The 57671-nt window shown below is 58.1% G+C and carries 54 protein-coding genes and 4 tRNA genes (2 of these 58 cut by a window edge); 43 read left to right on the top strand and 15 right to left on the bottom strand.

The window, feature by feature from the left end; all coding sequences use genetic code 11:
- Together WC392_07465 and WC392_07460 are read left to right on the top strand one after the other, a co-directional pair.
- A protein-coding gene (locus WC392_07465) for a PilC/PilY family type IV pilus protein (protein ID MFA5242198.1) crosses the window boundary here: on the top strand, positions 1-1591 show its end. Its footprint begins 3368 nt before the window's first position; only the last 1591 of its 4959 coding nucleotides appear in the window; the start codon falls outside the window, past its left edge; its stop codon occupies positions 1589-1591.
- 50 nt (positions 1592-1641) lie between these two features.
- Positions 1642-2076: a type IV pilin protein gene (locus WC392_07460; GenBank protein ID MFA5242197.1), complete on the top strand. Its 435-nt coding sequence runs from the start codon at positions 1642-1644 to the stop codon at positions 2074-2076.
- 337 nt (positions 2077-2413) lie between these two features.
- Here the strand turns inward: WC392_07460 and WC392_07455 are convergent, their stop codons facing one another.
- From WC392_07455 to WC392_07440, 4 genes are all read right to left on the bottom strand, one after another.
- Positions 2414-4660 carry an arginine/lysine/ornithine decarboxylase gene (locus WC392_07455; protein MFA5242196.1) on the bottom strand — a complete coding sequence of 749 codons (2247 nt, stop codon included), beginning with the start codon at positions 4658-4660 and terminating at the stop codon, positions 2414-2416.
- 48 nt (positions 4661-4708) lie between these two features.
- Positions 4709-5653, bottom strand: coding sequence for a S49 family peptidase (locus WC392_07450; protein MFA5242195.1), 945 nt, complete (start codon positions 5651-5653; stop codon positions 4709-4711).
- Between the two features lie 82 nt (positions 5654-5735).
- Positions 5736-6392 (bottom strand): HAD-IA family hydrolase, encoded by a 657-nt coding sequence (locus tag WC392_07445; GenBank protein ID MFA5242194.1) that lies wholly within the window; start codon positions 6390-6392, stop codon positions 5736-5738.
- On the bottom strand, positions 6376-7356 hold the full coding sequence (locus tag WC392_07440; protein MFA5242193.1) for an RluA family pseudouridine synthase: 981 nt from the start codon (positions 7354-7356) through the stop codon (positions 6376-6378). The genes WC392_07445 and WC392_07440 overlap by 17 nt, the downstream gene beginning before the upstream one ends.
- Positions 7357-7872: 516 nt before the next feature.
- On the opposite strand from WC392_07440, the gene WC392_07435 reads away from it, so the two are divergent.
- Positions 7873-10608, top strand: coding sequence for an Rne/Rng family ribonuclease (locus WC392_07435; GenBank protein MFA5242192.1), 2736 nt, complete (start codon positions 7873-7875; stop codon positions 10606-10608).
- A 73-nt stretch (positions 10609-10681) separates the two neighbouring features.
- Here WC392_07435 and rlmD read toward each other — a convergent pair whose 3' ends face one another.
- From rlmD to WC392_07400, 7 genes are all read right to left on the bottom strand, one after another.
- On the bottom strand, positions 10682-11977 hold the full coding sequence (rlmD, locus tag WC392_07430; GenBank protein ID MFA5242191.1) for a 23S rRNA (uracil(1939)-C(5))-methyltransferase RlmD: 1296 nt from the start codon (positions 11975-11977) through the stop codon (positions 10682-10684).
- Entirely contained in the window at positions 11967-12353 is a 387-nt protein-coding gene (locus tag WC392_07425; protein MFA5242190.1) for a VanZ family protein, read from the bottom strand. Before WC392_07425 ends, rlmD begins: the two co-directional genes overlap by 11 nt.
- Before the next feature lie 6 nt (positions 12354-12359).
- Complete coding sequence (locus WC392_07420; GenBank protein MFA5242189.1) at positions 12360-13136, bottom strand: 3'-5' exonuclease; 777 nt, start codon at positions 13134-13136, stop codon at positions 12360-12362.
- A 134-nt stretch (positions 13137-13270) separates the two neighbouring features.
- Positions 13271-13696 (bottom strand): YdbL family protein, encoded by a 426-nt coding sequence (locus WC392_07415; protein ID MFA5242188.1) that lies wholly within the window; start codon positions 13694-13696, stop codon positions 13271-13273.
- Positions 13693-13875: a hypothetical protein gene (locus WC392_07410; protein MFA5242187.1), complete on the bottom strand. Its 183-nt coding sequence runs from the start codon at positions 13873-13875 to the stop codon at positions 13693-13695. Before WC392_07410 ends, WC392_07415 begins: the two co-directional genes overlap by 4 nt.
- A 10-nt stretch (positions 13876-13885) precedes the next feature.
- A complete protein-coding gene (locus WC392_07405) occupies positions 13886-15847 on the bottom strand; it encodes a hypothetical protein (GenBank protein ID MFA5242186.1) in 1962 nt (653 codons plus the stop codon).
- Between the two features lie 38 nt (positions 15848-15885).
- Positions 15886-15961 (bottom strand) — tRNA-Thr (locus WC392_07400).
- A 379-nt stretch (positions 15962-16340) separates the two neighbouring features.
- Between WC392_07400 and WC392_07395 the strand changes: the two genes are divergently transcribed.
- From WC392_07395 to folE2, 4 genes are all read left to right on the top strand, one after another.
- A complete protein-coding gene (locus WC392_07395) occupies positions 16341-16595 on the top strand; it encodes an exodeoxyribonuclease VII small subunit (GenBank protein MFA5242185.1) in 255 nt (84 codons plus the stop codon).
- Positions 16596-16632: 37 nt separating this feature from the next.
- On the top strand, positions 16633-17481 hold the full coding sequence (locus WC392_07390; protein MFA5242184.1) for a polyprenyl synthetase family protein: 849 nt from the start codon (positions 16633-16635) through the stop codon (positions 17479-17481).
- Positions 17481-19328, top strand: coding sequence for a 1-deoxy-D-xylulose-5-phosphate synthase (dxs, locus tag WC392_07385; protein ID MFA5242183.1), 1848 nt, complete (start codon positions 17481-17483; stop codon positions 19326-19328). The genes WC392_07390 and dxs overlap by 1 nt, the downstream gene beginning before the upstream one ends.
- A 67-nt stretch (positions 19329-19395) precedes the next feature.
- Entirely contained in the window at positions 19396-20223 is an 828-nt protein-coding gene (folE2, locus tag WC392_07380) for a GTP cyclohydrolase FolE2 (GenBank protein ID MFA5242182.1), read from the top strand.
- A gap of 62 nt (positions 20224-20285) precedes the next feature.
- Here the strand turns inward: folE2 and WC392_07375 are convergent, their stop codons facing one another.
- Complete coding sequence (locus WC392_07375; GenBank protein ID MFA5242181.1) at positions 20286-20906, bottom strand: TIGR02281 family clan AA aspartic protease; 621 nt, start codon at positions 20904-20906, stop codon at positions 20286-20288.
- Between the two features lie 50 nt (positions 20907-20956).
- On the opposite strand from WC392_07375, the gene WC392_07370 reads away from it, so the two are divergent.
- From WC392_07370 to WC392_07260, 23 genes are all read left to right on the top strand, one after another.
- Positions 20957-21664 (top strand): type 1 glutamine amidotransferase, encoded by a 708-nt coding sequence (locus WC392_07370; protein ID MFA5242180.1) that lies wholly within the window; start codon positions 20957-20959, stop codon positions 21662-21664.
- A gap of 72 nt (positions 21665-21736) precedes the next feature.
- Complete coding sequence (gene leuC / locus WC392_07365; protein MFA5242179.1) at positions 21737-23143, top strand: 3-isopropylmalate dehydratase large subunit; 1407 nt, start codon at positions 21737-21739, stop codon at positions 23141-23143.
- Positions 23144-23151: 8 nt separating this feature from the next.
- On the top strand, positions 23152-23364 hold the full coding sequence (locus WC392_07360; GenBank protein ID MFA5242178.1) for a hypothetical protein: 213 nt from the start codon (positions 23152-23154) through the stop codon (positions 23362-23364).
- A gap of 7 nt (positions 23365-23371) precedes the next feature.
- Positions 23372-24010: a 3-isopropylmalate dehydratase small subunit gene (gene leuD, locus WC392_07355; protein ID MFA5242177.1), complete on the top strand. Its 639-nt coding sequence runs from the start codon at positions 23372-23374 to the stop codon at positions 24008-24010.
- An 85-nt stretch (positions 24011-24095) separates the two neighbouring features.
- A complete protein-coding gene (gene leuB, locus WC392_07350; GenBank protein MFA5242176.1) occupies positions 24096-25160 on the top strand; it encodes a 3-isopropylmalate dehydrogenase in 1065 nt (354 codons plus the stop codon).
- Positions 25161-25243: 83 nt separating this feature from the next.
- Positions 25244-26356: an aspartate-semialdehyde dehydrogenase gene (gene asd / locus WC392_07345; GenBank protein ID MFA5242175.1), complete on the top strand. Its 1113-nt coding sequence runs from the start codon at positions 25244-25246 to the stop codon at positions 26354-26356.
- A 284-nt stretch (positions 26357-26640) separates the two neighbouring features.
- Positions 26641-29409: a FimV/HubP family polar landmark protein gene (locus WC392_07340; protein ID MFA5242174.1), complete on the top strand. Its 2769-nt coding sequence runs from the start codon at positions 26641-26643 to the stop codon at positions 29407-29409.
- Between the two features lie 56 nt (positions 29410-29465).
- On the top strand, positions 29466-30095 hold the full coding sequence (locus WC392_07335) for a hypothetical protein (GenBank protein MFA5242173.1): 630 nt from the start codon (positions 29466-29468) through the stop codon (positions 30093-30095).
- Positions 30089-30922 (top strand): tRNA pseudouridine(38-40) synthase TruA, encoded by an 834-nt coding sequence (gene truA, locus WC392_07330; protein ID MFA5242172.1) that lies wholly within the window; start codon positions 30089-30091, stop codon positions 30920-30922. The genes WC392_07335 and truA overlap by 7 nt, the downstream gene beginning before the upstream one ends.
- Positions 30909-31529, top strand: a complete 621-nt coding sequence (locus WC392_07325; protein MFA5242171.1) for a phosphoribosylanthranilate isomerase — start codon at positions 30909-30911, stop codon at positions 31527-31529. Before truA ends, WC392_07325 begins: the two co-directional genes overlap by 14 nt.
- Entirely contained in the window at positions 31529-32728 is a 1200-nt protein-coding gene (trpB, locus tag WC392_07320) for a tryptophan synthase subunit beta (protein ID MFA5242170.1), read from the top strand. Before WC392_07325 ends, trpB begins: the two co-directional genes overlap by 1 nt.
- Positions 32729-32741: 13 nt before the next feature.
- Positions 32742-33539: a tryptophan synthase subunit alpha gene (gene trpA, locus WC392_07315; GenBank protein ID MFA5242169.1), complete on the top strand. Its 798-nt coding sequence runs from the start codon at positions 32742-32744 to the stop codon at positions 33537-33539.
- Positions 33540-33644: 105 nt separating this feature from the next.
- Positions 33645-34514 (top strand): acetyl-CoA carboxylase, carboxyltransferase subunit beta, encoded by an 870-nt coding sequence (gene accD / locus WC392_07310; protein MFA5242168.1) that lies wholly within the window; start codon positions 33645-33647, stop codon positions 34512-34514.
- 55 nt (positions 34515-34569) lie between these two features.
- A complete protein-coding gene (gene folC / locus WC392_07305) occupies positions 34570-35835 on the top strand; it encodes a bifunctional tetrahydrofolate synthase/dihydrofolate synthase (GenBank protein MFA5242167.1) in 1266 nt (421 codons plus the stop codon).
- 17 nt (positions 35836-35852) lie between these two features.
- Positions 35853-36497, top strand: a complete 645-nt coding sequence (locus WC392_07300; protein ID MFA5242166.1) for an SPOR domain-containing protein — start codon at positions 35853-35855, stop codon at positions 36495-36497.
- Positions 36498-36523: 26 nt separating this feature from the next.
- Complete coding sequence (locus WC392_07295) at positions 36524-37015, top strand: CvpA family protein (GenBank protein MFA5242165.1); 492 nt, start codon at positions 36524-36526, stop codon at positions 37013-37015.
- Positions 37016-37038: 23 nt separating this feature from the next.
- Positions 37039-38562 carry an amidophosphoribosyltransferase gene (gene purF / locus WC392_07290; GenBank protein MFA5242164.1) on the top strand — a complete coding sequence of 508 codons (1524 nt, stop codon included), beginning with the start codon at positions 37039-37041 and terminating at the stop codon, positions 38560-38562.
- Between the two features lie 295 nt (positions 38563-38857).
- Positions 38858-39721 carry a DMT family transporter gene (locus WC392_07285; protein MFA5242163.1) on the top strand — a complete coding sequence of 288 codons (864 nt, stop codon included), beginning with the start codon at positions 38858-38860 and terminating at the stop codon, positions 39719-39721.
- Positions 39722-39794: 73 nt separating this feature from the next.
- Entirely contained in the window at positions 39795-40973 is a 1179-nt protein-coding gene (locus WC392_07280) for an O-succinylhomoserine sulfhydrylase (protein ID MFA5242162.1), read from the top strand.
- Positions 40974-41016: 43 nt separating this feature from the next.
- On the top strand, positions 41017-42063 hold the full coding sequence (locus tag WC392_07275; GenBank protein MFA5242161.1) for a thioredoxin fold domain-containing protein: 1047 nt from the start codon (positions 41017-41019) through the stop codon (positions 42061-42063).
- An 82-nt stretch (positions 42064-42145) separates the two neighbouring features.
- Positions 42146-43264, top strand: a complete 1119-nt coding sequence (locus WC392_07270) for an ATP-dependent 6-phosphofructokinase (GenBank protein MFA5242160.1) — start codon at positions 42146-42148, stop codon at positions 43262-43264.
- A gap of 48 nt (positions 43265-43312) precedes the next feature.
- Positions 43313-43555 (top strand): hypothetical protein, encoded by a 243-nt coding sequence (locus WC392_07265; protein MFA5242159.1) that lies wholly within the window; start codon positions 43313-43315, stop codon positions 43553-43555.
- A gap of 25 nt (positions 43556-43580) precedes the next feature.
- Positions 43581-44465 carry a dienelactone hydrolase family protein gene (locus WC392_07260; protein ID MFA5242158.1) on the top strand — a complete coding sequence of 295 codons (885 nt, stop codon included), beginning with the start codon at positions 43581-43583 and terminating at the stop codon, positions 44463-44465.
- Between the two features lie 24 nt (positions 44466-44489).
- On the opposite strand, the gene WC392_07255 is transcribed toward WC392_07260, so the two are convergent.
- Positions 44490-45926 (bottom strand): HDOD domain-containing protein, encoded by a 1437-nt coding sequence (locus tag WC392_07255; GenBank protein ID MFA5242157.1) that lies wholly within the window; start codon positions 45924-45926, stop codon positions 44490-44492.
- 142 nt (positions 45927-46068) lie between these two features.
- Between WC392_07255 and recO the strand changes: the two genes are divergently transcribed.
- The 11 genes from recO (at position 46069) to WC392_07200 (ending at position 53213) form a co-directional block, all read left to right on the top strand.
- Positions 46069-46797: a DNA repair protein RecO gene (gene recO, locus WC392_07250; GenBank protein MFA5242156.1), complete on the top strand. Its 729-nt coding sequence runs from the start codon at positions 46069-46071 to the stop codon at positions 46795-46797.
- Positions 46794-47537, top strand: coding sequence for a pyridoxine 5'-phosphate synthase (gene pdxJ, locus WC392_07245; protein ID MFA5242155.1), 744 nt, complete (start codon positions 46794-46796; stop codon positions 47535-47537). The genes recO and pdxJ overlap by 4 nt, the downstream gene beginning before the upstream one ends.
- Before the next feature lie 82 nt (positions 47538-47619).
- Complete coding sequence (gene acpS / locus WC392_07240) at positions 47620-47997, top strand: holo-ACP synthase (protein MFA5242154.1); 378 nt, start codon at positions 47620-47622, stop codon at positions 47995-47997.
- Between the two features lie 8 nt (positions 47998-48005).
- A complete protein-coding gene (nagZ, locus tag WC392_07235) occupies positions 48006-49082 on the top strand; it encodes a beta-N-acetylhexosaminidase (GenBank protein MFA5242153.1) in 1077 nt (358 codons plus the stop codon).
- Positions 48976-49716 carry a DUF559 domain-containing protein gene (locus tag WC392_07230; GenBank protein MFA5242152.1) on the top strand — a complete coding sequence of 247 codons (741 nt, stop codon included), beginning with the start codon at positions 48976-48978 and terminating at the stop codon, positions 49714-49716. Before nagZ ends, WC392_07230 begins: the two co-directional genes overlap by 107 nt.
- The gene (locus WC392_07225; protein ID MFA5242151.1) at positions 49713-50381 is read left to right on the top strand and encodes a uracil-DNA glycosylase; all 669 of its coding nucleotides are present in this window, start codon (positions 49713-49715) and stop codon (positions 50379-50381) included. Before WC392_07230 ends, WC392_07225 begins: the two co-directional genes overlap by 4 nt.
- Before the next feature lie 46 nt (positions 50382-50427).
- Complete coding sequence (gene uvrC, locus WC392_07220) at positions 50428-52227, top strand: excinuclease ABC subunit UvrC (protein MFA5242150.1); 1800 nt, start codon at positions 50428-50430, stop codon at positions 52225-52227.
- Positions 52228-52249: 22 nt separating this feature from the next.
- Positions 52250-52822, top strand: a complete 573-nt coding sequence (pgsA, locus tag WC392_07215; protein MFA5242149.1) for a CDP-diacylglycerol--glycerol-3-phosphate 3-phosphatidyltransferase — start codon at positions 52250-52252, stop codon at positions 52820-52822.
- A gap of 56 nt (positions 52823-52878) precedes the next feature.
- A tRNA-Gly gene (locus tag WC392_07210) sits at positions 52879-52954 on the top strand.
- Positions 52955-53044: 90 nt separating this feature from the next.
- A tRNA-Cys gene (locus WC392_07205) sits at positions 53045-53118 on the top strand.
- An 8-nt stretch (positions 53119-53126) separates the two neighbouring features.
- Positions 53127-53213 (top strand) — tRNA-Leu (locus WC392_07200).
- A gap of 15 nt (positions 53214-53228) precedes the next feature.
- Here the strand turns inward: WC392_07200 and WC392_07195 are convergent.
- Positions 53229-53498 (bottom strand): hypothetical protein, encoded by a 270-nt coding sequence (locus tag WC392_07195; protein MFA5242148.1) that lies wholly within the window; start codon positions 53496-53498, stop codon positions 53229-53231.
- A gap of 147 nt (positions 53499-53645) precedes the next feature.
- Between WC392_07195 and mltB the strand changes: the two genes are divergently transcribed.
- Together mltB and WC392_07185 are read left to right on the top strand one after the other, a co-directional pair.
- A complete protein-coding gene (mltB, locus tag WC392_07190) occupies positions 53646-54662 on the top strand; it encodes a lytic murein transglycosylase B (protein MFA5242147.1) in 1017 nt (338 codons plus the stop codon).
- A gap of 50 nt (positions 54663-54712) precedes the next feature.
- Complete coding sequence (locus WC392_07185; GenBank protein ID MFA5242146.1) at positions 54713-56116, top strand: DUF4139 domain-containing protein; 1404 nt, start codon at positions 54713-54715, stop codon at positions 56114-56116.
- A gap of 12 nt (positions 56117-56128) precedes the next feature.
- Here WC392_07185 and pgi read toward each other — a convergent pair whose 3' ends face one another.
- Positions 56129-57671, bottom strand: the 3' portion of a protein-coding gene (gene pgi, locus WC392_07180) for a glucose-6-phosphate isomerase (GenBank protein ID MFA5242145.1). Its footprint extends 104 nt past the window's final position; only the last 1543 of its 1647 coding nucleotides appear in the window; its start codon lies beyond the right edge, outside the window — the gene reads right to left on this strand; the stop codon is at positions 56129-56131.

Genomic DNA, 57671 nt, shown 5'->3' with positions numbered 1-57671 from the left:
TATTGTCAATTCCAGTCCGGTTTACGTAGGTGTTCCTGAGGCAGGCTGGGGCGGTGCGACTTATAAGCAGTTCAGAGTTGACAACTTGAGCCGCAATCCGATGATCTATGCGGGTGCGAACGACGGCATGCTGCATGGTTTCGATGCGGCGACGGGCGAGGAGAAAATTGCCTACGTGCCCAGCGTGGTCTATTCCAATCTGAGCAAGCTCACCGGCCAGAGCTATGCGCACCAGTATTTTGTCGATGGCACCCCGATGGTGAACGATATTGAACTCAATAGTGGAGTCTGGAAAACCGTGCTGGTGGGGGGGCTGAACTGGGGCGGGCGTGCTATCTACGCACTCGACATCACCGATCCCTCCACTTTTTCGGAAGGCAATGCGGGCACTATCGTGATGTGGGAATTCACCAGCAGCAATGACGGCGATCTGGGTTATACCCATGTCCAGCCGACTTACCCGCCCTTCAAGGGGATCTCGCAACAGATCGTCAGGATGTACAACGGCAAGTGGGCGCTGATCGTCAATAACGGCTATAACAGCGATAACGGCAAGGCCGCATTGTTCATCTTCTTCCTCGATCATACGGGTGGCACCTGGACGCTGGGCTCGGATTACATCAAGCTGGTGGCGGATAATGCCGGGCCGGATAACGGGCTTTCTACACCCATGCCATACGATATCAATGATGATGGCGTGGTGGATTTCGTTTATGCCGGAGATCTGAAAGGCAATTTGTGGAAATTCGATGTTACCTCGACTAACCAAAACGCCTGGAATGTCGCATTTGGCGGTAGTACGCCCTTGTATGTCGCAAAAGACAGTGGCAACAACCGGCAGCCAATTACTACCGCGCCCCAGATGAAGCAGCATACTCTTGGCGGGGCGATGGTATTGTTCGGCACTGGCAAGTATCTGGAAAATGCGGATACCACCACCTACAGCACGCAAAGCTTTTACGGTGTGTGGGACAAGGATGGAACCACGACTGTGACGGGTCGCAGCCAGCTCAAGGAACAGTTGATAAAGGAAACACAAACCTTCACACAGACGGCCGGGGCAATGTTGACCCATAGTTACCGCGTGACCACCAAGGCTTTTAACCCCGCCGTTGACTGGGCCACCTACTATGGCTGGTACATGGACTTTCCCGCGCAGGCCGTAGCAACAGATCCGGGCGAGCGCATTGCCTATAATCCTTTGCTGCGCAATGACCGGATTGTGTTCCCCACCCTTATTCCATCCAATACGCCCTGCCTGGCGGGGGGTAGCTCCTGGCTGATGGAACTGGATGCCCTGACCGGTAATCGACTGGGTGTGTCTCCATTCGACAAGACGGGAGAAGGGACGTTTGATTCCGCGGACCTGTTGACCGGCACTACGGAAGGCACGGTGGCAGCAGGCGGTATCAAACCCGCAGAAGGCGGCATCATTACCACCCCTACCGTGGTTAGGAACAAAGATGGAGGAAAAGACAAAGATAAGCCATGTGAATACAAATATGCCAGTAGTTCAACTGGTGCCGTGATCAAAACCCCGGAAAGCTGTGAACCTCCTGGGCGAATTGCCTGGCGCGAGATTATTCAGTAATACAAGACGGGGAATCGCTAATGTTTCCCCTAAAGGGAGGTTAACAAGTTATGAAGAATCCAAGGTCGAGCCGATCAACTCATGCCGCCAAGGGCTTTACCTTGATCGAGCTGATGATTGTGGTGGCGGTGGTCGGTATCCTTGCCGCCATTGCCTACCCCTCCTATCAGGACAGCGTGCGGAAGTCTCGTCGCGCTGACGCCAGGTCTGCGTTGCTTGAACTGGTACAGTTTATGGAGCGCAATTACACGCTTTCCAACCGCTACGACCAAACCAGTGGTGGCGCAGCAGTTGCATTGCCGTTTACGGAAACACCCAGGGACGGCGCCACCAGGTACTATGATCTGACGATTTCTGCGTCTGCCCAACAAAGCTTTACTCTGAGTGCGGCGCCAAAAAACGCACAGTCATCTGACGTGTGCGGCACCTTGAGCATCACCAATACCGGGGCCAAGGCTGCTACCGGGACGGGGCAGTGTTGGTGATGAGGGGCCTGATAAACCTGAAATATCAGGATTATTGATCCGGCACATTTTATCCCGGGCTGTCGGCCTGTACCCGTTAAGGAAGCGCTGATTTGTTCCGTAGCCCCGTCATTGCGAGCGTAGCGAAGCAATCTTGTTCTTTGGCAATCAATAAGTTACAGATTGCTTCGGCGCTTCGCTCCTTGTGTACGATTCCACACGGGCTTCAGCTCGTAGTGGATCGGAATCCCGAGGGGCAATGACGATTAAATCAGCACTTCCCTAGAGCAGAAAGATGCCCGCCCCGTGAGTGCGTTTCATGGCGATTTTCTGCTTCTGTCTGGCTTGGCGGCGGCGATTAGTCTTGTCTCACGCAATCCACATAGTAGCGCTTCTTGCCATCGACAGATTCCTGCACCAGTCCGTGAATATCGGTTTCGAAGCCCGGGAATTTTTCGTTGAAATCACGTGCGAACTTGAGATAACGCACGATGGTGTTGTTGAAGCGTTCGCCCGGGATCAGGAGGGGAATGCCCGGTGGATAGGGCGTGAGCAGCACGCTGGTGACGCGGCCGGCCAGGTCGTCGATTTCCACCCGGTCGATTTCGCGGTGCGCCATTTTGGCGAAGGCGTCCGCCGGTTTCATCGCCGGCTCCATGTTGGAGAGGTACATCTCGGTGGTGAGGCGTGCGATGTCGTTGGCCTTGTAGATGCCGTGGATGCTGTCCGACAGGTCCTTTAGCCCGACCCGCTCGTAGCGCGGATGCTTGGCGACGAATTCCGGCAGCACGCGCCACAGCGGCTGGTTGCGGTCGTAATCGTCCTTGAATTGCTGCAATTCGGTGAGCATGGTGTTCCAGCGGCCCTTGGTGATGCCGATGGTGAACATGATGAAGAAGGAATACAGGCCGGTTTTTTCCACGATTACGCCGTGCTCGGCCAGATATTTGGTGACGACTCCCGCCGGTATGCCGGACCCGGAGAATCCGCCTTCCATGCTCAGTCCCGGCGTGATGATGGTGGCCTTGATCGGGTCCAGCATGTTGAAGCCCGGTGCCAGGTTGCCGAAGCCGTGCCAGTGCTCGTTGTCGCGCAGCATCCAGTCTTCGCGGTCGCCTATGCCTTCCTCTGCCAGATTGTCCGGCCCCCAAACCTTGAACCACCACGAATCGCCGAATTCTTCATCCACCTTGCGCATGGCACGGCGGAAATCCAGTGCTTCGAGAATGGATTCCTCTACCAGGGCGGTGCCGCCGGGCGGCTCCATCATCGCTGCCGCCACGTCGCAAGAGGCAATGATGGCGTATTGCGGACTGGTTGAGGTGTGCATCAGGTAGGCTTCGTTGAATACATCGCGGTCGAATTTTCCGGTATCCGAATCCTGAACCAGAATCTGCGAGGCTTGTGACAGGCCCGCCAGCAGCTTGTGGGTGGACTGGGTGGCGAAAATCGTGGATTCCTTGGGGCGTGGCCTGTCCTTGCCAATGGCGTGCATGTTCTTGTAGAAGTCATGAAACGTGGCATGCGGCAGCCAGGCTTCATCGAAATGCAGGGTGTCGATTTTGCCGTCCAGCATGCTCTTGATGGTTTCCACGTTGTAGATCACGCCGTCATAAGTGCTCTGGGTGATGGTGAGCACGCGTGGCGAGCCCTTGGCTTCACGCGCGAACGGGTTGGCGGCAATTTTTTTCTTGATATTTTCCCACTTGAATTCTTCCAGCGAGATCGGCCCGATGATGCCGTAATGATTACGCGTCGGGGTCAGGAAGACGGGGATCGCTCCAGTCATGATAATGGCGTGGAGGATGGACTTGTGGCAGTTGCGGTCGACCACCACCACGTCGCCCGGCGCCACGGTTGAATGCCATACCATCTTGTTGGAGGTGGATGTGCCGTTGGTGACGAAAAACAGGTGGTCAGCGTTGAAAATCCGTGCGGCATTGCGCTCTGAAGCCGCGACTGGACCCGTATGGTCGAGCAGCTGGCCGAGTTCATCCACTGCATTGCACACGTCGGCGCGTAGCATGTTCTCGCCGAAAAACTGGTGGAACATCTGCCCCACCGGGCTCTTGAGAAAGGCTACGCCACCGGAGTGGCCGGGACAGTGCCAGGAATAGGAGCCATCTGCCGCATAATGGGTCAGGGCGCGGAAGAATGGTGGCGCCAGCGAGTCCAGATAAGCCTTGGCCTCGCGCACCACGTAGCGGGCGATGAACTCCGGCGTATCCTCGAACATGTGAATGAAGCCGTGCAATTCCTTCAGCACATCGTTGGGAATGTGGCGTGAGGTGCGTGTTTCGCCATAGAGGAAAATCGGGATCTCGGCGTTGCGGCGGCGAATCTCCTCGACAAAGGCGCGAATCTGGGCCACTGCGTGTTCCGCCTCTTCCGGCGTGGTGAACTCTTCGTCGTCGATGGACAGGATGAATGTCGAAGCGCGGCTCTGCTGCTGGGCGAATGAAGTCAGGTCGCCGTAGCTGGTAGCGCCCAGAACCTCCAGGCCTTCTTCCTCGATGGCCTTGACCAGCACGCGGACGCCAATGCCGCTCGCATTCTCCGAGCGGAAATCTTCGTCAATGATAACTACGGGAAAACGGAATCGCATGACTTCTCCTTCGCGCCATGGAGGAGCAGGCGCTCCTCCAGTGGTGGATTAACGCAAACTGACTGAACTGGATGAGAGTGGGGCAAGCCAGCTTCTGGCCGTGGCCGCGCCAAACTTTTGAGCTATGCGCTCGGCAAAACCTTCCTGCGGTGTGTAATCCATCATCTCCTCGGCCTTGATGATTTCACGCGCAACATATTCGGCGCTGCCCAATTCATCTGCCAGGCCGAGCTGGATGCTTTTTTCACCACTCCAGACCAGGCCGCTGAACATCTCCGGCGTTTCCTTGAGGCGCTTGCCCCGGCCCTGGCGCACGACCTGAATGAACTGGTTGTGAATCTCGCCCAGCATCTCCTTGGCGTACTCTTCCTGTTTGGGGTTGGCTGGGGAGAATGGGTCGAGGAAGCCCTTGTTTTCTCCCGCTGCCAGCAGGCGGCGCTCGACGCCCAGTTTGTCCATGGTGCCGGTGAAGCCGAAGCTGTCCATGATGACGCCGATCGAGCCAACAATGCTGGCCTTGTCGACAAAAATCTTGTCCGTGGCTGCGGCTACGTAATATCCACCCGATGCGCAAATATCCTCCACCACTGCATACAGCGGTGTGTTGGGGTATTTGGCGCGCAGGCGGCGAATTTCGTCATTGATGTAGCCGGCCTGCACCGGGCTGCCACCTGGACTGTTGATGCGCAGAATAACGCCCTGGGTATTTTTGTCCTTGAACGCGGACTGCAAACCATTGATCACCCTTTCGGCATTGGTGTCCGCGCCGATGCCGATGACGCCGTGCAGGTCCACGACAGCGGTATGTTTGCCGGAGCGGGATATTTCACCATGATCCATCCAGCCCATGGCCAGCGCCAGCAGTACAAGCAGGTAGATGAAAGTCAGCAGCTTGAAAAAAATCCCCCAGTGGCGCGAGCGGCGTTGTTCCTGCAGCGCGGAGAAGGCTAGTTTTTCAAGGGTTTTACGTTCCCAGTTGTCGGGATCGGACATGGTCGTCGGCTTCTTTTGGCAAGGATTTGAAAGGGGGGCTATTTTACCCGAATTGGCTCATGGTGCAGCCTTAATATGTCAATCATGCGTTTTCGCGCAGCCATTGACGCAATTCGCCGAAAGTGTCGGCGCAGGCAAGGGGGGCAAATCCCACCAGGCCTTCTCTTGGATGGGCGCCATAAGCTGCGCCCAGGCAGGGAACCCCGGCGTTGACAGCCATCTGCAGGTCGTGACTGGTATCGCCGATCATGAGGGTTTTGTCAGGAGAGGTGCCCAATCGTTCCATCAGTTCCTGCAACATCTGGGGATGCGGTTTGGAAAAGCTTTCGTCAGCGCAGCGGGTGGCATGGAAATATGGTCTCAGGCCGGTATGGTCGAGCACCCGGTCAAGTCCGCGGCGGCCTTTGCCGGTGGCGACGGCGAGCAGGAAGCCCTCTGCATGGAGTTCCTGAATGGCTTCGTCAGCGCCTGCAAAGAGCGGTATTTCAGCATCCTGGGCCATGAAATGAACGCGGTAGCGTTCGGCCAGACGGCCATAATCCGTCGCTTTCATGTCGGGGAACAGGGCGGCAATTGCTTCATTCAAGCCCAGACCGATAATATGGCGCGCCGCAGCTTCGCTGGGTTCGTCTGCGCCGATATCCCGGCTGGCAGCCTGGATCGAGGCCACGATGGTGGCGGCCGAGTCCATCAGGGTGCCATCCCAGTCAAAAACCAGAAGATCAAATTGTTTCGGCATCGTCTTGCTTGTCCAGAGAGCTCAAGAATTTTTCCAGTTCCTGCGGTAGCAGTGCTTCGAGGGTAAGTTGCTCGCCGCTGATCGGGTGCCGGATTACCGCCTTATGTGCGTGCAGGAACATGCGTTTCAAGCCTTTGCGCTGCAATTCCTTGTTCAGAGGGAAGTCGCCGTACTTGTCGTCGCCAGCGATGGGAAAGCCGAGGTGGGCGAGATGAACGCGGATCTGGTGCGTGCGCCCGGTCTTGAGCTCGGCCTCGAGCAGACTGAAATCCTGCCAGCGTTTTTTCAGGCTGAAGATGGTATGCGAGGCCTGGCCGTCTTCGCGCACACAGACGCGGCGCTCGCCTTCCGCAGTCAGATATTTGAACAGCGGGAGTTTTACGTGGCGGCGTTCGTCTGGCCAGGCACCCTTGACCAGTGCGTAATAAAACTTGTCCATTCCGCCCTCGCTCGCGCGCCCTCCTTCGCGCATGGCTTCGTGCAGTTTGACCAGGGCGCTACGCTTTTTTGCCAGCAGCAGCACGCCGGATGTTTCCCGGTCAAGACGGTGAGCCAGTTCGAGAAACTTGAGTTCGGGGCGCTCCAGGCGGAGCTGTTCAATGACGCCACGGCTGATGCCGCTGCCGCCATGCACGGCCATGCCGGAGGGTTTGTTGATCACCAGCAGGGCGCTATCCTCGAAGATGGTGCAGGATGCCAGCCTGGCGCTGACGGGCTGAGGGTTGACGGGTTCGCGCCGTGCCATCTGCACCGGCGGAATGCGCAGCATATCGCCCAGAGCCAGCCGATAAGTAGCATCGACGCGTTTCTTGTTGGCGCGCACCTCCCCCTTGCGCAAGATCCGGTAAACATGGCTTTTGGGAACACCCTTGAGCCGCTTCAGCAGGTAGTTATCGATGCGCTGACCTTCGCCGTCTTCGCCTATGGTGACCATGGCGACGGAATTTTTGCCCAATTCATTCATTTTGCTTATACTAGCCGGGTTGTGCTGGTAAGGGAAATATTCCATATTATCCGCAACACGGTTTCTGCAACAAATACAGTCAGCGCTTCGCTCATAAGGAAACGTGGCTGGAACTGGTTACAACGCTCACCATTTATAAGTAGCGATAGTGGTATTTGCGCGCTCTGATACAGGCGATATTTTCAAGTTTTGCCCGAACGATACGCCCCGCATAGGACGCCCGACACTGCCTGGTTTACAGGCTTGGGCGCGGTGGGGATGGAGCCGGACATGGTCCGGTTGCCTGAATGTATTTTGGTTTGTGGCCCGGCATTTGATGGCGTTAAACGCATCGTGCCAGCGTCAATAGTTCTGGTGCAGGACGACAAAATTTAGTAAACAACCCGGTCCGGGAAATTGATTGAAAATCATAACAACATGATTCGATAAAGATAAACCGCATCCTTGCGTGCTTCTTAAATTAAGGTGCGTGAGGAGGGTTGTTTTGCCCCGTGGAGAGCGCGGGGGAAATATGTAATGAAACGCATGCTGTTCAACGCAACTCAGGCTGAGGAGTTGCGCGTAGCGATTGTCGATGGTCAGAAACTGATTGATCTCGATATCGAATCAGCCGGAAAAGAACAACGCAAAAGCAATATCTACAAGGGTGTCATCACCCGCATCGAACCTTCCCTGGAAGCGGCTTTTATTGACTATGGCACGGACCGTCACGGTTTTCTGCCATTCAAGGAAGTCGCGCGCAGTTTCTTCAAGCTCCCGGAAGGCGTGGAACCCTCCAAGGCACGTATTCAGGATGCGCTGAAAGAGGGCCAGGAACTCATCGTTCAGGTCGAGAAAGATGAGCGTGGCAACAAGGGCGCCGCGCTGACCACCTTCATCAGCCTGGCTGGCCGCTATCTGGTCCTGATGCCCAACAACCCCCGTGGCGGTGGCGTATCGCGCCGTATCGAGGGTGAAGACCGCGAAGAATTGCGCGAAACCATGTCTCAACTGGAAGTGCCTGCCGGCATGAGCATCATCGCTCGCACTGCTGGCATTGGCCGCACCCTCGAAGAACTGCAATGGGACATGAATTATCTGCTCCAGTTGTGGCGCGCCATTGAAGGGGCTTCCACCATACAGAACGGCGCTTTCCTGATTTATCAGGAAGGGAGCCTGGTGATTCGTGCCATTCGCGACTATTTCCAGCCGGATATTGGCGAGATACTGATCGACACTGCCGATGTGCACGAGCAGGCGGTGCAGTTCATGAGTCACGTCATGCCCAACAACGTGGGCAAGGTCAAACTTTACTCCGACGATGTGCCGCTATTCTCCCGTTTCCAGATCGAACACCAGATCGAAACCGCATTCTCGCGAGAAGTTTCCCTGCCCTCCGGCGGTGCCATCGTGATCGATCACACCGAGGCGCTGGTCTCGGTGGATGTCAACTCCGCTCGTGCCACCCGCGGTTCGGACATCGAGCAGACCGCATTCAATACCAATCTTGAAGCGTCGGACGAAATCGGTCGCCAGCTGCGTCTGCGTGACCTTGGCGGTCTGGTCGTGATCGATTTCATCGACATGGAAAGCCAGAAAAACCAGCGCGAAGTCGAAAACCGCCTGCGCGATGCATTGCATCACGACCGTGCACGGGTGCAGATGGGCAAGATTTCCCGTTTCGGCCTGCTCGAACTGTCACGCCAGCGTCTGCAGCCTTCGCTGGGTGAAACAAGCCATATCCCATGTCCGCGCTGCCACGGCACCGGCCATATCCGTGGGGCCGAATCGTCCGCCCTGCACATTCTGCGCATCCTGCAGGAAGAGGCGATGAAGGAGAACAGCTCCGCCATCCACGCTCAGGTTCCGGTGGATGTTGCAACTTTCCTGCTCAACGAGAAGCGTGCCGACATCTACGGCATCGAATCGCGCCACAAGGTCAGCGTGGTGCTGATTCCCAATATTCATCTTGAGACGCCGCATTATTCGATCGTGCGCTTGCGTAATGAAGATGTCGTCGAAGATGCGCCACCCAGCTACAAGATGGTCGAGTTGCCAGCTGAGGCCGCAGAGACTGATATTCAGTCACAGGAAGCCAAGCCGCCGCGTCCGCAGGCCGCGGTTCGCGGTATCACACCGGCTCAGCCGGCCCCGACACGTCCGGAGCCGGTACTCGAGACGCCATCTATTTTTGGCAAGATCAAGGGGTGGCTGCAAAAACTGGGTACAGCCAAGGAAGAAGTGCCCGTCGAGAAACCCAAGGCGCCAGCCCAGCGTGCGCGCCGTCCGGAGCGTGGCCCGCGCGAGCCGCGTCAGGGCCAGGAGCAGGGCGGCCGTGGTCAGGAGCAGGGCGGCGGCCGTGGCCAGCAGCGCCGGGGCGGAAGCCAGGGTGAAAATCGCGGTGAACGGGGTGAACGCAGTGAGAATCGCGATCGTGGTGAGCGCGGCGAAGGGCGCGGCGGCCTGAAAAAAGAACTGGCAGCCAAAGCTGAACGTGTTGTGCCGCAGGCATCCGTAGTCGTGGAAAAGGGACCTCAGCAGGCCGTGGCCGTTGGCGAAGCCGGAACAGAGGGGCGCGGCAAGCGTAACCGCCGCGGCGGACGGCGCGAGCGCGAACGGCGTGAGGAGGGGCGCCCGGTCAGTGATGCTCCGGCTGAATCCGTAGAAGAAAATAGTGCGGTGATTGCCTCTGCTGTAATGGTGGAACAAGCCATTGCGCCGCTTGTGGCAGAACAGGCAGTGGCTCCTTCCACGGTTGAAACCGTTGTGCCGGTGGCTGTGTCCGCGGAAATTGAGCCAGTGCAGCCCGAAGCAACGCTTGTCGTGGATGAGCCCAAAACCGCAGAGCCGGAAATAGCCGTTCCTGAAGCCGAGGCCGAAGTGGAGATTCAGGCGCCTGCGGTTATTGCATCCGAAGCCCCGAGCCCGGTAGTTGCGGCCCCGGTGGAACATTCGGCTGAACCGGTTTCGACACTGCAGCAGGTCGAAACCGCGGCGGCAACTGCCGCAGTCGAAGCGGACGCCGAACAAGCGGCAAAACCCCGTTCGCCGCGTCGCCGCCGCCGCCCTGCAGCAGCGGTACCGGAGAGCACTGAGGGCGGTCTGGTTCAGGTTGAAACCCGTGCCGAGCGTCTTCAGCGGCTGGAGGCCGCGAGCACTGAGGAAGCCGTTTCCGGGCCAGCAAAGCGGCGTCCTGCTCGTGCCAAGCAAGTCACGGAGGAGTCTCCGCAGCCGCTCATGCAGGTGGAAACGCGCAAATCAGAAACGGTGTAGCCGGTTTCAGGCAAATAAAAAAGGTGGCTTCGGCCACCTTTTTTATTGGTGCAGCTTGAATCTCGCCCGCTCGTTATTTTTCGAACAGCGTGATGGATTCGACATGCGCAGTATGCGGAAACATGTTGGCCACGCCCGCAGCTTTTAGCGTATAGCCCTGATCATGCACCAGCAGGGCGGCATCGCGTGCCAGGGTGGATGGATTGCAGGAGATATACACGATGCGTTGCGGGCCTTTGCCCTCCAGCGCCTTGATTACATCCGCTGCGCCGTCGCGTGGCGGGTCGATCAGCATCTTGTCGAAATGGCCGAGTGCGGCCAGGCTTTCCGGGGTGGCCTGAAACAGGTCCGCCTGTCTGAATTCTGTCATCTGCGCCAGGCCGTTATATTCGGCGTTCGACACGGCGCGGGCCACCAGGGCGGCGCTGCCCTCCACGCCGACAACCATTGCTCCGCGCCGGGCGATGGGCAGGGTGAAATTGCCCAGGCCGCAGAACAGGTCGGCGATCCGCTCACCCGGCCGGGGGTCGAGCAGGGCAAGGGCGCGGCGTACCAGCAGGCGGTTGATGACCGGGTTGACCTGGGTGAATTCGGTGGGCTTGAATGGCATGGTGATGCCGAATTCGGGCAGGGTGTAATTCAGGGCTGGTGCATCCAGCGGGTAGAAGGGGTGTACTGTGTCCGGTCCCTTGGTCTGGGTCCAGAACTGGACGGCATGCTGATCCGCAAAGGCCTTGAGCAAATCTTCATCAGTGGGTGAAAGCGGCTCAAGAATCCGCAATACCAGCACGTTCACGTCCTGTCCAAGGGCGATTTCGATCTGTGGCAACTGGTCGCGGATGGAGAGTTTCCCTACCAGTTGCCCCAGCGGCTCGATCAGGGCGGAGATGTGCGGGGGCAGAACTTCGCAGCAGTGCATGTCGACCACGAAGCTGCTGCGTTTTTCATGGAAACCCACCAGAACCTTGCCTTTCTTGCGCGACATGTCTTTCACCGAAATCCTGGCGCGCTGGCGGTAGCCCCAGGCTTCGCCATGGATGGCTTGCAGGATGGACTGGGCCTTGACCTTGCCGATGTGCCACAGGTCGTCTTCCAGCACCCGCTGTTTGACCGCCACCTGGCCGGATTCTTCCAGGTGCTGCATGCTGCAGCCGCCGCACACGCCGTAGTGCGGGCATTTCGGTGCCACCCGCATGAAGCTTGAACGTATGACTTCCTTCAGGGTGGCCATTTCATAGCTGGGTTTTTTCTTGAATACGGTATAGGTGACTTCCTCGCCCGGCAGCGCGCCTTCGATGAAAATCACCTTGCCATCCACGTGCGTAATGCCACGTCCTTCGTGGTCCAGGGATTCGATGCTAACGGTCATGATTTGATGCCAATCTCGCGTCAAAACGGGTCAATAGAAATTGTAAGGGGGTGGTGTTAAGTGTCCAGCCAAGCGCAACGCCCAGGCTGTCGGCCAGCAAGTCCAGCCAGTCGGCGGAACGGTAGCCGCTCCAGCCTTGCAGCAGCTCGATGATCCCGCCGAAGGCAACGCAGGCAAGGGCCAGATAGAGACGCTGGGAGCGAACGGAATAAATCTGGCAGAACCAGCCCATCAGTGCGATGTAGGCGATCAGGTGTTCCAGCTTGTCGGCATGGGGAAATCGCATGGGCGCGGGCGGCGAGGGGATGAGTGAGGTGTAGGCGATCAGGAAAATGAGCACCCAGCCGATAGCCAGCCATGTCGTGCGGTAAACCATCACAAATCAGGCGGCCCAGGCATCCAGGAATTCGCGCCAATGGGCGGCATCGATTTTTTCCAGCTGGCTGCGAACCAGGCTGGATTCTTCCTGGTATTGAGCGGGTGTGAGCACGCCGCGCATCAGCTGGAAGCGCAGGAATACCAGATAAGTGTTGACCACATCGGTCTCGCAGTAATTACGGATGACCATGATTTCGCCGCGCTGGAAAGCGTCCCATACTTTTGAGCCATCCATCCCCAGTTTGCCCGGGAATCCGCACAGCTGGGCGATCTGGTCGAGCGGCGCGTTGGCGCGCGGCTGGTAGAGCGCGATCAGATCCATCAGGTCGAGATGGCGGGTGTGGTAGCGGCTGATGTAGTTGTTCCACTTGAACTCGCGGTCGTCCTCGCCCATGTCCCAGTAGCGCGGCGCCTGGATGCCGTGCATCAGGGCGCGGTAGTGCAGCACCGGCAGGTCGAAGCCGCCGCCGTTCCACGACACCAGTTGCGGGGTGTATTTTTCGATGCCTTCGAAGAAGCGCCGGATGATTTCGGCTTCACTGTCCTCCGCGCTACCCAAGCTCCACACGCGAAAGCTGTCGCGCTCGCGCAGGGTACAGGAGATGGCAACCACGCGATGCAGGTGGTGCTGCAGGAAGTCGCCGCCGGTGGCTTGTCGCCTTTGCTGGAAAGCGATTTCCGCCACCTGAGCGTCCGGGGTGTCCGCACTCAGGTTGTGAAGCGCGCGTAGCCCTGCAATGTCAGGAACTGTTTCGATGTCGAAAACGAGGGTAGGGGTCATTTGAATTAGGGCAAGGCACTAAGCCACAGAGAACACAGAGGAAAGCAGTTTGGTTCCAATCTCTGTGCTCTCTGTGCTCTCTGTGCTCTCTGTGAACTCTGTGAACTCTGTGAACTCTGTGGCAAATTGTGAAATCACTTTTGTGTCCACGCGCCGCTCGGGCTCTGGAACCACCAGCCGGAAGCGGCCTTGCTGATCCAGCGCTGGGCGAAAGTCGAACGCACTTCCTCTTCCCATTCCGGGTGGCCGTTGGCGCGCGCGATTTCGCGATACAGCGCCTTGCGGTCCTGGTTTTCCGCCGCGACCAGCGAATTCATCGCCTGCCGCTGGGCCAGTGGCGCGGCGGCAGGGTCACGCACTGCAACCAGCCCGTCGCGCGTCAGGCCCACCGCGCCGCTGGCGTAGAAGCTCGCCAGATCGCCATGGCGCTGCTGCATGACATTTTTCAGACTGGTGATGGCGGGGGTGTTGATTTCCAGGTCGGCGGCGGCCAGAGCCAGCGGGGACCACCACAGGGCGAATAGAAACAGCCAGGAAGAAAGGCGGGTGATGGTTTTCATTTTGTTTCCCCTTGCGTTTCAGGTTGCGGTTTTGCGCCCTGCTTGAGTTGCCAGATGTCGTCGATGATCTTGTCTGCGGCTTTTTCCGCGGCGGCGGCCGGGAAATAGATGTTGATGGTGACGCATCCAGCAGTCACGCCACCCAGCAGCACGGCTGCTGCCAAAAGAGTCGTTTTCATGTGGTCCTCGCTATTGAACTATGGGCTTGGCATTGCCTTGTGTCACCCGCTGCAGGCGGGCAATCAGCTCATCCCAGCCGACGCTGCGATTGTAACCGATTACCGTAATCGCCGGTATGCCGCCCCCTTTGACAATGACGTAGCCATTGGGCGCGGCTTCGATTCCATCCATCAGGCAGATACCGTTTTTCAGGGCGCATGACAGGCCAAGCCGGCTATAGCCGAATTGCTCGAAAAACCCCAGGAAGCTGCGCTGGATCGCGGCTGCGGCGCCTGCCCCGCCGAGGGCGGATATGTTCTGTACCGCGCGCTGTGAAATCTTGCGCGGATAATTGCCGGGGCTGCTGCGCACGGCGGCATCGAATTTCACCGGCTTCCAGTTGGAAAGTTCCAGATCCTTGACCGTCACATCGATGCGCCCCTGCATGCTGCCGAAGGAAAAAGCGCGCGTAAGCAGGTCGAGGTCCAGATTGCGCATGTCGAGGCTGGCCTGCATGCGCGGCGCATGGCCGAGCACATCGAACAGAACCAGATCCTGCAGCACCGCCGTGCCGTCAAAGGCTTTGACCAGCAGCGCACCATCCAGCGCCAGTTTGCCCGAATCGTAATGCACGCGTGGCACAACGCCGGCCAGGGTGCCGTGCATTTTTGGCAAGTGCAAGGCAGCGGAAAGCTGTTCCATGGAAACGGGCGTGAGTCCGCCCTCGAATTCCCAGCGCCAGCCCTCTGTAGCCTGGGCGGCCCGGAAATTCTCGATATTGAGGCTGCCGCCCAGAATCGGGATGCCAAGCCGGGGAATGCTGATATTTTTGTCCTGCAAGTGAATCGCGCTCTTGAACCCGCCGATTGGCAGCGCCAGCACCCGCCCACTACCCATGTCGAGATTGGCCACGCTTGCCGACCGGGCGCGCCACGGCAGAGTCAAATGCACGTCGTTCAGCGCGAAGCGCCCTTCCTTGTCCTGGAGCGAAGCCTGGTTCAGGGTCAGGTCCAGCGCCTGAACCTCTCCGCTGGCAATGCGGCTGGAAAAGCCGGCTTTGCCAGCCGCAGCCGACTTGGCGAGGGCGGTTTTTTCCAGAAAGGGCAGCAGGAAGGTGGCATGGAGCGGTTCAAGATTCAGTTCCTTGCCCTCAACTGCCGCCGTAACAAATTGCCGGGCAGCCAGGTCCCACACGGCAGAGGCGCTGACCTCGCCGATTGCCGGCCAGCTCAGCACACCTCGCTCCAGTTCGATGTGCTTCAGGTTGGAGTGCCCGCTGGCCGAAAGCTGCACGCCACCACCGCTGACATAAATCGGGTGCCAGTAGATTTCGCCCTGATCCCAGGAAGCATGACCCTGCCAGACCATGTCCTCATGTTTTTGATGTGCCTTGAAAGTCACTTTTCCGCTGATTTTTTCGCCGGCATGAAGGCCGCTGGCATTGCTGAATGCAAGTTTGTTGAGCCGCAGATCGGCGTCAGCAGCCAGCAGTTTCGCGCCGCTGCCACTTAGCCGGAATTTGCCGCTGACGCTCCCCGCGCCCGGGGAGGGGATATTCGCCGGTAGCCAGGGTTTGGCGTGAGCGATGTTGCCTTTTTCGATGTTGGCCACGACTTCCCAGCGCTCACCCCAGCGTGCATCGATCCGCCAGCGCTCCTTCACGGCGGGGCTGAGGTCAAGACTCAGCCGTTTTTTATTGGGGGCGAAACTGAAGCGCACCGGCCAACTTTGTTTTTCTTTCAGCGTGCCCTGATCGCAGGCGATGGTGTCGTGCTCGAGCCGGATTTTCGGGCAGCTGAGATGGAGATTTTTCCAGGTCTGCTCCTGAAAGGTGAATTGCCCGATGCTCGCCGTGAAGCGGTCGTTTTCCAGGCGAGCCGCAATCCCCCGGATCTGGAACGAAGGGGCGACGATATCCTCAATGCTCAGGCTGATTTGCTGGCCATGGGCAGAAGAAGACATGCCCAGCAGAAGGAGGAATGCAGGCAGCAAAGAAAAAGGCCGGCAGCTAATAGCTGCCGGCCCTGATCTGGTGCCGATGACCGGAATCGAACTGGTGACCTTCGCATTACGAATGCGCTGCTCTACCAACTGAGCTACATCGGCGACGGTGCGCATTATATAACGAAAGTTTTCGTGACTGCTAATTCGCGCCCGGACTGAGAAGGTGGTTTTGTCCTCACGATATAACGCGTAGCATTGAAAGTGCAGGGTGGCCGGGATTTTTGGAGGGAGGCGGGCCTCAAGCCATGTTTTTGGGGGCAAATGGAAAAGTCCAGGAGTTTTCATTACAGTTGGCTGAATTCAGCCGTAAACAAGAACTCACCCTGTAAAAAATTAAAGCTTGGAGCTTGACCGGGCGCCGCGTTAATCAAGGTTCGGGCATTCCAGCAAGCAGTCCATTCTGTCCCAGTTTGGTCCTCGGTGCAATAATCCGGTAAAATCGCCCGCTTGATTTTGATTGATTGCATTTTTAACCGGCTCGATGACCAAACCTACTAAAATAGCTCCGCCGAAAAACTTCGAAAGCGCCCTGTCCGAACTGGAACAGGTTGTCGCTGCCATGGAGGTGGGCCAGATGCCGCTGGAACAGTCCCTGACTTCATACCAGCGCGGCATGGAACTGCTCAAGTACTGTCAGGCTACACTTCAGGATGCGCAGCAGCAGGTAAAGATTCTAGAGGCGGGTTCCCTGAACGATTTCAACGTGGATGGCGGCAATTCAAGTGTTAACGAATAATGATTTCCAGGATTGGGCGCTGCAGCGTCAGGTGCGGATGGAGACAGTGCTGGGCGAGCTTCTTCCTGCGCCGGAGCTGGCTCCCCGGCGCCTTCATCAGGCCATGCGTTATGTTGCTCTGGATGGGGGCAAGCGGGTACGGCCGCTACTGGCTTTTGCTGCGGGCGAGTTGAGTGGAGCTCCGCTGGAACGAGTTGAAACCGTAGCCGCGGCGGTGGAATTGATTCATGTTTATTCGCTGGTGCATGATGATCTGCCGTGTATGGATAACGACGACCTGCGGCGTGGAAAACCGACCTGCCATGTGCAGTTTGATGAAGCCACTGCGCTGCTGGTGGGGGATAGTCTGCAAAGCCTGGCTTTTCAGCTCGTGGCAGAGCGCACGATTGCTCATAGCCCTTCCCTGCAGCTCGAAATGGTCCGGCTGCTGGCGCTTGCTGCCGGTTCGCGCGGCATGGCGGGCGGACAGGCGATCGATCTCGATTCGGTGGGTAAGGCTCTTGACCAGACCGAACTTGAGTTCATGCATATCCACAAGACGGGTGCCCTGATTCGGGCTGCCGTGCTGCTTGGGGCGCATTGCGGTGATGGCGTTGAGTCCGGACAGCTGGAAGCGGTTAATCATTATGCCAAATGTATCGGGCTGGCCTTCCAGGTGGTGGATGACATTCTTGATGTGGAGGCCAGCACCGCCACCCTGGGCAAGACTGCCGGCAAGGACGCGGAAAACAACAAGCCGACCTATGTCAGCATCCTGGGGCTCGCCGCCGCGCGCGATCTGGCTGAGGAGTTGCACCGGAATGCGCTCTCTGCCCTGGTGGAATTCGGTGACCGGGCCACAAGGCTGGTGCAACTGGCTGATTTCGTCATACGGCGCCAGTCCTGATGTATCCGCTGCTTGAGACCATTGATAATCCGGAGCAGTTGCGTGCGCTCGATAGCAAGCAATTGCCGCAGCTTGCCGGGGAATTGCGCGCTTTTCTGGTCGAGAGCGTGTCACGCACCGGCGGGCACCTTTCCTCCAATCTCGGCACGGTGGAGCTGACGATTGCGCTGCACTACGTGTTCAATACTCCCTCCGACCGCCTGGTGTGGGATGTGGGGCACCAGACCTACCCGCACAAGATACTCACCGGGCGGCGCGAGGCGATGGCCGGAATGCGCCAGTTTGGCGGAATTGCCGGCTTTCCGCGCCGTGATGAAAGCCCCTTTGACGCTTTCGGTGTTGGCCATTCCAGTACCTCCATCAGTGCTGCCCTCGGCATGGCGGTGGCGGCCAAGCAGCAGGGGTCCGGACGGCGCGCCGTGGCCATCATCGGTGATGGTGCCATGACGGCGGGGATGGCGTTCGAGGCGCTCAACAACGCCGGCGCCATGGATGCCAACCTGCTGGTGGTACTTAACGACAACGACATGTCGATTTCGCCCAATGTGGGCGCGCTCAACAACTACCTTGCCAAGCTCATGTCGGGGCGCTTCTATGCCGCCGCCCGCAAGGCGGGGGAAAAGATGCTGTCGGTGGCGCCGCCGATACTTGAACTGGCCAAGCGCGCCGAAGAACACATGAAGGGTATGGTGATTCCGGGCACCCTTTTCGAGGAATTCGGTTTTAACTATATCGGCCCCATCGATGGACATGATCTGGATGCGCTGGTTACTACCCTGACCAACATCAAGAAGCTCGAAGGGCCGCAGTTCCTGCACGTGGTGACCCAGAAAGGCAAGGGCTTCAAGCGGGCAGAGGAAGACCCCTGCCGCTATCACGGCGTCACCAAATTCAACCCCGAGGATGGCGTGATGGATAGCCAGCCAGGCAGCCGTCAAACCTACACCCAGGTGTTTGGCGACTGGCTGTGCGATATGGCTGCGCTCGATACACGCCTGGTGGGCGTCACCCCGGCCATGTGCGAAGGTTCGGGCATGGTGAAATTCTCCGAAGATTTCCCCGCGCGTTATTTTGATGTCGGTATTGCCGAGCAGCATGCCGTCACATTTGCCGCCGGACTGGCCTGCGAGGGCTTGAAGCCGGTGGTGGCGATTTACTCCAGCTTCCTGCAGCGCGCCTACGATCAACTGGTGCATGATGTCGCCCTACAGAACCTGCCCGTGGTGTTCGCCATCGACCGTGCCGGGTTGGTCGGAGCCGATGGTCCGACGCATGCCGGCAGTTTTGATCTCTCCTTCCTGCGCTGTATCCCCAATATGGTGGTGATGGCGCCGAGTGACGAGAATGAGTGCCGCCAGATGCTTTACACCGCCTTCCAGCTTGACCAGCCCACAGCGGTGCGCTATCCGCGCGGCTGCGGCACGGGTGCGGCGATTGCCAGCGAGATGTCCGTTCTACCGCTGGGGCGTGGCGAGATTCGCCGCCGCGGCGAGAAAGTGGCGATTCTGGCCTTCGGCAGCATGCTGGCTCCGGCATTGCTGGCGGCCGAGGAGTTGAATGCCACGGTTGCCAACATGCGTTTCGTCAAGCCTCTGGACGGGGAAATGGTAAAAGAGCTTGCCGCCGGCCATGATCTGCTGGTGACGGTGGAGGAGAATGCGGTCATGGGCGGTGCGGGCAGTGCAGTGGCGGAGAGCCTGCAGGATCAGAACGTGACGGTAAGGCTGCTCCATCTGGGTCTGCCGGATGCGTTCATCGAACAGGGTGCTACCGCCGAATTGCTGGCGAAATGCGGGCTGGATAAAGACGGCCTGGTAAGCGCCATCAGGAAAATATTACCCGAGTAGTTTACTCGGCTATTGGAAGGGGTTATACTGGGAACCAGCATAACTTCTCGAAGTAAGGAATTCATCAATGAGCAATTGCAACATTCCCTGTGACGGAACCACGGCCGCCTGCGAGATCGAGGATGTCCAGTCTTCCCACGACAGCCGCCAGATCGCCATCGACAAGGTCGGCATCAAGTCCATCCGCCATCCGGTGAGAGTCGCGGACAAGAGCGAGGGGGTACAGCACACCATCGCCGTGTTCAATATGTACGTGCACCTGCCCCACAATTTCAAGGGCACCCACATGTCACGTTTCATTGAAATTCTCAATGGCTACGAGCGTGAGGTGTCGGTGGAGAATTTCGAAACCATGCTGCGCGAGATGGTGGTGCGCCTGGAGGCGGATTCTGGCCACGTTGAGATGACTTTCCCCTATTTCATCAACAAGAAGGCTCCCGTTTCCGGGGTGCAGAGCCTGATGGATTACGAAGTCACGTTCACTGGCGAAATTCACAATGGAGAATATCGTCAGACCACCAAGGTGGTGATTCCGGTGACCAGTCTGTGCCCGTGCTCGAAGAAGATTTCCGACTACGGCGCCCATAACCAGCGTTCACACGTCACCGTGACGGCTCGCACCAATGAAATGGTGTGGCTGGAGGATATCGTGCGCATGGTCGAAGACCAGGCATCGTGTGAAGTGTACGGATTGCTGAAACGCCCGGACGAGAAATACGTTACCGAGCGTGCCTATGACAATCCGAAATTTGTCGAAGACATGGTGCGGGACGTGGCTGCCGTGCTGAACCAGGACAAACGGATCGATGCGTACATCGTTGAGTCTGAAAACTTCGAATCCATTCATAATCATTCAGCCTATGCCTTGATCGAAAAAGACAAGACCAGGGCTTGATTGGGACGGCCACAAATTAAAAATCCCGCTGGTGCGGGATTTTTTTTGACTATGTCCGGTGTTCAGAATCGCTTGGTCAGCACCATGTAATTCCCCTCCCGCTTCATGTTCACCCGGTTAAGGAAGCTCATGCCCAGCAGAACCACGGGCATGGCACTTTCGTGCACGATCCCTTGAATGCCGTTGAGGCTGATGTCACCCACTTTGACGCTGTTCAGGCTGACGATGTAAACCTGCGTTACGCCATTGGCGGTAGAGGATAATCCGCGCTGGCCGTTGAGGTAGGAAATGCCCAGCCGCTTGGCTTCGGCGCTGCTCATGCTGATTGCGCTGGCGCCAGTGTCCACAAGAAAGCGGGTGGGGCTGCCGTTGATGCTGCCAGTGGTGATGAAGTGTCCCTGCGCGTCAGCAGTCAGCGTTACGCTGGATTTGCCGTCCGAGTCCCCGACCCCTCCCGTTGAGACGCCCTGGCCAAGGCTCAGGGTTTGTTGCTTGCCATCGATTTCCAGCACGGCCTGATTTGAATCCGCGCTGATGAGCTTTACTCCCTCAGGCGTCTTTTCTCCTGCCTTGAGTAATTTCTGAGTGCCCCCATTGATGGTGACAATCGCTTTGCCGCTGAATAGTCCAACCACGCTGATATTGGTTGCGTGAGACGAAGCAGAGAATAACAACACTGTCATCAAGGCTAGGCTAGAATATCGTTTTTTCATGATGCTGGAGGCTCCCTAGAATGAAACCGGTTGCTATATTTCGCCATGCCAAAAGTGAAGGTCCGGGTTATTTTGCCACATTCCTGGATGAAAAAAATATTCCATGGCGTTTGCTTGCGATTGATGAAGGTGAGCCTGTGCCGCAAAACGCACAGGCATTTTCCGGCCTGGTGTTCATGGGCGGTCCGATGAGCGTTAATGACGATTTGCCATGGATTCCGCCGGTTCTGGCGCTGATCCGGCAGGCTGCCGCTGCTGGCATCCCCGTGCTGGGTCATTGCCTCGGTGGACAGCTCATGGCCAAAGCGCTGGGCGGGTCAGTGGGGCCCAATCCGGTCAAGGAGATTGGCTGGGGCGAGGTGGCGGTGGCAAAAAATACCGAGGCACGGGCGTGGTTTGGCGAAACAGGTGAATTTACGGCATTTCACTGGCATGGTGAGACTTTTTCCCTTCCATCCGGCGCAACCACGATCCTGAGCAGTGCATATTGCCAGAATCAGGCTTTTGTAATGGGTCCTCACCTGGCCATGCAGTGCCATGTTGAAATGACTGAAGAGATGGTGAAAGAGTGGTGTGCTATCGGAGCAGAAGAGATTGCTGCGGCGTCAAGCAGCCCGGGCGTACAAGCCGTTGGAGTCATTCAGCAGGATTTGCCGGCTCGCGTGCCAGGCTTGAATCAGGTCGCGGAACAGCTCTATCGCCACTGGATCGAAGGCCTGGTGCCGTAGGCCTTTCCATTTTGTAATTGTTCGCAAGCTGGCGATTGTGCAATAATTTGTGTTTTTCGCAGAATTTATGTAATGAGCGCACAAACGCTGTACGAAAAGTTGTGGCAGTCCCACGTGGTGCATACCGAGTCCGATGGGACCACGCTGCTTTATATCGATCGCCATCTGCTGCATGAAGTGACCAGTCCCCAGGCATTCGAGGGTTTGAGGCTGGCTGGCCGCAAGCCGTGGCGCCTGTCTGCCAATCTTGCCGTTGCGGATCACAACGTGCCTACTACCGATCGCAAGAACGGTATTGCCGACCCCATTTCCCGCCTGCAAGTGGATACCCTGGACCAGAACTGCGAGGAGTTCGGGATTACCGAATTCAAGATGTCGGATCTGCGCCAGGGTATTGTTCATGTCATCGGGCCCGAACAGGGCGCCACACTCCCCGGCATGACCGTGGTGTGCGGCGACTCCCATACCAGCACGCATGGGGCTTTTGGCGCGTTGGCGCACGGAATAGGTACTTCCGAAGTGGAGCACGTGCTGGCCACGCAATGCCTGCTGCAGAAAAAATCAAGAACCATGCAGGTCTTGGTGGATGGCGGCCTGGGCAAGGGCATTACGGCCAAGGACATCGCCCTGGCTGTGATTGGCGAAATCGGCACTGCCGGCGGGACCGGCTACGCCATCGAGTTCGCAGGCGCGGCGATTCGCGCGCTTTCCATGGAAGGCCGCATGACCTTGTGCAACATGGCGATCGAGGCGGGTGCCCGCGCCGGCATGGTGGCGGTGGATGAAACCACCATCGACTATGTCAAGGGGCGCCCGTTCTCACCCAAGGCCGATCAGTGGGATCAGGCTGTGCTTTACTGGCGCACTTTGCACAGTGATGAAGGCGCGAAATTTGATTGTGTCGTGGAACTGGACGGGAGCGCCATCAAGCCTCAGGTTACGTGGGGCACTTCGCCTGAAATGGTGGTGGCGATCGATGGATGCGTGCCCGATCCTGTTCATGAGGCCGATCCGGTCAAGCGGGGCGGGATGGAGCGGGCACTGGCCTATATGGGGTTGCAGGCCAATACGCCGATCAACCAGGTCGCCGTGGACAAGGTGTTCATCGGCTCCTGCACCAATTCGCGAATCGAGGATTTGCGCGCTGCTGCTTCTGTTGCCAAGGGGCGTCACATCGCCTCCAATATCAAGCTGGCGATGGTGGTTCCGGGCTCTGGCCTGGTCAAGGATCAGGCAGAGCAGGAAGGGCTGGACCAGATTTTTCTCGCAGCGGGTTTCGAATGGCGTGAGCCGGGTTGTTCCATGTGTCTGGCGATGAATGCCGATCGCCTGGAGCCGGGCGAGCGTTGTGCTTCTACCTCCAATCGTAATTTTGAAGGGCGCCAGGGGCCGGGTGGGCGCACCCATCTTGTCAGCCCTGAAATGGCGGCTGCAGCAGCGATTGCAGGGCATTTCACCGATGTGCGCAAACTGGGCTGATGATTATCATGCGTATTCTGAAAATATTTTTAACGCTATTCTGCCTGCTGCTTGTGACGGGCTGCAATACGGTTCAAGGCGTGGGCAAGGGTACGGCCAACCTGGGTAACAAGATCGAACGTAAAGGCGAAGAAAAGCAAAGCCCCGTGCTGAAGGGGATAGGCAAGGACATGTCCATCGTGGGTGAAAAGATAGAACAGACTGCTGAAGAGAAAAAGTAAGCCAAAAATGGAAAAATTTACTCACCTGAATGGCCTCGTGGCGCCGCTGGACCGCGCCAATGTGGATACTGACGCCATTATCCCCAAGCAGTTCCTGAAATCCATCAAGCGCAGCGGCTTCGGGCCTAATCTGTTCGATGAGTGGCGCTATCTCGATCATGGTGAGCCGGGCATGGATAATTCCAGCCGTCCGCTCAATCCGGATTTCGTGCTTAACCTGCCGCGCTATCAGGGAGCACAGATTCTGCTTGCACGGGAAAACTTTGGCTGTGGATCGAGTCGCGAGCATGCGCCCTGGGCGCTGCTGGATTATGGTTTTCGTGCCGTGATCGCGCCCAGCTTTGCGGATATTTTTTTCAACAACTGTTTCAAGAATGGAATCCTGCCGATCGTGCTGGATGCAGAGTGTGTGGATCTGCTGTTCAAGGAAGTGGCTGCGCAGCCAGGATGCCGCCTCAGTATCGATCTGGATGCGCAAACTGTCACCACTCCAGGCGGACAGGTGTTCAGTTTCGATGTGGACAGTTTCCGCAAATACTGCCTGCTGAATGGCCTGGATGATATCGGCCTGAGCCTGCAGCATGCGGACAAGATCAAGGCTTATGAAGAGCGGCGCCGCCAGTCGGAGCCGTGGGTGTTTAACTAGCGGTCAGCGGTCAGCTATCAGCGGTCAGCTTAAAGGCCCCGTTTGAAAACTGACCGCTGATGGCTGATTGCTGAAAGCTATCAAAATGAAAATCGCAGTATTGCCCGGCGACGGAATCGGGCCGGAAATCGTTGCCCAGGCTGTCAAGGTTCTGAAAGCACTGGCCAGTGACGGCATGAAAATCGAGCTGGAACAGGCGCACATTGGTGGTGCCGGTTATGATGCGGCAGGTGATCCCCTGCCTGAATCCACCATGAAGCTGGCGCAGGATTCCGATGCTGTATTGCTGGGTGCGGTGGGTGGCTGGCAGTATGATGCGCTTCCGCGCCCCATGCGTCCGGAGCAAGGGCTGTTGCGTATCCGCAAGGGGATGGGCGTGTTTGCCAATTTGCGCCCGGCACTGCTTTATCCCGAGCTGGCCAGTGCCTCCACGCTCAAACCGGAAGTGGTATCCGGATTGGACATCATGATCGTGCGCGAACTGACAGGTGATATCTACTTCGGCCAGCCGCGCGGCATACAGCTTAATGAAAATGGCGAGCGCGAGGGTATCAACACTATGCGCTACTCAGAATCGGAAATCCGCCGTATTGCCAAGGTGGGCTACGAAATCGCCATGAAGCGCAGCCGAAAACTGTGTTCCGTGGATAAAGCCAATGTGCTGGAAACCACCGAACTGTGGCGCGAAATTGTGACCGAAATGAACAAGGATTACCCGGAAGTCGAGCTGTCTCACATGTATGTGGACAATGCCGCGATGCAACTGGTGCGTGCGCCCAAGCAGTTCGACGTGATGATTACCGGCAATATTTTTGGCGATATTCTGTCGGACGAAGCCTCCATGCTCACCGGCTCAATCGGCATGTTGCCTTCCGCTTCGCTCGATGCCAACAACAAGGGCCTGTACGAGCCCAGCCATGGCTCTGCCCCCGATATCGCCGGTCAGGATATTGCCAATCCGCTGGCAACCATTCTTTCTGTGGCCATGATGTTGCGCTATACCTTCAACAATGAGGAAGGTGCGACCCGGATTGAGAACGCAGTGAAAAAAGTGCTGGCGCAGGGCTGCCGCACGGTGGATATCCATACCGAAGGCACGCTGAAAACATCGTGCAGCGCGATGGGCGATGCGGTGGTAAAAAATCTGTGAGGGGTGAGGGGTGAGGGGTAAGGGGATCCGCCTTATGCCTTACGCTTCACGCCTTACCTTCTAACGGAATGAGGTAAAGGAAAATGATGAAAGTAGGTCTGGTCGGCTGGCGTGGCATGGTGGGTTCGGTGCTGATGCAGCGCATGCGCGAAGAAAAGGATTTTGATGTGATTGATCCGGTTTTCTTCACCACTTCCAATCCCGGTGGCAAGGGGCCTGACATCGGCAAGGAGGTGCTGCCGCTCAAGGACGCGAAAGACATCAACGAGCTCAAGGCCATGGACGCCATCATCTCCTGCCAGGGCGGCGACTATACCAAGGAAGTGTACGGCGACCTGCGCGCCGCCGGCTGGAACGGCTACTGGATCGACGCAGCCTCCACGCTGCGCATGAAGGACGATGCAATCATCATTCTCGACCCGGTCAACAAGAACGTGATCAAGGATGGGCTGAACAAGGGCGTCAAAACCTACGTCGGCGGCAATTGCACCGTCAGCCTGATGCTGATGGCGATTGGCGGCCTGTTTGACAAGGGCCTGATCGAGTGGATCAGCCCCATGACCTATCAGGCAGCCTCAGGCGCCGGTGCGCGCAACATGCGCGAACTGATCCAGCAGATGGGCGCGATCAACGGCGAGGTCAAGCCGCTGCTGGACGATCCGGCTTCCGCCATTCTGGAGATCGACCGCAAGGTGGCCGACTTCATCCGCTCCGATAGCTATCCCGTTGACGCGTGGCCGGTGCCGCTGGCCGGCTCACTGATTCCGTGGATCGACGTGGCGCTCGAATCCGGTCAGAGCAAGGAAGAGTGGAAGGCGCAGGTCGAGTGCAACAAGATTCTCGGGCGCTCCGGTAACCAGATTCCGATCGACGGCCTGTGCGTGCGCATCGGCGCGATGCGCTGCCACAGCCAGGCGCTGACCATCAAGATGACGAAAGACGTGCCGCTCGACGAGATCCACGGCATCATCGCCGCGCACAACGACTGGGTGAAGGTGGTGCCCAATGACCGCCAGATCACCATGGAGCAATTGACCCCGGCCGCTGTCACCGGCACACTGACCGTGCCGGTAGGCCGCATGCGCAAGCTCAACATGGGACCGCAGTATCTGTCTGCCTTTACCGTGGGCGACCAGTTGCTGTGGGGCGCTGCCGAGCCGTTGCGCCGCATGCTGCGCATCCTGATTGAGGCTTGAGACACATTTCAGGCCTGTACAAGAAAAGCCCACAGAAACAGTGGGCTTTTTTGTAAAACTTTTTTGCTGTTAATGTAATCTATTGATTTGCTTGTAAAAGATCGATTATATCTGACATATAAGTTTAGCTTGCATCCCTAACTATATGATGTTAAGTTAATTAACGTAGCCAAAATTATAGAATTGGGGATGGCATGGTGCGCACATTCAAATTAAAACCGTGGATATATGCGGGCTTGTTGGCTCTGTCGCCGATGACTGCGGATGCGGCTGGATTGGGGAGATTGACCATCTCTTCTGGTCTGGGGCAGCCTTTGCGGGCAGAAATCGAACTGCTCTCGGTACAGAAGGACGAACTGGGCTCTGTTGCGGCCCGGCTGGCTTCGGCAGAGGCCTTTAGTGAAGCTCGTATTGAACGTAGAGTTTCCTTGCTGGATATCAAGTTCAGTGTTGAGCAGAAAGCAGATGGCGCGCCGGTCATCAGGCTTGTTACCACGCAACCGGTCAACGAACCCTTTCTGGATATGCTGGTTGAATTGAACTGGGCGGCTGGCCGCTTGCTGCGGGAATATACCGTACTGCTCGATCCTCCCGGTTTTTCCGTACCCCAGGCCGCGCACTCTGTTGCCGCTCCTGCGGTTAAATATGCAGCATCGCCGGCCCCGCAGGGCGGTGATTCCATTCCCGCTGCGGGCGCCAAAGGCAATGCTGACAAGCCTGCCAAGGTGAGCAAGTCCACAAGCAAATCAGCCGAACCCCAGCGAATTGCAGTTGAGGACGGTAGCTACGGTCCGGTGAGAAAAGGTGAGACGCTGACTGCGATCGCCACCCAGTTGAAGCCTGAGGGGTATAACCTCGAGCAGATGCTGGTGGCTCTGTACCAGGCAAACACTCAGGCATTTTCCGGCAAGAATATGCACCGCCTTAAAACCGGCCAGATTCTGCGCGTTCCAGACGAGCAGAATCTGGCATCCGTGAGTCATACCGATGCCAGCCGTGAATTGAAGGCGCATACGGCAGACTGGAATGCCTACCGTCAGAAGCTTGCAACTGCCGTGGATGAAGCGCCAGCGCCCAAAGGTGATCAATCCAAGCGGATGGCCGAGGGCAAAATCACTTCTGCGGTTGAAGATAAGGCAGCCCCGCCTCCTGCATCTGGCAAGGATGTGCTGAAAGTTACCAAGGGTGAGGCGGTGAGCGGCAAGGATGCCCAGGTGCTGCAAAGCCGGGTTCAGTCGTTGCAAGAAGAATCGATCGCACGTGAAAAATCGCTCAAGGAAGCAAATGAGCGCATCGCCACGCTCGAAAAAAGCGTCAAGGAAATGCAGCAGCTCATCGAGCTGAAGAACAAAAACCTGGCTGATCTGCAAACACGGGCAGAAGCCAAGCCTGAACCCAAGCCTGCTGAAAAACCGCCAGAAGCTTCAGTCAAACCGGTTGAGCAAGTGGCTGTTGCGGTGGAAAAGGCCAAGCCCGAGGCCGAAGTGCAGGTGGTCAAGAAGCCTGCAGTCGAACCCGCCAAACCTGAGCCAGTGGAAGAAGTCAGCATGCTGGATAGCTTGACTGGTGATTCCCTGTATATGGCGGGTGCCGCAGGCGCACTGGCCCTGCTCGGTGGCGGAGCGCTGATCGCCATCAACAGGCGGCGCAGGAAGAGCCTGTCCAGCTTTGAGGACAGCATCCTCACCGGCGGCGATCTCAAGGCCAACACTGTTTTTGGTGAGACTGCAGGCGGCGTGGTGGATACCGGCGACACTTCTTTCCTCACGGATTTCAGTCAGGCCGGTCTGGGTACAATCGATACCAACGATGTCGACCCGATAGCCGAGGCTGAAGTTTACATGGCTTATGGTCGCGATGCCCAAGCCGAGGAAATCCTGAAAGAGGCGATGGCTAAAGACCCAGGCCGTCACGAAATTCAGCTCAAGCTGCTGGAAATATACGCTGCGCGGAAAAATCTTATTGCTTTTGAAACACTTGCCGGTGAGTTGTATGCCGCAATTGGTGGCCAGGCCAATCCGCTGTGGGACAGGGCAACCGAGATGGGGCGCGCGCTTGATCCAAATAACCCGCTTTATGGTGCGAATGAGGGCGGGACAGCAAAAGAAATCTTGGCAGGTGCGGCAGTCGTTGCACCTGTGGCTGCTGCTGCGATGTTCGATGGTGTTGACCTGAATGAGCCTACGCAGGGCCTGATAGAAGAAGATGTGCCTGCTGAAGATTCGCCGGCGGATCTTGAGTTCAGCGTGGCAGGCGAGACAGAGTCAGAATCAGGGTTGCTGCCTGATGCGTTTGCAGCCACAGAGGGCTTGATTGAAGCGCAGGAACAGGCAGAAGAAGATTCGGGTGTGCTTGAATTTGATCTGGACGCCTTCGCCGAAAAGCCTGTTGAATCCATTGAGCCTTCAGAAGATATTCCCTCGAATGAGATGGATCAAACGCTCGAATTCGATCTGGGAGATCTGACTTCGCCTCAGCCCGCAAGTGAAGCTGTCGAACCTGAAGGGATGGCAACCGAGACAGAGGCCGCTGGTCTGGAAGGTGAACTGGATGAGTTGATGGAGCCAGCCGCGGCAGCTGAAGTTTCTGTAGCGACCGTTGACGATGATGCTCCCGATTTCTCTTTCGATTTGCCTGATGCTGAACCAGTCTCTGTGGCGGAAGAGCCTGCCCTGCCCGAGGAGGAGGAAGAGTCCATCGATATTGGCTCTACGCCTTTGCCAGAGGAAGAAACCCACCTGGATTTCAATTTCGACCTGGAAGCCGAGAAGGAAACGCTAGCGGTAGAAGAAGGGCGCGCCGCACCAGCACTTCCTGAGCTGGATCTGTCCGGAATCAGTCTTGACCTCGATGAATTGCCGTCTACCGAGGTAGTGGCCGAGGCTGCGGCGGGCGAAGGCGCGGGTGGGGAGGTGGCTACCAAACTTGATCTCGCACGCGCCTATGTGGAAATGGGCGACAAGGAAGGGGCGAAGGAAATTCTGGAAGAAGTATTGAAAGAAGGTAACACCCAGCAGCAGGCTGATGCGAACCAGTTACTGGCCTCATTCTGAAGCTGATCTCTGTAGAAAGCCCTCCACGGTGGTTTCGTGGAGGGCTTTTCATTTTCTTGAGCGAGATTTTTATTCAATTCCATCCTGCTACCAAAATCCTGCTATGGCTTGGATTCGCAATAGCCGTCCAGGGTCTTGGACTTGAATTTCTTGCGCTGATTTCCGTGGCGGCTGCCACGCTGTTACTGGCAGCTCGCCCTGTAGGCATATTTCACATGGTGCGCCGTGCCCGCTGGCTGCTGCTGTCTCTGCTGCTGATCTATGCGTTTGCTACTCCAGGAGATGCTTTGTTTCCTGCGCTGGGTACGTTCAGTCCATCACTCCAGGGCCTGCAAGGAGGCGGATTGCAAGCGTGGCGCTTACTGCTGCTGTTGCTCGCTCTTGGGTGGCTGTTGCGATCCTGCCCACGGGATTCTCTTTTAAGCGGGCTTTATGTGTTGATGCGACCGTTCAGGGCGGTGGGGCTCGATGCAGATCGTGTTGCAGTGCGTCTCTGGCTCACACTTCAGTACGCTGAACAGCAGCCACGGCGCAATGTTCAGGGTTGGTGGAGTGATCTGCGTGCGACACTCGACCCTGTGCCGCACGTTGCCACGGAGATCACCCTGGAACTGCCCGCTTTTGACTGGCCCGATGCGGCTATCCTTGCTGTTGCGGTTTTGTTTCTCGGGCTGATCTGGTGGTAAGAATCGCGCTTGGCCTCGAATACGATGGTAGCGGTTTCTGCGGCTGGCAGAGCCAGCCTTCACGCTGTGGCATACAGGATGCGCTGGAACATGCCCTGGCAGGGATTGCTGGAGAACCAGTTCGTGTGCATGCCGCTGGGAGAACTGACACAGGCGTGCATGCGCTTGCGCAGGTCGTGCATTTCGAAACGGCCGTCGTGCGCCCCGAATCGGCCTGGGTGCGCGGTTGTAATGCGCTTTTGCCAGACGGAGTCAGCATCCTGTGGGCGCGTCAGGTGGCGGATGATTTTCATGCCCGGTTTTCAGCTCAGGGGCGTCGCTATCGATATCTGTTGCTTAATCATCCGGTGCGTCCGGGACTTTTCGCTGGAAAAATGGGCTGGTTTCATGCGCCGCTTGATCTTGAGTTGATGCGCAAGGGCGCGAGTTACCTGCAGGGTGAGCATGATTTTTCTGCCTTCCGCGCATCCTCTTGCCAGGCAAAATCACCCGTGAGGCATTTGCGCAGCCTCACTCTGGAGCGGCAAGGGGATACCCTGATTTTTGATCTCGCCGCCAATGGTTTTTTGCACCACATGGTGCGCAATATCGTGGGCTGTCTGGTGTATGTGGGCAAGGGAAAATACCCCCCTGAGTGGATTGCCGAGTTGTTGCAACACGCCGATCGAACCCGCGCTGCCCCCACCTTTTCACCGGATGGACTCTATTTTGCCGGGGCCGAATATGACCCGATATGGAATTTGCCGGGTGCGGGCCGGATGCTGAGTTTTGGATTAGAATATCCACCCGGAACCGATATCCCTAAGCAAGGTCATGACCCGCTCTAAAATCTGTGGCATTACCCGAATTGAAGATGGCATGGCAGCGGCACAGCATGGTGCCGATGCGATCGGCCTGGTCTTTTATCCACCCAGCCCGCGCCACGTTTCGCCTGCACAGGCTGTTGCCATTGCGGCTGCTTTGCCGCCGTTTGTGACAGCCGTGGGTCTGTTCGTCAACCCGGATGTTGCCGAAGTCGAATTGGTGCTGCGGGCATTGCGCCTGGATATGTTGCAATTTCATGGCGATGAGGCACCTGAATTCTGCGCCAGTTTCGGTGTGCCTTATCTCAAGGCGGTGCGCGTCAAACCCGGGGTGGATTTGCTACAATACGCAATTCGTTTCCGTGGCGCCAAGGGGCTGCTGCTGGATGCCTTTGTCGCAGGCCAGGCCGGCGGGACCGGACAATCGTTTGACTGGGGCCTGATTCCGGAAGGTTTGCCGCTGCCGGTGATCCTTTCCGGCGGCCTGGACCCGGCCAATGTCAGGGCCGCCATCGAGCAGGTCAAACCCTGGGCGGTGGACGTGTCGAGCGGCGTCGAAGCAAGCAAGGGCATAAAGGATGCGGCCAGGATTGCCGCGTTCATGCGGGAAGTGCGCAAGGAGAATGTGTAGTGCAAATGTATGATCTGCCGGACGAACACGGCCATTTCGGCCCATATGGCGGCATTTTTGTTGCCGAAACCCTGATCGAGGCGCTGGACGAGTTGCGCATTGCCTACGAGCAATGCCGCAAGGATCCGGAATTCCAGGACGAATTCGTGCGCGAGCTCAAGCACTATGTCGGCCGCCCCAGCCCCATTTACCACGCCAGCCGCTGGTCGGAACATCTCGGCGGGGCGCAGATCTATCTCAAGCGCGAAGACCTCAATCACACCGGCGCCCACAAGATCAACAACACCATCGGCCAGGCCTTGCTGGCGCGGCGCATGGGCAAGAAGCGCGTCATCGCCGAGACCGGCGCCGGCCAGCACGGTGTGGCCTCCGCCACCGTGGCGGCACGCTATGGCCTGGAATGCGTGGTCTACATGGGCAGCGAGGACGTCAAGCGCCAGGCGCCCAACGTCTATCGCATGAAACTGCTGGGCGCCACGGTGGTGCCGGTGGAATCCGGCTCGAAAACCCTCAAGGATGCCCTCAACGAGGCCATGCGCGACTGGGTCACCAATGTCGAAAGCACCTTCTACATTCTGGGCACGGCGGCGGGTCCGCACCCCTATCCCATGCTGGTGCGCGATTTCCAGTGCGTGATCGGCGAGGAAGCCAAGGTGCAGATGCCGGAAATGACCGGCCGCCAGCCGGATGCGGTGATCGCCTGCGTGGGCGGCGGTTCCAACGCCATCGGCATCTTCTACCCCTACATCCCGGTGGAGGGCGTCAAGCTGATCGGCGTCGAGGCCGCCGGCCTGGGGCTGGAAAGCGGCAAGCACGCGGCGCCGCTCAATGCCGGCGGCGTCGGCGTGCTGCACGGCGCGCGCCAGTATCTGATGCAGGACCCCAACGGCCAGATCATCGAAACCCATTCTATTTCCGCCGGCCTCGATTACCCCGGCGTGGGGCCGGAACACTGCTGGCTCAAGGACAGCGGTCGCGCCGAATACGTGGCGGTAACCGATGCCGAGGCATTGCAGGCGTTCCATGACCTGTGCCGCTTCGAAGGTATCATCCCGGCGCTGGAATCGAGCCATGCCCTGGCCTATGCCGCCAAACTGGCGCCGACGCTGTCCAGGGACAAAGTGCTGCTGGTCAACCTGTCTGGCCGCGGAGACAAGGATATGAACACGGTGGCCGAGCTGTCGGGTATCAAGTTTTAATTACGGAATTTCCATGTCACGCATTGAAACCACCTTCAAGAATCTTCGTGCTCAGGGTAAAAAAGCCCTGATCCCCTTCATCACTGCCGGCGACCCTTCTCCCGACCAGACCGTGCCGCTGATGCACAAGCTGGTCGAAGCGGGGGCGGATATCCTCGAACTGGGCGTGCCATTTTCCGACCCCATGGCGGACGGTCCCACTATTCAGCGCGCCAGCGAACGTGCCCTGAAGCATGGGGTTGGACTCCGGGATGTGCTGGGGATGGTGGCGGAGTTCCGCAAGACCAACCCGTCCACCCCGGTGGTGCTGATGGGCTATGCCAATCCTATCGAGGCCATGGGCTACGAGCAGTTTGCCCAGGCAGCAGGGAGCGCGGGAGTGGACGGCGTGCTGACAGTGGATTATCCGCCGGAAGAGTGCGCCGGTCTTGCCGCGGCCTTGCAGCAGCGCGACATCGACATGATTTTTCTGCTTTCGCCCACCACGCCGGACAAGCGTTTTGCCCAGGTGGCGAAGCTGGCGCGAGGGTTTATTTACTACGTTTCCCTCAAGGGCGTGACGGGTTCGGCGAATCTGGACTTGGAGGAAGTCAGCCGGAAGATTCCTGTCATCCAAGCTGCCGCCAGCCTGCCGGTGGGTGTCGGCTTCGGCATCCGCGATGGCGAAACGGCCCGGGCGGTGGCCCGGTTTGCCGATGCGGTGGTGATCGGCAGCCGTATTGTGCAGGAAATAGAAAATTCAGAGGCAGATGCCGTGGCGCAAAATGTATATACCCTGGTCAAGGGTATTCGTACTGCCATGGATAATTAAGTAAACAGCCACCAGCTGTCAGCAGTCAGCAATTGGGAAGCGGCTTTGCCGCACATTTACTGACTGCTGATGGCTGACTGCTGACCGCTAATTCAAGGATAAAACATGAGCTGGTTTCAGAAACTTCTTCCCCCCAAAATCAAGCGCAAGATCGATAGCGACACCAAAAAATCAGTGCCCGAAGGGCTGTGGAGCAAGTGTCCTACCTGTGAATCGGTGCTCTACCGCACCGATCTTGAAAAAAATCTCGAGGTGTGCCCGAAATGCAGCCATCACTACCGTATTTCTGCCCGCACCCGCCTGCACTTTCTGCTTGACGCCGAGGGTCGCCAGGAAATCGGTGCCAGCGTGACGCCGGTCGATAGCCTTAAGTTCAAGGATAGTAAACGCTATGTCGAGCGCCTTGTGGATGCGAAGCGGGATACCGGCGAGACGGATGCGCTGGTGGTGATGCAGGGCAGCGTTAAGGGCGTCAATCTGGTGGCAGCCGCTTTTGAGTTCAAATTCATGGGCGGGTCCATGGGCTCGGTGGTGGGGGAGCGTTTCGTGCGCGGTGTGGATGTCTGCCTGGAAAAGCACGTGCCATTCGTGTGCTTTTCCGCCAGCGGCGGAGCGCGCATGCAGGAAGGTTTGCTGTCCCTGATGCAGATGGCCAAAACCAGTGCCGCGCTGGCAAAGCTGGGTGATGCCGGCCTGCCGTTCATCTCGGTGCTTACTGACCCTACCATGGGCGGCGTTTCCGCCAGTTTTGCCATGCTTGGCGACGTCATCGTGGCAGAACCCAATGCACTGATCGGCTTTGCCGGACCACGCGTGATCGAGCAAACGGTACGCGAAACTTTGCCGGATGGCTTTCAGCGTGCCGAATTCCTGGTTGAACATGGCGCTGTGGACCTGATTATCGACCGCCGCCAGATGCGCGACCGGCTCGCCAGCCTGTTGACCATGATGTCGCGGATGCCCGCAGCAGCCTGAGCCTCTCAGGACTGAGGTCATGTTAACTACGCCCGTAGGTATGCCTCAGCCCCCAGTGTCCAGCCCACATACCACGCTATCGGGCTGGCTGGCCCATCTTGAGCAATTGCACCCGAAAACCATTGAGCTTGGGCTGGAGCGGGTCAGTCAGGTCAAGGCACGGCTGCAACTCAGGCCTTCCTTTCCCCTCATCACCGTGGGCGGCACCAATGGCAAAGGCTCTACCTGCGCCATGCTGGAGGCCATTCTGTCCGCAGCAGGCTACAAGACCGGTCTCTATACTTCTCCTCATCTGCTGCGCTACAACGAACGTGTCCGTATCGCCATGCAGGAAGCATCCGGCCAGGCGTTATGCGATGCCTTTGTCGCGGTGGAAGCCGCGCGCGGCGATATATCGCTGAGTTATTTCGAATTTGGTACGCTGGCCGCCTTGTGGCTGTTTCAGCAGCAACAGGTTGAGGTGGCCATCCTGGAAGTGGGCCTGGGCGGACGTCTCGATGCGGTAAACGCCTTCGATGCCGACTGCGCCATTGTGACCAGCGTGGATCTCGATCACATGGATTATCTTGGCGATGACCGCGAATCCATCGGCTGGGAGAAGGCCGGCATTTTCAGGGCGAACACTCCTGCCGTGTGTGCTGATGCCAGCCCGCCGCGCCGCTTGCTGGATCATGCAGCGCAAATCGGCGCCCGTCTGAAACTCGCTGGCAAGGATTTCGTTGCGCAGCAAGAGGCTTCGCAGTGGCAGTTTGCGAGCCATGGCGGCTGGCACCTGAGCCTCCCTTTTCCGGCTTTGCGCGGGGATTACCAGCTGGACAATGCGAGCGCCTGTCTCGCGGCCCTGGAGGCGCTCAGCGAGCGTCTGCCCGTGACGCCAGAAGATATTCGTCGTGGCCTGCTGGAGGCTACTGTTCCAGGGCGCTTCCAGGTGCTGCCCGGAAAACCCAAGGTAATCCTCGATGTGGCCCATAACCCGCATGCGGCGCGGGCGCTGGCGGCCAATTTGCGCCAGATGGGGGAGGGCGGCAGGACCATCGCGGTGTTTGCCATGCTGGCGGACAAGGATGTCAGCGGGGTGGTCGCCGCCTTGAAGGGCGTGGTCGATCTGTGGCTGGTGTCCGGGATTGAACATCCACGAGGGATGCCTGCGGCGGCATTGGCGGCTCATGTGGCTGATCTTGCCCATGAAGTGTTCCCGGATATCGCTGCTGCTTATCGCCATGCCTGCCAAATCGCGGGTGGAAGTGATAGAATCGTGGCCTTCGGTTCCTTCCATACCGTGGCCGAAATCATGCAGCAACGTACGCCCATCTATTCATGAACGAGCGCTTAGACTGAATGGCAAACCAGCCTTCCCCAACTGTTGAAGAAATTCAACTCCGCAAACGCGCACGACGCCGCCTGATCGGTGCGATCACGCTGGTGGTCCTGATGGTCACGCTGTTGCCCATGGTGCTGGATGACGAACCCAAACCCGTGGGGCAGGATATCGCCATCAGCATTCCATCCCCGCAAGGCGTTGCGGACTCATTCAAGGCAGCCCCTGAACCGGTGATTTTGCCGTCTGCGCCGCTTTCCGTTGCCGAACCGGAAAAGCCTGCCGCTGTGGCAGAAAAAGTACCTGAACCCAAGCCGAAAGCGGCGCCTTCCGTAAAGGTGGAAAAGCCTGCTGAATCTCCCAGGCCACCGGCTGAAAAGCCCAGGGAAGCCAAGCCCGTAGCCAAAGCGGTTGAGCCACAACATGCCGGCACCAGTTATGTGGTATTGCTTGGCGCCTTTCTGGGTGAAGCCAATGCCCGGCAGCGACAGGCCAAACTGAAAGAACTGGGCGTCAAATATTACGTGGAAAAAATCAAATCCCCCGCGGGCGAAAAAATGGCTATTCGTGCCGGACCCTATTCCAGCCGCCAGGATGCGGAGCATGCGCTGGCCAAGCTCAAGTCGGCAGGCATCCAGGATGGCATGGTGGCTGAGAAAAAATAATGTTTTCAGCCTGACATCCAAGACGAATGACGGTTTTTGATTACACGGTATTACTGATTGTCGGGCTTTCCATCCTGCTCAGCGTGATGCGCGGTGCAGTACGTGAAATTCTTGCACTGGCTTCCTGGGTAGTGGCTTTTCTGGTGGCCAATACTTATGGCGTGTGGCTGGCGGCGCAATTGCCGGAGGCCATCCCGGGGGAACCGCTGAAACTGCTGGCAGCATTTGTCATCCTGTTTCTGACTATTTTGCTGTTGATGAGCTTGTTCTCCATCGCATTGTCGGAACTGGTCAAGACGGTGGGGCTGGGTACATTTGATCGCGGACTCGGCGCTATCTTTGGCTTTTCACGAGGCCTGCTGATCGTGATGGTACTGGTGTTGCTGTCCGGACTGACAACCTTGCCACGGCAGCAATTCTGGCGCGATGCAATGTTCAGCGCGCCGCTGGAAGCGCTGACAATGAAAGCCCGGGTCTGGTTGCCGGATGATTTTGCCAAACGGCTCAGTTACGAATAACTATCTGAAATAGGCTCTAAACCATGTGTGGAATTCTCGGCATAGTCGCTAAAACCGCGGTCAACCAGCTGCTTTACGATGGCTTGCTGGTATTGCAGCATCGAGGGCAGGATGCTGCAGGCATCGTGACCAGCGATGGCAGCACCTTTCACATGCATAAATCCAATGGTTTGGTTGCGGATGTCTTTCGTACCCGCAACATGCGCTCCCTGCTGGGAAACATGGGAATTGCCCACGTGCGCTATCCCACCGCTGGCGATGCCTTCTCGTCTGCCGAAGCCCAGCCCTTCTACGTCAATTCCCCCTTTGGTATCGTGCTGGCCCACAATGGCAATCTGACCAATGCAGACCAGTTGCGTCAGGATTTGTACCGGCTCGATCTGCGCCATATCAATACCACTTCGGATTCGGAAGTATTGCTCAATGTGCTGGCACATGAATTGCAAGCCTGCACCCATAATGACCATCTTGACTCCAAAGCCATTTTCAAGGCGGTGGCCGGGGTGCATCGCCGCTGCCGTGGCGCTTATGCCGTGGTGGCAATGATTTCCGGCTATGGTCTGGTAGCCTTCCGTGATCCCCATGGAATCCGTCCGCTGGTGGTGGGCCGTGCCGAAACTGAAAATGGTCCGGAATACCTGGTGGCCTCCGAAAGTGTTGCACTGGATGTGCTGGGCTACAAGCTGATTCGCGACATAGACCCTGGCGAAGCGGTCCTGATTGACGAGAGCGGCAACTTCCACAGCCAGCAGTGCGCTGAAACCAGTACGCTTAACCCCTGCATTTTCGAGTATGTCTATCTGGCTCGCCCAGACTCTGTCATTGACGGCATTTCAGTGTATGAAACCCGGCTGCGCATGGGCGTCAGCCTGGCGGATAAAATCAGGAATCAGTATGGTGATCTGGATATCGACGTGGTTATCCCGATTCCCGATACCAGCCGCCCCAGCGCCCTGCAACTTGCGAATCACCTGAATGTGCCTTACCGCGAGGGGTTCATCAAGAATCGCTATATCGGACGCACCTTCATCATGCCCGGCCAGTCGCTGCGCAAGAAATCGGTGCGCCAGAAGCTCAACGCCATCGGCATCGAATTTCAAGGCAAGAACGTGCTGCTGGTGGATGATTCCATCGTGCGCGGCACTACCAGCAAGCAGATCGTGCAGATGGCCCGCGATGCCGGTGCGAACAAGGTCTATTTTGCTTCTGCCGCACCGCCAGTGCGCTTCCCGAATGTTTATGGCATCGATATGCCGACACGTGTCGAATTACTGGCCACAGGCCGCACGGATGAGGAAATAGCACAGGAAATCGGCGCCGATGCGGTGATCTATCAGGATCTCGAGGCGCTGGTCGAGGGTGTGCGTGCTGCACGTGAAGCCATTACCCGCTTCGACACTTCATGTTTCAATGGTGAATATATTACCGGCGATATTACGCCGGAATACCTTGCCGAGATCGAGGCCGCACGCGGCAGGCCCAAGGCGCCGGGTGCCGGGCTGGCCAGCCGCCAGCTTGATTTGAATCTGAATGAAGAGGATGATTAATCCCCACGCGAATGATTGTCGGGTGTTGACGTCGGCATATCGCCTCGCATATAGTTATTGCCATGAAAGTACGTATCCAACTCTTCCCCGCGTTTTTCGCCTCCATGCGACTGTGGCTATGGGTTCATTTTCCATGCCGCGGCTTTCTTTCGAACTAAACTGAATTCATACAAGCAAGCGCGGGTCCAACCGCGATTGCTTTATAGTTTGCCCTAAGACCCGCTTCAACAAAGGGGGTTCTGTGGCAAACAATACGGCAGGTAGCGCTGATATCCAGCACAACGTCGCAATCGGCATGAGTTTCGCCATGCTTGCGGCAATCGGTTTCTCGGCCAAGGCAATTCTGGTCAAGTTGGCTTACATCGACTCTGTTGATCCGGTGACCCTGTTGGCGCTGCGAATGGTGTTCTCCATTCCATTCTTTCTTGCGGTGGCGATCTGGGGGCAATTCTCGCAGCGCGGTGCAGCCTTGCACCGGCGCGACTGGCTGGCAGTGCTCGGGCTGGGCCTGATCGGTTATTACCTGTCCAGCCTGCTGGATTTTTCCGGCTTGCAATATATTTCTGCCGGTCTGGAGCGCCTGATCCTGTTTCTTTATCCAACTATGGTTATCGTGCTCTCGTCGCTGCTGATCAGAAAGCCAATCGAGCGATCCACCCTGATGGCGCTGGTGTTGAGTTACGCTGGCATCGCGCTGGTGGTTATGCAGGATGTCCATCCCGGCCAGGATGGGCTGGCACTGGGTGTCGGGCTGGTCTTCGCCAGCACGCTCACCTACTCGATCTACCTGGTCGGGGCGGGGCGGGCAATTGCACGTATCGGGGCGTTGCGATTCACGGCGTATGCCATGATCGTGGCTTGTGTGGCTGTGCTGATCCAGTTTGTGCTGACGCATCCAATGGCCGCATTGAGACAAACGGACCGGGTTTATGCGCTAAGTTTTGCAATGGCAATTTTTTCCACCGTGCTACCGGTATTCCTGCTCTCGGCCGGGATACGCAGGATAGGCTCGGGGCATGCTTCAATGGTGGGGGCTATCGGGCCAGTTTCGACTATTTTCCTTGCCTATGTATTTCTCGGCGAGGCGATCTCTGCATCGCAAATTGCGGGTTCACTACTAGTTCTGGCAGGAGTGCTGATGATCGGACTCAAACGCTGATCGTGCTTGCGACCATTCTTAATGGCCGGATTCAAGTTATCATCTCAATCTAAATTTACGGGGAGAAATACCAATGAACGACGATTTTGATCTTGAAACCCTGGCCATCCGGGCCGGGACCCAGCGCAGCCAGTTCAACGAGCATTCCGAGGCCATGTTCCTCACCTCCAGCTTCGTGTTCGAGAATGCAGCGCAGGCCGCAGCCCGCTTTGGCGGGCAGGAGCCGGGAAATATTTACTCGCGCTTCACCAATCCCACCGTTAGCATGCTGCAGGACCGGCTGTCAGCACTGGAGGGCGCGGAATTCTGTGTTGCCACTTCCAGCGGCATGTCCGCCATTCTGGCTTGCGTGATGGGCCTGCTTTCGGCCGGCGATCACATCGTCGCCTCACGCAGCATTTTCGGCACCACGGTGCAGTTGTTCGGCAATATCCTCAAGCGCTTCGGGGTGGAAACCACTTTCGTGCCGCTGGCCGAGCCCGCTGCCTGGGAACAGGCCGTGCAACCCAATACCAAGCTCTTTTTCGTCGAGACGCCATCCAACCCGCTCACCGAGGTGTGCGACATCGCCGAGCTGGCCGCCATCGCGCACAAGGCCGGTGCCTGGCTGGCGGTGGACAACTGCTTCTGTACCCCGATGCTGCAGCGCCCGCTCGATCTGGGGGCGGATATCGTGATCCACTCCGCCACCAAGTATCTTGACGGGCAGGGGCGGGTGCTGGGCGGCGCGGTGCTGGGCAGCAAGCAGCTCATGGAAGGGGTGTACGGCTTTTTGAGAACAGCGGGGCCAACGCTCTCGGCCTTCAATGCCTGGGTGATCCTGAAGGGGCTGGAAACCCTGAAGATCCGCATGGACGCGCATTCGCGCAATGCGCTGGAACTGGCGCAGTGGCTGGAAGGCCAGTCCTGGGTGGAACGTGTTTACTATCCCGGGCTGCCTTCACACCCCCAGCACGCGCTGGCGATGAAGCAGCAGAAAACCGGCGGCGGCATCGTGGCATTCGACGTCAAGGGCGGCAAGGATGAGGCCTGGCGCCTGGTGGATGCAACGCGCATGGTTTCGATTACCGCCAACCTGGGCGATACCAAAACCACCATTACCCATCCGGCCTCAACCACCCACAGCCGGGTCACGGCCGAAGCGCGAGCTGCTGCCGGAATTGGCGACGGACTGCTGCGTGTGGCGGTGGGGTTGGAGTCGGTTGCGGACATCAAGGCAGATCTGGCGCGCGGCTTGCAAAACAAGGCGTAAAGCCCAGTTGGCCGGGTTGTTGAGACGTAATGGGAGACCGGCCATGAGCCACGCACTGCGCTTTTTCCTCCTCGCCTGCTCAGTGTGGCTGTTCCTTTCTCCGGCGCAGGCCTCGCAGGAAGGCGCGCTTGAAGCCGGCATGGTCAATCCCGGCTACGAGGAGCATCCCGCCTGGTTCCGGAGTTCCTTTCTGGATCTGCGCGATGACGTGCGCGAGGCCGCGGGCAATAAACGCCGGGTTTTGCTGTATTTCTACCAGGATGGCTGCCCCTACTGCAAAAAACTCCTGCAGGACAATTTCGGCCAGCGCGCCATCGCGGACAAGACGCGCCAGTATTTCGACGTGATCGCGCTCAACCTGTGGGGCGACCGCGAGGTGACCGGGCTGGATGGCAAGACCGTGACAGAAAAGGAATTCGCCCGGCAGCTGCGGGTGATGTTCACCCCGACCCTGCTGGCCCTGAACGAAAAGGGCGAGGCGATATTGCGCATCAATGGCTACTATGCCCCGCACCGCTTCTCTGCGGCACTGGACTATGCCGGTCAGGGAAAGGAGGGCGGAGGCTCGTTCCGGGATTATTTTGCCGCCCAGTCCGCCCAGTCCGCTAGCGGAAAGCTGCATGCCAGTGCGCGGTTCATCAAGCCCCCACTGGCCTTCGATGCCGCCCTGAAGCGCTCGAAAAAACCGCTGCTGGTGTTGTTCGAGCAGAAAACCTGCCCGGCTTGCGACGAGCTTCACCTGGATATCCTTAAACGCAAGGAAAGCCGTCCCCTGCTGGATGCCCTGCAAATCGCGCAGCTTGACATGTGGAGCGACGCACCGCTGACAACGCCGGACGGGCGGCAAACCAGCGCGCGCGAATGGGCGCGGCAACTCGATATCAACTATGCCCCCAGCATGGTGTTTTTTGACGCTTCAGGCAAGGAAGTGTTTCGCGCTGAAGCCATGCTCAAGGCTTTTCACGTCCAGTCGGCGCTGGATTACGCAGGTAGCGGGGCATATCGGGAATATCCGGAATTCCAGCGCTATATCGATCAGCGTGCCGATAGCCTGAGGGCCAGGGGAATCGCCGTCGACCTGATGAAATAAGCCGGGAGCCCTGGCCGGATCGCGCTTGCAGCGCTCAGCTACATTGCGGACAATGGAGCGAATATTTCAAGGGAGAAGAAAAATGACCAAGTACATCGGAATCCTCACCTCAGGGGGTGACAGCCCCGGGCTGAATGCGGCCATTCGTGGTGTGGGCAAGGCCTGTATCGGTCATTACGGCATGCACATCATCGGTTTTCGCGACGGTTTTCGCGGCTTGATGGAAAACCGCACCACGCGCCTGGACGGCGGCCAGCTGTCGGGCATTCTCACCACCGGCGGCACGATCCTGGGCACCAGCCGGGACAAGCCGCACCGCATGCCGGTGGGGGGCAAGGTGCTGGACATGACCGATGTCATCGTCGGCAATTACCATGACAACCATCTCGACGCGCTGGTCTGCCTGGGCGGCGGCGGCACGCAGAAAAATGCCCTGCGCCTCAAGAAAAAAGGGCTGAATGTCATCACCCTGCCCAAGACCATCGACAACGACGTCGCCATGACCGACACCACTTTCGGTTTCGACACCGCGCTGGGCATCGCCACCGAGGCCATGGATCGGCTGCACAGCACGGCCCACAGCCACCACCGCATCATCGTGGTGGAAATCATGGGCCATCGCGCCGGCTGGCTGGCGCTGGGGGCGGGTATCGCCGGCGGTGCCGATGTGATCCTGATCCCCGAAATTCCCTACACGGTGGAAAGCGTGGCCGAGGCGATCCGCGAGCGCAGCCGCAACGGCAAGCCGTTCAGCATCGTGGCGGTGGCGGAAGGGGCGGTTTCGGTACAGGACCATGTCGCGATGCTGGCGGCGCAGGAGAAGAAAATAAAAACTAGGGGCGGCAAGAAAGGGGCTGTCACGCCTCCCGCGCATGTTACGGAAATCCAGTATGCCGACCACACCCTGCGCCTGGCGAAAAAACTCGAGCAGCTCACCGGCCTGGAGGCGCGCGTCACCATCCTCGGGCATTTGCAGCGCGGCGGTATTCCCTCCGCGGCGGACCGCCTGCTGGCAACGCGCCTGGGTACCGCCTGCGCCGACCTGATCAATCAGGGGCACTACGGCGTCATGGTGGCCGCCAGGGGAGATGGAACCCGGGCAGTCAAACTCGAGGATGTGGCGGGAAAGGTCAAAACCGTGCCACCCGATCATCCGTGGGTGGAAAGCGCGCGCCGCGTGGGCACCAATCTGGGTGACTGAGCGGTAACACGGGTTTTATGGTGTCATCACTACAAAAAAGGAAAAAAGATGGATGGAGAAAACCGTGGCGCTTCAACTCCGATCCCGGGCAACCTGCATGAGACATTGAATGAGTTGCAGGTGATGGCGTTGCGCCGGATCGAAAATTTTGGCTGGGAACTGCGCTTTATTCGCCGTGCCGGTCTCAAACTACCGATTCCCGTTGTATCCAACACCGAAGGCACGACCATCGGCGTGCTGGAGGAAGATGGCCGGGTCAACCTGGAGCATGAGGTCAGGCTGCGCGGCTAAGCCCTTATTTTTTAGGAGCAAGAAAATGAGTAAAACTGCAACCCGTTCCAGCAACCCTGAATTCGACAGCCTGGTTCCCGGCATTCCCTTTAACCGCCGTGCTTTTGTCATCACCATGCTGGGCGCGGGGTTTGCCCTCGCAACCCAGCCGGTGATGGCTGGTACCGTGATCAAGACCAGCGCCGAAGGTCTGCTTGCGGGTGAAATCAAGGTGCCGGTCAGCGATGGCGAAATGGTGGCCTATCGCGCGCAACCGGCCACGGGCGCCAATTTCCCGGTGATCCTGGTGATTTCCGAGATTTTCGGGGTGCACGAACATATTGCCGATGTCTGCCGGCGCCTGGCCCGGCTCGGTTATCTGGCCATCGCACCTGAACTGTTTGCGCGCCAGGGCGACCCGCGCAAAATCAGCAGCATCCAGGAGATTATCGACAACATCGTATCCAGAACGCCGGATGCTCAGGTCATGACTGATCTGGATGCCTGCGAGTCCTGGGCCCGGGCCCATGGCGGCGATGTGTCGCGTATGGCGATCACCGGATTCTGCTGGGGTGGCCGCATCACCTGGCTATACGCAGCCCATAACCCGCGCCTCAAGGCGGCGGTGGCGTGGTATGGCCGGATTGACGGCGAGGTGAGCGAGCGCACGCCGCAGTATCCGCTTGATCAGGCTGCGCAGCTGAAAGCGCCCGTACTGGGGCTGTATGGCGGGCAGGACCAGGGCATTCCGCTGGATGACGTGGAAGCCATGCGTGCAGCCATCAAGAAGGCCGGTGGCAAATCCGAGATCCATGTCTATGCCGATGCGCCCCATGCCTTCCACGCCGATTACCGGCCCAGCTATCGCAAGGACGTGGCGGAAGATGGGTGGAAGCGCATGCAGGCGTGGCTGAAGAAAAACGGGATGTGATGCAGTGCTGGAAAGCGGGCCGCGTCAGGCAGGCCCCGCATCCAGATTTTGCACCCAGACTAGCGCGTCAATGTGGTTGATGTTCACCCGGTCCACATCCAGATTTAGCAGCCTGGCTAGTTGGGCGATCTTTTTTGCGTCAAATTCCTCACAGGCCGTCGCCAGCTCCAGATAAGGGGCGAATGGCCCCTCATGAGCGATCAGGGCCTGCGTCACCGGCTCTGGCAATTTCAGATTCTCCAGGGCTTGACCCATCGGTACACGCAACAGCACGTCCAGCAGGGAAAACATGCCAGTCACGAAAAGATCGTCTTTCTGCATGACCCCCATTTTTTCCGTGCCCAGCAATTCTGTCAGGCGCGCCCGAACCAGGGCATTTTCCATCAGCGCTGCATCCAGTTCTTCCACATTGCCGCTGACAAACAGCAATAATGTTAGCCAGCGGTAAAGTTGTTGCTGGCCAAGAATCAGCAGCGCATGCTCAAGCGTGGAAGCCGGTTTTGACAACCCGCCCGCAGGGGAGTTGATGTAGCGCAATATCTTGTAGGATAAAACGGGGTCCTGTCTGAACAAAGCCGCAATTTCGGTGGTTTCGGCATTGCGCCGGACCAGGTTCATGATCTCCAGCACTTTCAGCCTGCCGGTGTCCGCGCGGGGCTTGTCCCACTTTTCCCTGCTTGTTACAAACGAGCCCTGGAAAAAGGAAAACGGCAGCTTCTTGCATACCTGCAACATTTCCAGCGATTCGATATCCTGTGCCACCAGTTTCTTGGAGAAGGCGTTGCGGCTGATCGCGTTGATCTCGGTGGTAATGTCGGGCAGCGGCCGGTCTGAAACGTCAATCAGCATGTATTCGGCAAGGTCCAGAAAAGGCTGCATTTCTGGCCTTTCACGATAATTCGCCAGGCCAATCCGGAATCCCAGGGTCCGAAGATCCTGCAACCTCGGCAGAAGGGAATAGTCACTATCAGTGCCCCAGTCTTCAGAACATTCGAGCACCAGCACAGTGTTGGATGCAGGCAACTGTTCAATCAGCGCGTTGTCCAGGGAATAGACAGATAGCGGAATGAAGGCCATGCGATGCCCAAGCAAGCGTTCAATGTTCATCCTCAGTACATTGCGGATCAGCACCTCATCATAAAGGCGGTGAATGGTATCGGCTGAATGGCGAATCCGGTCGCGCTTGGCTTTGTTCAGCCGGAATTCATAGCCTGCAACGCGCTGTTCGTGATTGAGCACGGCTTCACGGCAAACAAAGGATTTGGCGGTTTCTCCGCCGGCGGGTCCGGCGTCTTCGTTCGTTGCAGATGCCGGAATGATGCCGGGGCCGGCGATGGGAGCGAGTTGATTGAGCTGTTGAAATGCGGCATCCTGCTGGCCGGAGGGAGGTGTTTGATTACCCGCCCGGTGCTTGTTGCCCGTGTCATTCCCGCTGATTAATTTAAATAATCGATCAAACAAGGGGGCGCTCCAGTGTGTCGAATTCGAATATTTTATAAGTTAATGTCTGATCTTGCCGGTAATTCTTTGATTTATACTCACGTCCTTCATTGTGGCGGTCGTGGCGTGGAACGCCCGCTCGACCGCCTTTGAGCCAAATTGAATGATGGTGAACGCGAATAAAACCCGTCTGGAAGACCAGCCTGCGTATGTCCTGCATACCTATCCATATCGTGAGACCAGCCTGATTGTCGAGGTGTTCAGCCAGAACCACGGCCGCCTGCCGCTTGTGGCGCGCGGGGCGCGGCGGCCAAAATCGGCAGTTCGCGGTTTGCTGCTTTCCTTTCAGCCGCTGCAACTGAACTGGTTTGGCAAGAACGAGCTGCGCACGTTGCACAGCGCCGAGTGGCAGGGCGGGCAGCCGCTGCTGCAAGGCATGGCGCTGATGTGCGGTTTTTATCTGAATGAATTGCTGCTCAAGCTGCTGCAGCGCGATGACCCGCACGAGCAGCTTTTCCTTTATTACCAGCAGACTTTGCAGGATCTGGCGCGGCGCACGGATTACGAGGCCATTCTGCGCTGCTTCGAGAAGCGCCTGCTGCAGGAGCTGGGGTATGCGCTGACGCTCGATCGCGAGGCCGGGACGGAGCTGCCCGTGGCGGCGGAAGAAGCGTATCGCTACGTGATCGAGCGCGGCCCGGTGCGGCAATCGGCAGGGCAAAACGGTGTAGAATTGCGCGGCAAAACGCTACTCGATCTGGCGGCCGACGATTACAGCGATCCGCTCACGCTGCAGCAGGGCAAGGCGCTGATGCGCTCCCTGCTCAACCACTACCTGGGCGACCAGACGCTGCATACGCGACAATTACTCAAGGATTTGCAAAAAATATGATTCAGCTCGGTGTCAATATCGACCACGTGGCCACCCTGCGCCAGGCGCGCGGTACGCTTTATCCCAGCCCGGTGCAGGCGGCGCTGATGGCCGAATCCGCCGGGGCGGACGTGATCACCCTGCACCTGCGCGAGGACCGCCGCCATATTCAGGATGCGGACGTGGAAATCCTGCGCCAGACGTTGCAGACGCGCATGAATCTGGAAATGGCGGTGACCGGCGAGATGGTGCAGATCGCGCTGCGCGTGCGTCCGCAGGACGTGTGCCTGGTGCCTGAGAAACGCGAGGAGCTGACTACCGAGGGCGGCCTGGATGTGGCTGGCCAATTCGACAAGGTGCGTGAGGCTTGTGCCGCACTGGGCGCGGCAGGGATTCGTGTGTCGCTTTTTATCGACGCCGACCGCAAGCAGCTCGATGCCGCAATAGCTGCCGGCGCGCCAGTGGTGGAGATCCATACCGGCCATTATGCCGATGCCCCGGATCATGCCGGGCAGCAGCAGGAATTCGCGCGCATCGCCGATGCGGTGGCTTATGGCCAGTCCATCGGCCTGCGCGTCAATGCCGGACACGGCCTGCATTACCACAACGTGCAGCCGATTGCCGCCCTGCCCGGGATGGGCGAACTCAACATCGGCCATGCCATCGTCGCCCATGCCCTGTTCGTGGGCTGGGAGAACGCGGTGCGCGAGATGAAATCCCTGATGGTGGCTGCTGAGGTGTCATTGCGAGGAACGAAGTGACGAAGCAATCTCGGTTGATGCGAGCAAGATTGCTTCGCTATGCTCGCAATGACGGCATAGTGGCGGTTACGGACTTGCTTTGATGATCTACGGCATCGGCACCGATATCGTTGCAACCAGCCGCATTGCAGCGGTGTGGGAACGCCATGGCGAGGCTTTTGCGCGGCGCATACTGGCGCAGCAGGAGTGGGCCGGTTTTGCCGAGGCCAGCCATCCCGCCCGCTTTCTCGCCAAGCGCTTCGCCGCCAAGGAGGCGTTTGCCAAGGCGCTGGGAACGGGGATTCGCTCCCCGGCTTCCTGGCATAATATCCGTGTGATTCATGACGGGCTGGGCAAACCCATGCTGGATTTTGCGCCCGAGCTGTCGGCTTTGCTGAAGCGCCATGCTATTTGCAGCCATCACCTTTCCATCAGTGATGAAAAGGAATTGGCAGCGGCTTTCGTGATTCTGGAACGATAAGGAAATTTATGTCGCTGGGCCCGGTGATGCTGGACGTAGTGGGTACGCAACTCAATGATGACGACCGGCGGCGGCTGAAGCATCCGCTGGTGGGCGGGGTGATCCTGTTCAGCCGCAACTACGAATCGCCGGAACAATTGCGTGCGCTCAGCGCCGAAATCCATGCCCTGCGCACCCCGCACCTGCTCATTGCGGTGGACCATGAAGGAGGCAGGGTGCAGCGCTTCAAGGAAGGTTTTACCCGCCTGCCGCCAATGCGCGAGCTGGGCATGATCTGGGACAACCATCATTCTCGCGCGAAACACCTCGCCCAGCAGACCGGCTACGTGCTCGCCGCCGAGTTGCGCGCCCATGGGGTGGATTTCAGTTTCACGCCGGTGCTGGATATCGACTTCGGCGCCAGCGGCGTGATTGGCAGCCGCGCCTTTCACCGCAAGCCGCAGGCCATTGCCGATCTGGCGCATCATCTGATGCTGGGCCTGAGACAGGGCGGCATGGCGGCGGTTGGCAAGCATTTCCCCGGCCATGGTTATGTGCGCGCCGATTCGCACCACGAGGTGCCGGTGGACGAGCGTTCCTTTGCCGACATTGAGATGGAAGACCTGATGCCATTCCAGCAAATGATCAATTTCGGCATGGCCGCCATCATGCCCGCCCATGTGATTTATCCCGGGGTGGATCCGGGCCCGGCCGGATTTTCCAGCATCTGGCTGAAAGATATCCTGCGCACCCGGATGGGTTTCGGCGGCGTGATTTTCAGCGATGATCTTTCCATGGCCGGTGCGCATGTGGCCGGCGGCCCGGCGCAGCGCGCCGAAGCGGCCCTGAAGGCGGGCTGCGACATGGTACTGTTGTGCAACAAACCCGACGATGCGGATGAACTGCTGGCCGGGCTGCGCTATACCATGCCGGCAGTGAGCATGGCTCGGCTGGTGCGCATGCACGGCAAGCCCCATCCGCTTTCCATGGCGAAGCTGCATGAAGACGCCGATTTCATCAAGGCGGTGCATGCCGTGGGCAGCATCGGCATCCACGAGGGCAATCTGCCGCTGGATGATCCGACGAATAGTTGCGGGCATGCGTAAAACCTTAAACCCCCCTCGGTCCCCCCTTGTCAGGGGGGAAGCCCCAATCTGCCCCTCCCCTGACAAGGGGAGGAAGGGAGGGGTTAGTCCTTTTCTTCCCTACAACAAAAATCTTACCGCGCTGGCTCGCGAAAACCGCAAGAACCCCACGCCAGCCGAAACCCGCATGTGGCAGCAAGTCCTGCGCATGCGCCAGCTTGCCCAACACAAGTTTCTGCGCCAGAAACCTATTGGCAACTTTATTGTTGATTTTTACTGTGTTGAATTGCGACTTGCGATCGAGATTGATGGGCACGACCATGCGGAAAAGGCTGGAGGCGACCTTGAACGGACCCGGTTCCTGAATGGGCTTGGTCTGACGGTTATTCGCTATGGCAATGGCGAGGTGATGGGGAATATCGATGGCGTTTATGAGGATCTGGTGGCTCGAATTCAAAATCTAACCCCAACCCCTCCCATCCTCCCCTTGTGCGAGCATCCGCTGCGCGGATTGCCTGCTTACCCCGCTTCAGGGGAGGGGCTGATCGGAGAGGGGCAGGCAGGGGAGGAATCCACGTCTCCTCCCCTGACAAGGGGAGGCCGGGAGGGGTTTGAGAACTATGATATTGCCTCCGAGGACAACCCAACCCCATGAACCTTACTTCCTGTCGCCAATGCCCGCGCCTGGCCAGTTTTCTCGATGAAGTCAAAGCAGAAAATCCCGCTTATCATGCCCGCCCGGTCGTGCCCTTTGGCGACGCTAACCCGCGCTTGCTGATCGTTGGCCTGGCACCCGGCATGCACGGCGCCAACCGCACTGGGCGTCCGTTTACCGGCGATCATGCCGGGATTCTGCTGTATCAGACCTTGCACCGCTTTGGCTTTGCTTCCGGGTCCGAATCCGTCAGCGCCGGCGATGGCCTGAAGCTTCTCGGCTGCCGCATCACCAATGCGGTGAAGTGTCTGCCGCCACAGAACAAGCCGGAAACTGCCGAGATCAGGCAATGCAACGTTTTTCTACGCGAGGAGCTGGCTGTTTTGCCGCAGGGAACCGCGGTGCTGGCACTGGGTAATGTGGCGCATCAGGCAGTGCTGTTGGCGCAAGGGCTGAAGATCAAGGCATATCCGTTCGGTCATGCTACCCGCTATGATCTGCCCAGCGGGTTGAGCCTTTATTCCAGCTATCACTGCAGCCGCTACAATACCCAGACCCGCCGGCTCACCACCGGGATGTTCGAGGCGGTGTTTGCCGATATCCGCAACCATCTTGATGGAGCCTCTCCATGCCCTACGTCAATATCCGTATCGCCGGCAGCCTGAGCCGCGAGCAAAAGCAGAAGATCGCCGAGGATTAAGGGCTCCGTTAATGTTCGACAGCAAGCCTTTTCTCGCCAGCCTGACCCATCTGCCCGGGGTCTACCGCATGCTCAATGCGGCGGGGGAGGTGATCTACGTCGGCAAGGCGCGCGACCTGAAAAAGCGCGTTGCGTCCTATTTTCAGAAGACCAGCCACGTGCCGCGCACACGCCTGATGGTTTCGCAGATCGCAGCCATCGAAACCACGGTGACGCGCAGCGAGGCCGAAGCGCTGCTGCTCGAAAACAACCTGATCAAGTCGCTGGCGCCGCGTTTCAATATCCTGTTCCGCGATGACAAGTCCTACCCCTACATCGTGCTTTCCGGCCACCGCTTCCCGCGCCTTGCCTACTATCGTGGCGTGCAGCACAAGGGCAACCAGTATTTCGGTCCCTTCCCCAATGCCGGCGCGGTCAAGGAGAGCATCCAGTTGTTGCAGAAGATTTTTCGCCTGCGCACCTGCGAGGACAGTGTTTTCAACAACCGCTCGCGCCCCTGCCTGCTGCACCAGATCCAGCGTTGCACCGCGCCTTGTGTCGGCTTGATCGATGACGAAAACTACCGCGCCGACGTGCACAACGCGGCCCTGTTCATGCAGGGCAAGGACCAGCAGGTCATGGCGGCTTTGATGGATAAGATGCAGGCGGCGGCTGAAGCTTTGCGCTATGAGGAGGCGGCGCTGTACCGCGACCAGATCAGTGCCCTGCGCCAGGTGCAGGAGAAACAGTATGTCAGCAGCGGCAGCGGCGCGGATGCCGATATCGTCGCCTGCTACGAAAAGCAGGGCATGGTGAGCGTCAACCTGGTCATGGTGCGCGGCGGACGGCATCTGGGCGACAAGAGTTTTTTCCCCAGCCACGCCGGGGAATACGATACCGCAACGGCCCTGGAGGCATTCCTGGGTCAGCATTATTTGAACCAGTTCGTGCCGCGCCAGATTTTTGTCAGTGAGCAGATTGATGGCGAAGTGCTGGAAACGCTGCTGAGCGAGCAGGCGCAGCACAAAGTACAGATCAACAGCCACCCAACGGGGGAGCGCCGCGTGTGGGTGGAAATGGCGCTCACCAATGCCCGCCTGGCAGTCGAGCAGCGCCAGAGCCAGCAGGCTAATCAGGAAGCGCGTCTCCAGGCCTTGCAGCAGGCTCTGGATTTGCCCGATAGCATGCAGCGCATCGAGTGCTTTGATATCAGCCATACCATGGGCGAGGCGACGGTAGCCTCGTGCGTGGTGTTCGATCAGGGCGATATGCGCAATGGCGAGTACCGGCGCTATAACATCAGCGGCATTACGCCGGGGGACGATTATGCAGCGATGCGCTCGGTGCTGGAGCGGCGCTATCGCAAGATTGCGGCGGGCGAGGGCAAGATGCCGGACCTGATCCTGATCGACGGTGGCAAGGGGCAGCTCGGCAGTGCGCTGGAAATACTGACCGAACTGGGACTGAACGACGTGGCGGTGGTCGGCGTGGCCAAGGGCGAGGCGCGCAAGCCGGGGCTGGAACAGCTTATTTTCCCGGAACGCGACAAACCGTTACAATTGCCCAAGGATAGTCCGGCCTTGCACCTGATTCAGCAAGTGCGCGATGAAGCGCACCGCTTTGCCATCAGCGGGCATCGTGCCAGGCGTGGCAAGGCCCGCACCCATTCGTCGCTGGAGGATATCGGTGGCATTGGCGCCAAGCGCAGGCAGCGCCTTCTGGCTCGTTTTGGGGGCCTGAAGGGGGTGGCCGGGGCGAATGTGGATGAACTGGCCCAGGTAGAGGGTATCAGCCGTGCTCTGGCGGAAAAAATTTATCAGGAACTGCATTAGCGTTAATACGCCCTAAATCAATATGCCCATGAATATACCCAACTTGCTTACCTGGCTCAGGATCGTCCTGATCCCGGTGTTCGTCGCGGTTTTCTATCTGCCCGCGTCTTGGATCGAGCCGCATGCGGTCAACTTCTATGCAACCATGATCTTCGTCGTGGCGGCCATAACCGACTGGCTGGATGGCTATCTGGCGCGGGCCCTGAACCAGATGTCCGCTTTTGGCGCCTTTCTCGACCCGGTTGCCGATAAGCTCATGGTGGCTGCGGCACTGGTCGTGCTGGTCAAGCTGCAACGAGTGGACGTCGGCATCGCCCTGATCATCATTGGTCGCGAAATTGCGATTTCTGCCCTGCGGGAATGGATGGCAGGCATCGGGAAGAGCAAGAATGTCGCCGTTTCCTTCATCGGGAAACTCAAAACCACGGCACAAATGGCTGCTATCCTGCTGTTGCTGTATCACGATCGCGTTGCTGGGATGTTCGATGCGCACGCCGCGGGAACAGCCCTGATTTATATCGCTGCAATTTTGACTTTGTGGTCAATGGCTTATTACCTGAAAAAGGCCTGGCCACAGATCGCCGGGCAAAATTGATAGTGCGAGAGGCTTGACATCAAAGGCTAAATCATTAGAATAGCGGCTTCTCAAACGCGGGAATAGCTCAGTTGGTAGAGCGATACCTTGCCAAGGTATAGGTCGCGAGTTCGAATCTCGTTTCCCGCTCCAGATTCAAGGGAAAGCGTCAGCTTTCCCTTTTTAGTTCCGGTTGTTACCGATCGCTGGAATTAACGAAAGCTTCAATAGCCAGATCACACTGGCGGGGTAGCAAAGAGGTTATGCAGCGGCCTGCAAAGCCGTTTAGACCGGTTCGATTCCGGTCCCCGCCTCCAAATTCCCAGCCCGGGTGGCGAAATTGGTAGACGCAACGGACTTAAAATCCGTCGATCGCAAGGTCATACCGGTTCAAGTCCGGTCCTGGGCACCACTCCAAATGAGATTTTCAGTCAACCAGGTGATGCGATTCTTCACCCGGTAACCCGGTTTCAGGGTCGATCCAGTCCGCGATGCCCAATTCTGCTTCTGCTTCTTCCAGTGTTTCTCCCGGTTCGTAATCACTTTCATCGTTGTATTCCATATCCTGCATGGCGTCCAGCAATGTCGGGAACGGGCCGAATGCCTTGTCGGTTACTCTTTCCTGCCAGTAGTAGCCATCAGGTCGTTCGATGATGCGGGCTTGATCCGCCTCGGGTGGAGGGGTGTGTTCTGTCATTGTCGTTGTCTCCTCGCAATTTGCATTTGTGACAAAAACTGAATTTATTATAGACCCAAATTTGTAGGGTGTAATGAATCCGGTCTGGCTTGGCATTAAATGGTTTTGACTTGCCAAGCATGATGGTTTGCAGTAAACCTGTACCCCATGCCGCTCAAAAATTATCTGTTCCTGTTTGCCGTGTTCCTGTTTGTCCAGTTGCTCCTCTGGACGCAGCCGGTAGCGGACGCCACTTCCTTTTCCGGGCGGGCTGACGTGCGGCAGTTTGTGGCCGAAATGGTTGATAAGCATGGTTTCGATGCTGATGAGTTGAATGTTATGTTCGCTCAGGTGACGCTGCGCCCGAGTGTGGCAAAGACCATGACCAACAAGGTGGTGAAGCCCCCTTCATGGACTCGTTACCGTGCCAATTTCGTGAATTTGTGGCGCATTTATCATGGCGTCAGTTTCTGGAGCGAGAATGAAGCGGCGCTGACGCGTGCTCGCCAGATTTATGGTGTTCCCGAGGAGGTGATCGTGGCCATTATCGGGGTGGAAACCCGTTATGGCACTTACCCCCTGTCCCATCCCGTGCTTGATACTCTGGCTACACTGGCCTTTGATTATCCGCGTCGCGGAGAATTCTTCCGTGGTGAACTGGAGCAATACCTGCTGCTGATGCGCGAGGAGGGCAAAGACCCGCTCTCGATTCGGGGCTCGTTCGCCGGTGCAATGGGGATTCCCCAGTTCATGCCCAGTAGCTACCGGACTTATGCAGTCGATTTCGATGGTGATGGGCGGCGCGATTTGTGGCGCAATTCCAGCGATGCAATTGGCAGTGTTGCCAATTACCTCAAGGCTCATGGCTGGGAAACCAACCTGCCGGTGGCGATACGCGCCTTTCTGCAGCAGGATGCGGCTTCCAGCGGCCTTCTGCGGGGAGGCTTGAAGCCGCAGCACAGCATGGAGCAGTTGCGCGCGCTCGGTGTTGTGGCGGCTGAAGCTTTGGCACCGGAGACGCTGGCCGCCTTGCTGTCCGTGGATGTCGGCGACGGGCAGGAGTACTGGCTGGGACTGAACAATTTCTATGTGATCACGCGCTACAACCGCAATCCGTTTTACGCCCTTTCGGTCTATCAGCTGAGCCGGGAAATCCGCCTGGCGCGTGCGTCTTCCCTCGATTAAGGAGAATCCTCATGGTTTTCAATGCGCAAGCTCATGGCTGGGGTGCCCTTATGCTGCTGCTGGCAGCGCAGGCACAATCTGCCCCTGTGCCGGAGACATTGAGCACACTCAAGGACCAGCAGCAGGTGGCGGTCACTATCTATAACGAAAATCTCGCCTTGATCAAGGACCAGCGCAGGGTGGCGCCGGAGAAGGGGGTAAACCGCCTCGCCTGGCGTGACGTGAGCGCGCGCATCATGCCTGAAACGGCCTTGCTGCGCAGCCTGACTGGGAGCGATGGAATCGTCTTGCTGGAGCAGAATTTCGATTTCGATTTGCTTACGCCACAGAAGCTGCTGGATAAATATGTCGGCCAGAGCGTGACGGTGATCCGGACCAACCCGGCTACGGGTGTGGAAAGCAGCGAAGCCGCCACTGTTCTCGGCGTTAATGGCGGCGTAGTGCTTGAATTTGCGGATCGCATTGAAACCGGCCTGCCGGGGCGCCTGGCATTCAGGACCGTGCCGGCCAATCTGCGTGATCGTCCGACGCTGGTGATCAGCTTTCAGGCACATGCAGGTGGCGAACGCCCAATGGAACTGAGCTATCTCACCGCAGGGCTTTCCTGGCGTGCGGATTACGTGGCCGAGCTGAACCCGGCTGATGACAGGCTCGATTTGAACGGCTGGGTCACGCTGACCAACGTCAGTGGCAGCAGCTACCCTAATGCAAAATTGCAACTGGTCGCCGGGGATGTGAACCGGGTGCGTCAGGAGATGGCTTCCGCTCGGGATGGCCGGGTCATGAAGGCTGAATCCATGGCCGCGCCGGCCATGGCGGAAGAAAGCCTGTTCGAATATCACTTCTATTCATTGGAGCGTCCCGCCTCCATCGCCGAACAGCAAACCAAACAGGTGGCCCTGCTGTCAGTGAGCAGTGTTCCGGTGCACAAGGAGCTTTTGTTGCAAGGCAGGGATTATTACTACCGCAGCAGCCAGGGTGATCTGGGGCAGAAAATGAAAGTGGGCATTTTTGTTGAATTCGAGAACAAAGGCGGTGGACTGGGGGTGCCTTTGCCCAGGGGCGTGATTCGGGTTTACAAAAAAGATACGGCTGGCAACGCCCAGTTCGTGGGAGAAGACCGCATAGACCATACCCCACGTGGTGAAAAGGTCCGGCTCAAGCTGGGTGAGGCATTTGATGTCACGGCAGACAAGAAGCAGACCAACTTCCAGAAAATATCCGGGACCAGCCGTTACAACGCCATTTTCGAGAGCGCATACCAGATCGAACTGAAGAACGCCAAGGATGAAGCGGTGACAGTGAAAGTAATGGAGCCGCTGCCGGGAGATTGGGAGGTGCTGGCTGAGAGCCACCCGCACCGCAAGGCGGCGAGCAATACAGCACTCTGGAGTTTGCAGGTGCCTGCACGGGGCAAGGCAGTGCTGGATTACCGGGTGCGGGTGAAACTGTAAATTTTCAAAATGCTATGAAGCGCTGAACTTCTTGAAGTGGTTGATCAGCCCATTGGTGGAGGCATCAAAGCGCGTTGCCATTTCAGTGTGACTCAGCTCGGGCAGGATATTGCTGGCCAGTTGTTTGCCCAGTTCCACGCCCCACTGGTCGAACGAGTTGAGATTCCAGATGATGCCCTGTACGAACACCTTGTGTTCGTAGAGCGCGATCAGCGAACCCAGGGCATGCGGCGTGACCTTGCGCAAGAGGATGGAATTGGTGGGTTTGTTGCCGGGGAAAACCTTGTGCGGCAGCAACTGCTTCAGTTTCCTGCCTTTGATGCCCGCGTGCTCCAGTTCGGCGCGCGCTTCGTCTTCGGTCTTCCCCTGCATCAGGGCCTGTGTCTGGGCAAAGAAATTGGCCAGCAGAATGCGATGGTGGTCGCCGATGGGGTTGTGGCTGTCGACCGGCACCAGAAAATCCGCCGGAATCAGCTTGCTGCCCTGGTGGATTAGCTGGTAGAAGGCGTGCTGGCCATTGGTGCCGGGCTCGCCCCAGATCACCGGCCCGGTCTGGTAATCCACGGTCCTGGCGTTGCGTGAAACGCGCTTGCCGTTGCTTTCCATGTCCAGCTGCTGGAGATAGGCCGGCAGGCGGTGCAGGTACTGGTCATAGGGCAATACGGCGTGGCTCTGGGATGCGAAGAAGTTGTTGTACCAGATGCCCAGCAGGCCAAGAATGACCGGCATGTTCTGCTCGAACGGAGCATGGCGGAAATGCTCGTCCATCTCGAATGCACCTTCCAGCAGCGCCTCGAAATGATCCATGCCGAGATACAGCGCGATGGGCAGACCAATCGCCGACCACAGTGAATAACGGCCGCCCACCCAGTCCCAGAACTCGAACATGTTGGCCGTGTCGATGCCGAATCTGGCGACTTCAACGGCGTTGGTCGAAACCGCGACGAAGTGCCGGGCGATGGCGGCTTCATCCCCGGCGGCGCGCAGCAGCCAGTCCCGCGCCGAGCGGGCATTGGTCAGGGTTTCCTGGGTGGTGAAGGTCTTGGAAGCGACCACGAACAGCGTGGTTTCCGGATGGATGCGCTTGAGCGTCTCGGCCAGATGAGTGCCATCGACGTTGGACACGAAGTGGACACTAAGGCCGGGTTTCTCGTAGTGCCTGAGGGCTTCGGTGACCATCACCGGGCCGAGATCGGAGCCGCCGATGCCGATGTTCACGATGTCCGTGATGGCCTTGCCGGTGTGGCCGCGCCACTGGCCGCTGCGCACCTGGTCCGAGAATTCGCGCATATGTGCGAGAACGCGCCTTACATCGGGCATGACATCCTTGCCTTCCACATGCACCGGCGTGCCGGAGCGGTTGCGCAGGGCGGTATGCAGGACGGCGCGGCCCTCGGTAAAGTTGATGGCCTCGCCCGCGAACATTTTGTCAGTCCACTGGCTGAGGCGGGCTTCCCGCGCCAGCTGCATGAGCAGGGCGAAGGTTTCTTCCGTCAGCAGGTTCTTGGAATAGTCGAGCAGGAGGCCGCCCTGGTTGAGCGAGAAGCGCGCGAAG

The sequence above is a fragment of the Sulfuricella sp. genome (genome assembly GCA_041651995.1).
GTDB lineage: Bacteria > Pseudomonadota > Gammaproteobacteria > Burkholderiales > Sulfuricellaceae > Sulfurimicrobium.
This window is presented reverse-complemented; position numbering and strand designations above follow the sequence as displayed.

Excerpts from the sequence above, each read along its gene's own strand:
- WC392_07460 (MFA5242197.1), top strand. The coding sequence starts at position 1,642 with ATGAAGAATCCAAGGTCGAGCCGATCAACTCATGCCGCCAAGGGCTTT.
- WC392_07455 (MFA5242196.1), bottom strand. The coding sequence starts at position 4,660 with ATGCGATTCCGTTTTCCCGTAGTTATCATTGACGAAGATTTCCGCTCG.
- WC392_07450 (MFA5242195.1), bottom strand. The coding sequence starts at position 5,653 with ATGTCCGATCCCGACAACTGGGAACGTAAAACCCTTGAAAAACTAGCC.
- WC392_07445 (MFA5242194.1), bottom strand. The coding sequence starts at position 6,392 with ATGCCGAAACAATTTGATCTTCTGGTTTTTGACTGGGATGGCACCCTG.
- WC392_07440 (MFA5242193.1), bottom strand. The coding sequence starts at position 7,356 with ATGAATGAATTGGGCAAAAATTCCGTCGCCATGGTCACCATAGGCGAA.
- WC392_07435 (MFA5242192.1), top strand. The coding sequence starts at position 7,873 with ATGAAACGCATGCTGTTCAACGCAACTCAGGCTGAGGAGTTGCGCGTA.
- rlmD (MFA5242191.1), bottom strand. The coding sequence starts at position 11,977 with ATGACCGTTAGCATCGAATCCCTGGACCACGAAGGACGTGGCATTACG.
- WC392_07425 (MFA5242190.1), bottom strand. The coding sequence starts at position 12,353 with ATGGTTTACCGCACGACATGGCTGGCTATCGGCTGGGTGCTCATTTTC.
- WC392_07420 (MFA5242189.1), bottom strand. The coding sequence starts at position 13,136 with ATGACCCCTACCCTCGTTTTCGACATCGAAACAGTTCCTGACATTGCA.
- WC392_07415 (MFA5242188.1), bottom strand. The coding sequence starts at position 13,696 with ATGAAAACCATCACCCGCCTTTCTTCCTGGCTGTTTCTATTCGCCCTG.
- WC392_07410 (MFA5242187.1), bottom strand. The coding sequence starts at position 13,875 with ATGAAAACGACTCTTTTGGCAGCAGCCGTGCTGCTGGGTGGCGTGACT.
- WC392_07395 (MFA5242185.1), top strand. The coding sequence starts at position 16,341 with ATGACCAAACCTACTAAAATAGCTCCGCCGAAAAACTTCGAAAGCGCC.
- WC392_07390 (MFA5242184.1), top strand. The coding sequence starts at position 16,633 with ATGGAGACAGTGCTGGGCGAGCTTCTTCCTGCGCCGGAGCTGGCTCCC.
- dxs (MFA5242183.1), top strand. The coding sequence starts at position 17,481 with ATGTATCCGCTGCTTGAGACCATTGATAATCCGGAGCAGTTGCGTGCG.
- folE2 (MFA5242182.1), top strand. The coding sequence starts at position 19,396 with ATGAGCAATTGCAACATTCCCTGTGACGGAACCACGGCCGCCTGCGAG.
- WC392_07375 (MFA5242181.1), bottom strand. The coding sequence starts at position 20,906 with ATGACAGTGTTGTTATTCTCTGCTTCGTCTCACGCAACCAATATCAGC.
- WC392_07370 (MFA5242180.1), top strand. The coding sequence starts at position 20,957 with ATGAAACCGGTTGCTATATTTCGCCATGCCAAAAGTGAAGGTCCGGGT.
- leuC (MFA5242179.1), top strand. The coding sequence starts at position 21,737 with ATGAGCGCACAAACGCTGTACGAAAAGTTGTGGCAGTCCCACGTGGTG.
- WC392_07360 (MFA5242178.1), top strand. The coding sequence starts at position 23,152 with ATGCGTATTCTGAAAATATTTTTAACGCTATTCTGCCTGCTGCTTGTG.
- leuD (MFA5242177.1), top strand. The coding sequence starts at position 23,372 with ATGGAAAAATTTACTCACCTGAATGGCCTCGTGGCGCCGCTGGACCGC.
- leuB (MFA5242176.1), top strand. The coding sequence starts at position 24,096 with ATGAAAATCGCAGTATTGCCCGGCGACGGAATCGGGCCGGAAATCGTT.
- asd (MFA5242175.1), top strand. The coding sequence starts at position 25,244 with ATGATGAAAGTAGGTCTGGTCGGCTGGCGTGGCATGGTGGGTTCGGTG.
- WC392_07325 (MFA5242171.1), top strand. The coding sequence starts at position 30,909 with ATGACCCGCTCTAAAATCTGTGGCATTACCCGAATTGAAGATGGCATG.
- trpA (MFA5242169.1), top strand. The coding sequence starts at position 32,742 with ATGTCACGCATTGAAACCACCTTCAAGAATCTTCGTGCTCAGGGTAAA.
- accD (MFA5242168.1), top strand. The coding sequence starts at position 33,645 with ATGAGCTGGTTTCAGAAACTTCTTCCCCCCAAAATCAAGCGCAAGATC.
- WC392_07300 (MFA5242166.1), top strand. The coding sequence starts at position 35,853 with ATGGCAAACCAGCCTTCCCCAACTGTTGAAGAAATTCAACTCCGCAAA.
- WC392_07295 (MFA5242165.1), top strand. The coding sequence starts at position 36,524 with ATGACGGTTTTTGATTACACGGTATTACTGATTGTCGGGCTTTCCATC.
- purF (MFA5242164.1), top strand. The coding sequence starts at position 37,039 with ATGTGTGGAATTCTCGGCATAGTCGCTAAAACCGCGGTCAACCAGCTG.
- WC392_07285 (MFA5242163.1), top strand. The coding sequence starts at position 38,858 with ATGAGTTTCGCCATGCTTGCGGCAATCGGTTTCTCGGCCAAGGCAATT.
- WC392_07280 (MFA5242162.1), top strand. The coding sequence starts at position 39,795 with ATGAACGACGATTTTGATCTTGAAACCCTGGCCATCCGGGCCGGGACC.
- WC392_07275 (MFA5242161.1), top strand. The coding sequence starts at position 41,017 with ATGAGCCACGCACTGCGCTTTTTCCTCCTCGCCTGCTCAGTGTGGCTG.
- WC392_07270 (MFA5242160.1), top strand. The coding sequence starts at position 42,146 with ATGACCAAGTACATCGGAATCCTCACCTCAGGGGGTGACAGCCCCGGG.
- WC392_07265 (MFA5242159.1), top strand. The coding sequence starts at position 43,313 with ATGGATGGAGAAAACCGTGGCGCTTCAACTCCGATCCCGGGCAACCTG.
- WC392_07260 (MFA5242158.1), top strand. The coding sequence starts at position 43,581 with ATGAGTAAAACTGCAACCCGTTCCAGCAACCCTGAATTCGACAGCCTG.
- recO (MFA5242156.1), top strand. The coding sequence starts at position 46,069 with ATGATGGTGAACGCGAATAAAACCCGTCTGGAAGACCAGCCTGCGTAT.
- pdxJ (MFA5242155.1), top strand. The coding sequence starts at position 46,794 with ATGATTCAGCTCGGTGTCAATATCGACCACGTGGCCACCCTGCGCCAG.
- acpS (MFA5242154.1), top strand. The coding sequence starts at position 47,620 with ATGATCTACGGCATCGGCACCGATATCGTTGCAACCAGCCGCATTGCA.
- nagZ (MFA5242153.1), top strand. The coding sequence starts at position 48,006 with ATGTCGCTGGGCCCGGTGATGCTGGACGTAGTGGGTACGCAACTCAAT.
- WC392_07230 (MFA5242152.1), top strand. The coding sequence starts at position 48,976 with ATGAAGACGCCGATTTCATCAAGGCGGTGCATGCCGTGGGCAGCATCG.
- WC392_07225 (MFA5242151.1), top strand. The coding sequence starts at position 49,713 with ATGAACCTTACTTCCTGTCGCCAATGCCCGCGCCTGGCCAGTTTTCTC.
- uvrC (MFA5242150.1), top strand. The coding sequence starts at position 50,428 with ATGTTCGACAGCAAGCCTTTTCTCGCCAGCCTGACCCATCTGCCCGGG.
- pgsA (MFA5242149.1), top strand. The coding sequence starts at position 52,250 with ATGCCCATGAATATACCCAACTTGCTTACCTGGCTCAGGATCGTCCTG.
- WC392_07195 (MFA5242148.1), bottom strand. The coding sequence starts at position 53,498 with ATGACAGAACACACCCCTCCACCCGAGGCGGATCAAGCCCGCATCATC.
- mltB (MFA5242147.1), top strand. The coding sequence starts at position 53,646 with ATGCCGCTCAAAAATTATCTGTTCCTGTTTGCCGTGTTCCTGTTTGTC.
- WC392_07185 (MFA5242146.1), top strand. The coding sequence starts at position 54,713 with ATGCTGCTGCTGGCAGCGCAGGCACAATCTGCCCCTGTGCCGGAGACA.